The sequence below is a fragment of the Rothia sp. HMSC061D12 genome (genome assembly GCF_001836735.1).
GTDB lineage: Bacteria > Actinomycetota > Actinomycetes > Actinomycetales > Micrococcaceae > Rothia.
Genome location: NZ_KV830305.1, coordinates 900,221 through 957,891, shown reverse-complemented (window position 1 = coordinate 957,891; position 57,671 = coordinate 900,221). Strand labels below are relative to the sequence as shown.

The 57,671-nt window shown below is 59.4% G+C and carries 46 protein-coding genes and 1 other RNA gene (1 of these 47 cut by a window edge); 33 read left to right on the top strand and 14 right to left on the bottom strand.

Features of this window, described 5'->3' with window-relative positions:
- The 3 genes from HMPREF2682_RS03705 to HMPREF2682_RS09640 all read right to left on the bottom strand — a co-directional run.
- Positions 1 to 214, bottom strand: partial view of a hypothetical protein gene (locus tag HMPREF2682_RS03705; RefSeq protein ID WP_005505326.1) — the 5' end (the start) only. The gene continues 410 nt to the left of window position 1, outside the view; the window shows 214 of its 624 coding nt (coding positions 1-214); its start codon is at positions 212 to 214; its stop codon lies off the left edge, out of view.
- A 726-nt stretch (positions 215 to 940) separates the two neighbouring features.
- Complete coding sequence (locus tag HMPREF2682_RS03700; RefSeq protein WP_239663304.1) at positions 941 to 1,543, bottom strand: ABC transporter ATP-binding protein; 603 nt, start codon at positions 1,541 to 1,543, stop codon at positions 941 to 943.
- A 64-nt stretch (positions 1,544 to 1,607) separates the two neighbouring features.
- Complete coding sequence (locus tag HMPREF2682_RS09640) at positions 1,608 to 1,847, bottom strand: gallidermin/nisin family lantibiotic (RefSeq protein WP_005505332.1); 240 nt, start codon at positions 1,845 to 1,847, stop codon at positions 1,608 to 1,610.
- Positions 1,848 to 3,283: 1,436 nt separating this feature from the next.
- On the opposite strand from HMPREF2682_RS09640, the gene HMPREF2682_RS03695 reads away from it, so the two are divergent.
- Positions 3,284 to 5,719, top strand: a complete 2,436-nt coding sequence (locus tag HMPREF2682_RS03695) for an S-layer homology domain-containing protein (RefSeq protein WP_070831541.1) — start codon at positions 3,284 to 3,286, stop codon at positions 5,717 to 5,719.
- A 109-nt stretch (positions 5,720 to 5,828) separates the two neighbouring features.
- Here HMPREF2682_RS03695 and HMPREF2682_RS03690 read toward each other — a convergent pair whose 3' ends face one another.
- The 4 genes from HMPREF2682_RS03690 to HMPREF2682_RS09460 form a co-directional block, all read right to left on the bottom strand.
- Positions 5,829 to 6,593, bottom strand: coding sequence for a PspA/IM30 family protein (locus tag HMPREF2682_RS03690; protein WP_070831539.1), 765 nt, complete (start codon positions 6,591 to 6,593; stop codon positions 5,829 to 5,831).
- A 263-nt stretch (positions 6,594 to 6,856) separates the two neighbouring features.
- Positions 6,857 to 8,923: a TPM domain-containing protein gene (locus HMPREF2682_RS03685; protein WP_070831537.1), complete on the bottom strand. Its 2,067-nt coding sequence runs from the start codon at positions 8,921 to 8,923 to the stop codon at positions 6,857 to 6,859.
- Between the two features lie 253 nt (positions 8,924 to 9,176).
- Complete coding sequence (locus HMPREF2682_RS03680; protein ID WP_070831534.1) at positions 9,177 to 11,582, bottom strand: non-ribosomal peptide synthetase subunit; 2,406 nt, start codon at positions 11,580 to 11,582, stop codon at positions 9,177 to 9,179.
- A 302-nt stretch (positions 11,583 to 11,884) separates the two neighbouring features.
- Positions 11,885 to 12,052 (bottom strand): hypothetical protein, encoded by a 168-nt coding sequence (locus HMPREF2682_RS09460; RefSeq protein WP_168165097.1) that lies wholly within the window; start codon positions 12,050 to 12,052, stop codon positions 11,885 to 11,887.
- 380 nt (positions 12,053 to 12,432) lie between these two features.
- Between HMPREF2682_RS09460 and HMPREF2682_RS03675 the strand changes: the two genes are divergently transcribed.
- Positions 12,433 to 13,746 (top strand): S1C family serine protease, encoded by a 1,314-nt coding sequence (locus HMPREF2682_RS03675; protein ID WP_070831532.1) that lies wholly within the window; start codon positions 12,433 to 12,435, stop codon positions 13,744 to 13,746.
- 178 nt (positions 13,747 to 13,924) lie between these two features.
- On the opposite strand, the gene HMPREF2682_RS03670 is transcribed toward HMPREF2682_RS03675, so the two are convergent.
- Both HMPREF2682_RS03670 and HMPREF2682_RS03665 read right to left on the bottom strand, forming a co-directional pair.
- Complete coding sequence (locus HMPREF2682_RS03670; protein ID WP_070831529.1) at positions 13,925 to 14,572, bottom strand: uracil-DNA glycosylase family protein; 648 nt, start codon at positions 14,570 to 14,572, stop codon at positions 13,925 to 13,927.
- A 1-nt stretch (position 14,573) separates the two neighbouring features.
- Positions 14,574 to 15,041, bottom strand: coding sequence for a tRNA (cytidine(34)-2'-O)-methyltransferase (locus HMPREF2682_RS03665; RefSeq protein WP_070831526.1), 468 nt, complete (start codon positions 15,039 to 15,041; stop codon positions 14,574 to 14,576).
- 160 nt (positions 15,042 to 15,201) lie between these two features.
- On the opposite strand from HMPREF2682_RS03665, the gene HMPREF2682_RS03660 reads away from it, so the two are divergent.
- The 10 genes from HMPREF2682_RS03660 to secA all read left to right on the top strand — a co-directional run bounded on the left by HMPREF2682_RS03660 (position 15,202) and on the right by secA (position 28,986).
- Positions 15,202 to 16,449 carry a cysteine desulfurase family protein gene (locus HMPREF2682_RS03660; RefSeq protein ID WP_005505352.1) on the top strand — a complete coding sequence of 416 codons (1,248 nt, stop codon included), beginning with the start codon at positions 15,202 to 15,204 and terminating at the stop codon, positions 16,447 to 16,449.
- 193 nt (positions 16,450 to 16,642) lie between these two features.
- Positions 16,643 to 17,857 (top strand): tRNA 2-thiouridine(34) synthase MnmA, encoded by a 1,215-nt coding sequence (mnmA, locus tag HMPREF2682_RS03655; RefSeq protein WP_070831523.1) that lies wholly within the window; start codon positions 16,643 to 16,645, stop codon positions 17,855 to 17,857.
- Positions 17,858 to 17,931: 74 nt separating this feature from the next.
- Entirely contained in the window at positions 17,932 to 18,330 is a 399-nt protein-coding gene (locus HMPREF2682_RS03650) for a chorismate mutase (RefSeq protein ID WP_070634482.1), read from the top strand.
- A gap of 67 nt (positions 18,331 to 18,397) precedes the next feature.
- A complete protein-coding gene (locus HMPREF2682_RS03645; protein ID WP_070831520.1) occupies positions 18,398 to 19,702 on the top strand; it encodes a uroporphyrinogen decarboxylase/cobalamine-independent methonine synthase family protein in 1,305 nt (434 codons plus the stop codon).
- A 55-nt stretch (positions 19,703 to 19,757) separates the two neighbouring features.
- The gene (gene mtrA, locus HMPREF2682_RS03640) at positions 19,758 to 20,459 is read left to right on the top strand and encodes an MtrAB system response regulator MtrA (protein WP_012903206.1); all 702 of its coding nucleotides are present in this window, start codon (positions 19,758 to 19,760) and stop codon (positions 20,457 to 20,459) included.
- 34 nt (positions 20,460 to 20,493) lie between these two features.
- Positions 20,494 to 22,248: an MtrAB system histidine kinase MtrB gene (gene mtrB, locus HMPREF2682_RS03635; protein WP_049354275.1), complete on the top strand. Its 1,755-nt coding sequence runs from the start codon at positions 20,494 to 20,496 to the stop codon at positions 22,246 to 22,248.
- Between the two features lie 258 nt (positions 22,249 to 22,506).
- On the top strand, positions 22,507 to 24,213 hold the full coding sequence (locus HMPREF2682_RS03630; protein WP_049354277.1) for an LpqB family beta-propeller domain-containing protein: 1,707 nt from the start codon (positions 22,507 to 22,509) through the stop codon (positions 24,211 to 24,213).
- 40 nt (positions 24,214 to 24,253) lie between these two features.
- Positions 24,254 to 25,156 (top strand): ComF family protein, encoded by a 903-nt coding sequence (locus HMPREF2682_RS03625; protein ID WP_239662328.1) that lies wholly within the window; start codon positions 24,254 to 24,256, stop codon positions 25,154 to 25,156.
- A 209-nt stretch (positions 25,157 to 25,365) separates the two neighbouring features.
- Positions 25,366 to 26,007 (top strand): ribosome hibernation-promoting factor, HPF/YfiA family, encoded by a 642-nt coding sequence (gene hpf / locus HMPREF2682_RS03620; protein ID WP_012903212.1) that lies wholly within the window; start codon positions 25,366 to 25,368, stop codon positions 26,005 to 26,007.
- 363 nt (positions 26,008 to 26,370) lie between these two features.
- Positions 26,371 to 28,986 (top strand): preprotein translocase subunit SecA, encoded by a 2,616-nt coding sequence (gene secA / locus HMPREF2682_RS03615; protein WP_070831518.1) that lies wholly within the window; start codon positions 26,371 to 26,373, stop codon positions 28,984 to 28,986.
- A 147-nt stretch (positions 28,987 to 29,133) separates the two neighbouring features.
- On the opposite strand, the gene HMPREF2682_RS03610 is transcribed toward secA, so the two are convergent.
- Together HMPREF2682_RS03610 and HMPREF2682_RS03605 are read right to left on the bottom strand one after the other, a co-directional pair.
- Complete coding sequence (locus HMPREF2682_RS03610) at positions 29,134 to 29,769, bottom strand: Rv3235 family protein (protein WP_070831515.1); 636 nt, start codon at positions 29,767 to 29,769, stop codon at positions 29,134 to 29,136.
- A 138-nt stretch (positions 29,770 to 29,907) separates the two neighbouring features.
- Positions 29,908 to 30,870, bottom strand: a complete 963-nt coding sequence (locus tag HMPREF2682_RS03605) for a LysM peptidoglycan-binding domain-containing protein (RefSeq protein WP_070832605.1) — start codon at positions 30,868 to 30,870, stop codon at positions 29,908 to 29,910.
- A 208-nt stretch (positions 30,871 to 31,078) separates the two neighbouring features.
- On the opposite strand from HMPREF2682_RS03605, the gene HMPREF2682_RS03600 reads away from it, so the two are divergent.
- Positions 31,079 to 31,732 (top strand): histidine kinase, encoded by a 654-nt coding sequence (locus HMPREF2682_RS03600; protein WP_070831512.1) that lies wholly within the window; start codon positions 31,079 to 31,081, stop codon positions 31,730 to 31,732.
- 123 nt (positions 31,733 to 31,855) lie between these two features.
- Here HMPREF2682_RS03600 and HMPREF2682_RS03595 read toward each other — a convergent pair whose 3' ends face one another.
- Positions 31,856 to 32,089, bottom strand: coding sequence for a helix-turn-helix domain-containing protein (locus HMPREF2682_RS03595; protein ID WP_044150292.1), 234 nt, complete (start codon positions 32,087 to 32,089; stop codon positions 31,856 to 31,858).
- Between the two features lie 363 nt (positions 32,090 to 32,452).
- Here HMPREF2682_RS03595 and HMPREF2682_RS03590 point away from each other — a divergent pair, with 363 nt between their 5' ends.
- The 3 genes from HMPREF2682_RS03590 to HMPREF2682_RS03580 all read left to right on the top strand — a co-directional run bounded on the left by HMPREF2682_RS03590 (position 32,453) and on the right by HMPREF2682_RS03580 (position 36,718).
- Positions 32,453 to 33,145 carry an SAF domain-containing protein gene (locus tag HMPREF2682_RS03590; RefSeq protein WP_070831509.1) on the top strand — a complete coding sequence of 231 codons (693 nt, stop codon included), beginning with the start codon at positions 32,453 to 32,455 and terminating at the stop codon, positions 33,143 to 33,145.
- The gene (locus tag HMPREF2682_RS03585; RefSeq protein ID WP_070831507.1) at positions 33,142 to 34,818 is read left to right on the top strand and encodes a CpaE/TadZ family protein; all 1,677 of its coding nucleotides are present in this window, start codon (positions 33,142 to 33,144) and stop codon (positions 34,816 to 34,818) included. Before HMPREF2682_RS03590 ends, HMPREF2682_RS03585 begins: the two co-directional genes overlap by 4 nt.
- Positions 34,819 to 35,143: 325 nt before the next feature.
- Entirely contained in the window at positions 35,144 to 36,718 is a 1,575-nt protein-coding gene (locus HMPREF2682_RS03580) for a sensor histidine kinase (RefSeq protein ID WP_070831504.1), read from the top strand.
- A 150-nt stretch (positions 36,719 to 36,868) separates the two neighbouring features.
- Here the strand turns inward: HMPREF2682_RS03580 and HMPREF2682_RS03575 are convergent, their stop codons facing one another.
- Positions 36,869 to 37,117: a WhiB family transcriptional regulator gene (locus tag HMPREF2682_RS03575; RefSeq protein ID WP_005505386.1), complete on the bottom strand. Its 249-nt coding sequence runs from the start codon at positions 37,115 to 37,117 to the stop codon at positions 36,869 to 36,871.
- A 472-nt stretch (positions 37,118 to 37,589) separates the two neighbouring features.
- Here HMPREF2682_RS03575 and HMPREF2682_RS03570 point away from each other — a divergent pair, with 472 nt between their 5' ends.
- Entirely contained in the window at positions 37,590 to 38,030 is a 441-nt protein-coding gene (locus tag HMPREF2682_RS03570) for a hypothetical protein (RefSeq protein ID WP_049337847.1), read from the top strand.
- A 22-nt stretch (positions 38,031 to 38,052) separates the two neighbouring features.
- Here HMPREF2682_RS03570 and HMPREF2682_RS03565 read toward each other — a convergent pair whose 3' ends face one another.
- Entirely contained in the window at positions 38,053 to 42,573 is a 4,521-nt protein-coding gene (locus HMPREF2682_RS03565) for an FtsK/SpoIIIE domain-containing protein (RefSeq protein ID WP_246827243.1), read from the bottom strand.
- Between the two features lie 644 nt (positions 42,574 to 43,217).
- On the opposite strand from HMPREF2682_RS03565, the gene glf reads away from it, so the two are divergent.
- From glf to ssrA, 16 genes are all read left to right on the top strand, one after another.
- The gene (gene glf, locus HMPREF2682_RS03560) at positions 43,218 to 44,405 is read left to right on the top strand and encodes a UDP-galactopyranose mutase (protein WP_005508581.1); all 1,188 of its coding nucleotides are present in this window, start codon (positions 43,218 to 43,220) and stop codon (positions 44,403 to 44,405) included.
- Positions 44,406 to 44,407: 2 nt separating this feature from the next.
- Positions 44,408 to 46,414 (top strand): glycosyltransferase, encoded by a 2,007-nt coding sequence (locus tag HMPREF2682_RS03555; RefSeq protein ID WP_070831498.1) that lies wholly within the window; start codon positions 44,408 to 44,410, stop codon positions 46,412 to 46,414.
- Positions 46,411 to 47,292 (top strand): ABC transporter permease, encoded by an 882-nt coding sequence (locus tag HMPREF2682_RS03550; RefSeq protein ID WP_005505397.1) that lies wholly within the window; start codon positions 46,411 to 46,413, stop codon positions 47,290 to 47,292. Before HMPREF2682_RS03555 ends, HMPREF2682_RS03550 begins: the two co-directional genes overlap by 4 nt.
- A gap of 4 nt (positions 47,293 to 47,296) precedes the next feature.
- On the top strand, positions 47,297 to 48,070 hold the full coding sequence (locus HMPREF2682_RS03545) for an ABC transporter ATP-binding protein (protein WP_049337844.1): 774 nt from the start codon (positions 47,297 to 47,299) through the stop codon (positions 48,068 to 48,070).
- Positions 48,071 to 48,510: 440 nt separating this feature from the next.
- Complete coding sequence (locus HMPREF2682_RS03540; RefSeq protein WP_070831495.1) at positions 48,511 to 49,773, top strand: TadA family conjugal transfer-associated ATPase; 1,263 nt, start codon at positions 48,511 to 48,513, stop codon at positions 49,771 to 49,773.
- On the top strand, positions 49,773 to 50,627 hold the full coding sequence (locus tag HMPREF2682_RS03535) for a type II secretion system F family protein (protein WP_049354294.1): 855 nt from the start codon (positions 49,773 to 49,775) through the stop codon (positions 50,625 to 50,627). Before HMPREF2682_RS03540 ends, HMPREF2682_RS03535 begins: the two co-directional genes overlap by 1 nt.
- Positions 50,624 to 51,556 carry a type II secretion system F family protein gene (locus tag HMPREF2682_RS03530; RefSeq protein ID WP_049345773.1) on the top strand — a complete coding sequence of 311 codons (933 nt, stop codon included), beginning with the start codon at positions 50,624 to 50,626 and terminating at the stop codon, positions 51,554 to 51,556. Before HMPREF2682_RS03535 ends, HMPREF2682_RS03530 begins: the two co-directional genes overlap by 4 nt.
- A 108-nt stretch (positions 51,557 to 51,664) precedes the next feature.
- Entirely contained in the window at positions 51,665 to 51,892 is a 228-nt protein-coding gene (locus tag HMPREF2682_RS03525) for a hypothetical protein (protein WP_005505403.1), read from the top strand.
- Positions 51,892 to 52,347 (top strand): TadE family protein, encoded by a 456-nt coding sequence (locus tag HMPREF2682_RS03520; protein WP_049354295.1) that lies wholly within the window; start codon positions 51,892 to 51,894, stop codon positions 52,345 to 52,347. Before HMPREF2682_RS03525 ends, HMPREF2682_RS03520 begins: the two co-directional genes overlap by 1 nt.
- 34 nt (positions 52,348 to 52,381) lie before the next feature.
- The gene (locus HMPREF2682_RS03515) at positions 52,382 to 52,849 is read left to right on the top strand and encodes a pilus assembly protein TadE (RefSeq protein WP_080974867.1); all 468 of its coding nucleotides are present in this window, start codon (positions 52,382 to 52,384) and stop codon (positions 52,847 to 52,849) included.
- Entirely contained in the window at positions 52,836 to 53,363 is a 528-nt protein-coding gene (locus HMPREF2682_RS03510) for a pilus assembly protein TadG-related protein (RefSeq protein WP_049354297.1), read from the top strand. The genes HMPREF2682_RS03515 and HMPREF2682_RS03510 overlap by 14 nt, the downstream gene beginning before the upstream one ends.
- Positions 53,364 to 53,563: 200 nt before the next feature.
- Positions 53,564 to 54,691, top strand: coding sequence for a peptide chain release factor 2 (gene prfB / locus HMPREF2682_RS03505; protein WP_049327697.1), 1,128 nt, complete (start codon positions 53,564 to 53,566; stop codon positions 54,689 to 54,691).
- Positions 54,692 to 54,710: 19 nt separating this feature from the next.
- Positions 54,711 to 55,205, top strand: a complete 495-nt coding sequence (gene smpB, locus HMPREF2682_RS03500) for an SsrA-binding protein SmpB (RefSeq protein WP_005505423.1) — start codon at positions 54,711 to 54,713, stop codon at positions 55,203 to 55,205.
- Positions 55,206 to 55,333: 128 nt separating this feature from the next.
- The gene (locus tag HMPREF2682_RS03495) at positions 55,334 to 55,798 is read left to right on the top strand and encodes a DUF4190 domain-containing protein (protein WP_049342185.1); all 465 of its coding nucleotides are present in this window, start codon (positions 55,334 to 55,336) and stop codon (positions 55,796 to 55,798) included.
- Positions 55,799 to 56,035: 237 nt separating this feature from the next.
- Entirely contained in the window at positions 56,036 to 56,917 is an 882-nt protein-coding gene (locus HMPREF2682_RS03490; RefSeq protein ID WP_070831492.1) for a DUF4190 domain-containing protein, read from the top strand.
- Positions 56,918 to 57,286: 369 nt separating this feature from the next.
- Positions 57,287 to 57,659, top strand: a transfer-messenger RNA (tmRNA) gene (gene ssrA, locus HMPREF2682_RS03485).
- The last annotated feature ends 12 nt before the right edge of the window (positions 57,660 to 57,671 follow it).

Sequence of the window (57,671 nt, the reverse complement as noted above, 5' to 3'; positions counted from 1 at the left end):
GAATACTAAACGAGACGTACGAGGCAGGGACCTTAGCATGCGACAAAGCTAGACCTGCCGTGGCAATTGGGAGCATGATGAGTAACGCGGATTGCGCTACGGCAATGGTATTTCCATAACGGAGAAACAGCAGCGGAAGAACTAGTGCACCGAGATAAGCGATCGTGACCCAACGAATGATTGCAATTCGCTCGATAGAACACAAAGACTTCATTTTCTTACTGCTCCTTTACTTCGAAACCTAGCCACAAGAACATAGGTAATAATTAGGATTGGTACCGGGATAAGCGCAGAGAAACCGAAATTTGATTGCTCCTGGATATCTACGAACGAGATTGCGGTACCATTGAGATTCAGCCCTACGGAGTGGAGGGCGTTTGATATGTATGGGGTAGCATTGTCAGCTAGGTTACCGGGTAGCACTATCCAGAAGTACAGAAGAACACCTGAAATTACCGCGGCAGTCGGAGGTTTTGAGAGACTTTCTAATGTCGAGTAGATCAGAGCAATTAGTATACTTTGGAAGGTAAGAAAGCAAAGCAGGGTTGCTAGCCCAGAGTGCATTTTCGAACCAGACAAAACCATTGTTAGATCGAATAGCAGCACACTAAGTAGGTTTACAAGAACTATTGAAAGTGTTCGACAGATGGTGCGTAGGACGCTAGGCAACCAGGCAATGTATACCTGCTGAGGCAAACCCCCGTAGTGGACCTTGGAAACCCTAGCATCAAGTATAAAGAGTAATGCGAGGGAAATTAGTGGCTGCGTTCCAGTAAAGAAGAAGCTGTATCCCCCTGTTATTGGAGTTCCGCTTGCCTCACTTGAAATCCATGCACCGAGGAATAGTGACGCCATTGAGCCCAAGATAGCCGCGAGAAAATACCAGATGTTCCAATAGTAAGTAAGCAAAGCACGGATAGCTGAAGTAATTCGCATGGTCCTACCCCCGGTGATATAGGTCCGCGAGATTCACGCCGTTGAGGTCGGGGATATGCAAAGCTTTGCCGTTACGAACTACGACACACTCATCCGGGACGCCTTGAATCTCATGGAGGAGGTGCGTTGATATTACAACGCAGTTCCCTTCGTCCCGATAACGACGAAGCGTCGCAGACAAGGAGATCATGCCATCTGGATCCAAACCATTCTGTGGCTCATCAAGGAACAAAAATCTTGGTCTAGATAATAAAGCAAGACAAAGCTCCAGCCGTTCCTTCATGCCGGTCGAGTAGTCCTTGGCTTTCCGCCCGTGGGCAGCGCGGACGATGCCCACACTATCCAAGGCCGACTCAGGATCAACATCCAGACCCCAGAATGCCGCGACGACCTGTACATTTTGTTTACCGCTCAGATACGGAAAGTAGCTTGGATGGTCGATTGCAGCTGACATTTCGCTAATGTCTGTCTGATCGTATCTAATGTGGCCACTTACTGGTTTTATCCGACCAAGGAGCGTTTTCATTAAGGTGGTTTTACCTGCCCCATTTGGTCCAAGGAGGCAGATTATCCTGCCAGTATTTAGCTGCAAGTTAATGCCGCTCACTACTGGGGAATTCTTGTACCCAACCGACAAATCAGTTACCGATATAGCTGGCATGGCCTACCTTTCAAAGAAAACGGCCCTGGAGGTAAGGCCTAGGATGCCTTCCCTCCAGGGCCGACTGCTGCGACAAAGCTACTAACCACTTGCAGCCAACAGAGATGCCGCAGCCGTTAGCACACTGGGCAGTGAAGCATGCAATGCCACCCGTCGGGCACCCAGGGGCGCACAGGAACTTCGAGGTGATGTGAGGACAAACAGCTTCCTCAACCTCTTCAACACGGGTGTCAAGGTCAACGGTGACCACGACTTCTCCAAGCTCTCAGAATCTGAACATATTCAGGTAACAGAAAGTTACCCGCACTGCTATGATACAACGATGCAAGATTAGTAGGGGCAACTTTCAGAATGTTCAGGTCGCAGGTTCAAATCCTGTCCCCGCAACGGATAACTCCCGATAGCTTAGCTATCGGGAGTTTTTTTATTCCCTAAAACCCGTACTCCCGCCGACCTGTCTCCTTCTGCTGTCCTCCCGTCACCTTCCGACCGCCGGTCTGCCTTCTTTCGCCACCTTCCTGCACCTTTCCTGTCGGCGACCTGTCTTCATTTGCCGCCTACTTTTCTTCTTCTTGTGCTACCTTTCTGCCGCCTGCTGGGCGGCTTTCTTTATATCTCCTGCCTCTCCGTATCTCCTGCCTTCTGTAATCTGCGGAGGGGGTCTTCTGAACCTTGTCGGGGCGGTGCTTCGGGGAGACTGATGGGGGGGGGGCAGCCTGCTGCCCCTTCCGGGGTGCTTGAGGTGGATCTTTCGGCCTCTCGAAACCCCTCTTGAAACCTCCTCACGGAATTTCATAGAACCGTCGTGAAAGTACCCTGGACTGGTTTCGGAACGTCTCCCGATGCGTCTTTCGAGGTATTCCTCAGTCCGTCTATCGGGGCTTCAAGCGGGTGTGCCCATGGGGGTGGTGGAGTCACTTCCGAGCGGTTGCTGGAGGGTGGTTACGCCTTCTTGAGACGCTGCTTTTGAGCTCCTTGAAAGGGGATCTGAAAGGGGTCCTGAAGGGGGCTCTGGGGCGGGTCTCAAGAGCGTGATGAGGGGTCCGATAGGATGCCTGGGTGGGGGAGTGGCGAGGGGGCTGTTTTTGCCTCAAAGTGCATTCTCAAAGTGGAATATGCGAAAGGTGCCTATATTCCGGGCTTGGAAATCACCCGTTTTGCCCCGGAATTCCGCGGTTTTTGGCAAAAATTGGGCTTCGAGTGCAACAATTCACTCTGAAAGTGATTGTAATCACATACGAAACATTCAAGTTAATTGTAGAGTTTTTTGAAACTCTTTCAAAAAACGCTCAAAAACCCCGGAAAATCAAGGAAAAATAGCCCATTCAACCTCTACTTGAGGGTGATTCAAGTTAAACTAGAAGCTTAGAAAAAGCTCTTGTTAAGATTGAATCTTGTTCGATACCCAAAAATAGCCCCAAAAAACCGCTGGAAAAGGCTTTTTGACCTGGTAGCTTTGAGTACGTGGTCACCGCGGTCCGCCGCGTAGCTCTCCGGATCCACACCGCACCCCTCCATCACATGAGGACATCCCCGCAACACACATGGGGATGGTTGATGGAAGCGTCTCGTGCGGCGTCACATCCGCGGGCCGACCGCCTATAGGCTTCTCACCTATAGGCCACCTATCACTCAACCACTCACGGGCGTTCACGCCCCAGAAACACCAACAACGAGGACAACCCCATGGCACTTCGCCCCCGCACTATTAAGGCTGGCTCTCTCGCAGCCATCGCTGTACCCTCCGTGCTCGGTAGCACCCTGGTAGCACCCGCTTCCGCTTTTGCACCCGTCGTTCAGGACATCCCCGGCGCAGCTACCGCAACCCAGGCTCCGAAGTCTCTGTTCACCTCCACCGTGCAGCCGACCCTCTCTCAGGTTGCTGTGCAGATCCGTCAGCAGGCTGAACAGGTAAAGCAGGCGCAACAGGCTCCCGCAACGACCGCGGTTCAGCCCATCCAGAAGACTTACACTGCACAGGCTGTTCAGCCCGCACAGGCAACCCAGCAGGCTGCTCCCTCGGCTACCTTCCAGTCCGCACAGGCGGCACAGACTACCCAGGCTGCACAGCCTTCCGCTCAGCCCGCGCAGACCGCACAGGATGCTCAGTCGGCATCCGGTGTGGCGGCAACCCGCACCAACCAGACTTTCCTGTCGTACACCTCCCCGGCTGGTACTACTTCGCAGTACCACGTTTACGCTGAGGGTGTGGACTTCTCCAAGCCCGTTGGTGTGGTCTTCTACTTCGACGGCGACTACTGGCGTAACGACCAGTCCAAGGTCTACGACCCCTCCGGTGAACTGGCTCAGATGGCTGCATCCGCAGCGGCACAGAACATGCTCTTCGTGCCTGTCATCTCCCCGGACACCAACCGTTACGATGCTGGCGTGAGCTGGTGGGAAGACATGGAGCGTAACGGCGAGTTCTTCCGTTCCTTCGCTTCCTCCTTCATCGCGGCTAACGGCGTGGACTCCTCCAACGTGTGGACCATGGGCTACTCCGGTGGCGCTGAGTTCATCACCTACGAGCTGAACACCAAGCCCCAGACCTGGCGCAATGGTGGCGGCTCCATTATGGTCGCTGGCGGCGGCCTGGACGAGGGTACCCCCTCGGCTGCGCTGAAGTCCCAGCCCATGTTCTGGTACGCAAACTCGAACGACGGTACCGGTGAGACCTACCCGCAGACCTGGAGTGCACGAGGCGCCGTTGAGGGCGGCTACGACGCCTACCTGGCTGCTGGCTACACCAATGCTTCCGCGACCGTTCTGAACGGCTCGGGCCACTTCGACTACAACTTCTCGCAGATTCTGAGCAACTCGCTCTCCAAGGGCAAGGCAACCGCCGCTCCCAAGGTCGAGCAGAAGGCTGAGCAGAAGACCGAACAGAAGTCTGAGCAGAAGCAGCAGAGCACCCAGCGCGCCCGCACCATGAGCTCCGCAACCTACCAGAGCTACACCTCCCCGGCGGGCACCACCTCGCAGTACCACGTGTACGCGAACAACCTGGACTACTCCAAGCCCGTCGGCGTGGTCTTCTACTTCGACGGTGACTACTGGCAGCGTGACGAGTCCAAGGTCTACACCCCCGACGAGGGCATGCTCGCGGCAATGGGTAAGATTGCTAACGCCCGCAACATGGTCTTCGTGCCGGTCATTTCCCCGGATACCAACGCATCCGGTGCCGGCATCACCTGGTGGGAAGACCTGGACGCTAACGGCGAGTACTTCCGTTCCTTCGCGAAGTCCTTCGTCAGCGAGAACAACCTGGACGCTTCCCAGGTGTGGACCATGGGCTACTCCGGTGGCGCTGAGTTCATCACCTACGAGCTGACCGACCACAACACCTCCTGGCGTAACGGCGGCGGCTCCATCATGGTCGCCGGTGGCGATTCCGACGGCTCCGTGGACGCTGACGCAACCACCAAGGCATCCCCGATGTACTGGTGGGTTGGCGCGAAGGACACCTCCGGTAACACCTACCCCGTCACCTGGAGCGCACGAGGCGCCGTCGAGTCCGGCTACAACGCATACCTTGGCGCAGGCTTCTCTGACGCCCGCGTGAAGCTGATTGACGGCTTCAGCCACCACGACTACGACCTGCCGCACATCCTGGCGTCCTCCCTGGACTTCGCCGGCAAGACCCCCGCACTGGGCTACAGCGACCTGTCCGACTCGAACCCGAACTACAACGAGATCAGCTGGAACTCTGACCACCGCATCATGCTCGGCTTCGCGGACGGCACCTTCCGCCCGAACGCATCGGTCAACCGTGCGCAGCTGGCAACCTACCTGTACCGCGTGGCTGGTCGCCCCGCAGTGAACGCACCGGCTGTTTCGCCGTTCAGCGACGTTCCGACCAACCACCCCGCGTACAAGGAGATTTACTGGCTGAGCCAGCAGGGCATCAGCGGTAGCGACTTCCGCCCCCTGGAGGCCGTCACCGAGTCCACCATGGCTGAGTTCATGTACCGTGCGGCCGGCTCCCCGGCACAGGCTCAGGGCGGCTACGCGTCCCAGGCCCTGGCATGGGCTGCCTCCAACGGCATCGGTACCGGCTCGACCTCCTCGGCAGCCATCACCCGCGACGCAATGGCAGGCTACCTGTACATTTACGCGAACTAGGCTCGCACCCCTTAACGCAAAAAGAACCGCCCCGTTCCTGAGGTTCAGGAACGGGGCGGATCTTTATAGGTTTAGCTCAACGCTAGACCAGGCTTAGAAGGTCCTAGGCTTAGAGGGTCTGGGTGGGGTATTCCACGGCCAGGGGCTCCGGAGCTGCCGGAGCGTTCTTTGCCTTCAGAGCTGCCAGGCGAGCGTCCAGCTCGGTGTCGCGCTCCATCTGGTCCAGGGTGTTGAACTGAGCGTCCAGGGAGGAAGCTGCCAGCTCCTGCTGACCGATGACGCGTGCCTCTTCGCGGCGAACCTTCTCTTCGAAGCGGCTCATCTCGCTGGTCGGGTCCAGAACGTCGAACGCCTTCAGAGCGTCGTTCACCTGGGTCTGAGCTGCTGCGGTCTTCTGACGGGCGGTCAGCTCATCGCGCTTGTACTTGACCTCTTCAAGCTTGGAGCGCATCTTCTCCAGGCCGTCCTTGAGCTGGTTGACAACCTGAGTCTGAGAAGCCAGCTGAGGCTCAACAGCCTGTGCAGCCTTCTCAGCCAGCAGCTGCTTGTTCAGCGCAATCTTGGCGAGGTTGTCGAACTTGTCAGCGTTGGCAACGTCGCCAGCTGCGCGGAACTCATCAGCCTTGTTAGAAGCTGCCAGAGCCTTGGTGCCCCACTCCTGAGCGGTCTTGACGTCCTCAGCGTGGTCCTTTTCGAGCAGTCGCAGGTTGCCGATGGTCTGTGCTACTGCAGCCTCCGCCTCGCGGATGTTGTTGGTGTAGTCACGAACCATCTGGTCCAGCATCTTCTCCGGGTCCTCAGCTGCATCAATCAGAGCGTTGATGTTTGCCTTAGCGAGCTGTGCAATACGGCCGAAGATGGTCTGCTTAGCCATAATCTCCTACTTTCTGTTCACGGGCTGCGGGGGAGCACTACGCTCCTCGTGAGCCGTGCCCGTATAACTAATTATGTGGCAGATTTCTGGGTGCATGCTGTGAAAATGATGCACGCCTGATTTCTGCAACCTAAACTTTTGGTAAATTGCCTCGGGTGCTTTCCGACTGGGGAAGAAAGCGGTGAGGTAAGGCTACGCACCCCGCCGGTCAGACTGTAGAAAAACCTACAGAAACCGACCGGCAGGAACGTTAGTGGAGGGGGTTAGAAGCTGCCGCCGTCACCGCCGCCGCTACCCCAATCGCCGCCTCCGCTGAAGCCGCCGCCCCAGCTGCCGCCGCTACTACCGCCACTGCTGTGGCCACCGCTGCTACCCCAGCTACTCGTGCCGGAGTTAATAGCGGTCATCAGAGCGCCCAGCAGCAGGCCCTTCGCCAGGTCTCCACCGAAGCCGCTACCGCCGCGGTCGTTCTGGTTGTTGTAGTAGTTGCCGACCTCGCTCTGAGCGCGGTTCTGCGCGTCGGTCGCCTTCTGAATCGCCATGTTGGCTTCCTTCATGGCGTTCAGCGGATCCGAAGAAGCCAGGCGCTGAGCCTGACCCAGGTGACGCTCCGCCTCAGAGACAGCGGTCAAAGTCATCGGACCCACCGCGGCGCGGCGGTTATTGATGTAGCTACGCGCGCCGTTCACCGCAGCGTATGCGGAACGCATCGTACGATCCAGGTTCTGCGAAGCCGCGCGAGAACGCTCGCGGGTAGCACGCATATTCGTCATTGCCTTATCCAGCTCAGCGGAGAGCTGACGCAACTGGTTCGCCAGAGTCAGCGGATCATTCGGGCGAGCCGAAGCGCTCTGGTTGACCTGGTTGAGCACCGCCTCCATACCGGCGGCGACCGCACCCAAATCATCGCGACGCTGAGACGCCGCGAGGCTCTTCGCCTCAGCCACGTCACGCTGAATGCTCAGCAGGTCGGTGCTCAGACCCAGCTGAGCCTGCTCCAGCTCCTGCGCGCGGGTATTCACTGCCGCACCCAGCGCCTGAATCTGCGAGGCGGCTTCCTCAGCGGTGCGCAGGTGAGCAACCGCCTCCGAACGGGCAGTAGCAACGGTAGCCTGAGCCTTCTCAACCTCAGCAGCGCACAGCACCATGTTCGAGTCCAACAGGGTGGGAGTCTTCGAAATGGGCTCCAAGGCGCTGGGCAGGTAACGTTCCTTCAATGCGCGGTACTGGGCGGCAATCTCCTCCACCGAGGCACGCAACTGCGGCAGACGCTGAGCCAGAGCCTCAATAGCCTGCGGTGCCTCCTGCTCCAGGTTGCGCAACTGAGCCAGCTTAGCGTCCTGCTCCTGAGCAATGCGGGTGACTTCCTGAGAGTTATCAATAATCTCAGTCAACCAGGCACGCTGCTCAGCCTCAGTATCCGGGATGCTATCGGTCAGAAGCTGCTGACGCTGGAAGGACTTACGCATCAGATCCTCAGCGCGCGCAATCTCCTGAGCGAACTCGGCGACCTGCTGGTCAGTGTACTGGGCACGCGCAAACTCCAGCTCCTGCTTCGCATGGCTCATCGTGGTATCAGCCTGCAGCAGGGCGCTACCGGCGCGGGTACGCAGCTCCTCCAGCGGAACCTCGGGAATGGGGGAGTAGTTACGAGGCGCGCCGTAGGAACGCTGCGGCTGCTGCTGAGCGTTCTTCTTCTTGCGGCGGCGGTACATCGCGTAACCGCCGGCACCAACAGTCGCTGCCGCACCCACACCGAGCACACCGGTCACCACGCCAGAAGAGCTACCGCCCTTCTGAGCCTCGATACCCTCAACCGCGGCAAGAGCCGCACCCGAATAATCGCTATTCTGCAGCTTCGGCTTGATGTAGTTCTGGTACACCTTCGTCTGCTGATCGCTCGACAGGGTCTTCGTGCTACCCGCCAAGAAATACGCCTGGCGAGTCTCAGTAGCAATCACCAGCACCACATCGGCAGAACCCCAGTTGTTCTTGGTAGCCAGCGCCTTCGTCCAGCTCGAAGAAGTAGACGGGTTCTCAAACTTATCGATAACCACCACGTGCAAATCCACGTTGTGCTTCTTCGACAGAGCCGAAATCTTAGACTTCAGGGTAGCGGTATCACCCAAAGAGTTCGTGGAATCATACACGGTGGTGCCCGTAATCTGCATCGGGTCAGCAGCCTGCGCCGACGTGCTCAAAAATGCAGAACCAGCCGGCAAAACCACCGGTGCACAAGAAAGACCTGCCGCCAGCACTGTGGCACCCAAGATAGTGCGCAGGCGAGGGCGTGCGGGACGAATCTGACGCGCAAAGGCGTGCTCGGTCATGGTCTTTCCTCCGTTGTCGTGAAGTATGAACGGACCGGCACTTCACGGCGTGCTTGTTCATCGCACACCTTAGTGCTGGTCACATTATTAGTGTAGCGGTGGCACAGGGGCACAACGGCACAGATACGAGAATATTGCGCCGCTGTTTGCCACCCGTTTACCGACTTCCCAGGCTTTATACAGGAAAGCCGGTATACAGGAAAGCCGGGGTCCAGCCTCATGCCAGACCCCGGCTCACCGGTTATTCAGTCAATTAGCGCCGACGCGCAATCTTCAGATTGCTCATCAGATGCTCCACTACCTCCGCGGCGTCAACATCGTGGATACTCTGTGCTATGCCGTTCACCACCTGCACCCGCGACGACGAGGCGAACATCCAGCCCAAGAACTGCACCGTATTCAGCAACCTAGAACTGCGTTCTGCCTGCTTCCGCATCTGTGACCACAGGATTCGCGGGACCGGCACGTCACGGCCCCTATACTCCCGGGAGCTAGCGCGAGCCTCCAGAAGCTCCGCGAGCGCCTCAATATTTTCGGTCAGCTCCTTCAAATCCTCATCCCCGGCAGAGGGACCGACGTAATACCTCTCAACCAGGCTCAAAGGCATGTAGCCGCTACAGCTACTCACCCACGCCAGCTTCAACCGCAGATTCTGCAGGCGAAGCACCTGCTGCAGAAGTCGCGAATGGGTACGCAATACCGACAGCGGCATGGGAGATAACTTCATCTCTTCCGAAAGCAGACCTTCGAAGGAGCCTTCCCCGGAAAACGCCTTATACGGATCCGAGACGCCCGTCAGAAGCACTGGTCCCTCGTAGTGAACGAACGCCAGAACCTCGGGAACACTCGAGAGAGAACGGATGCGCTCGCCAATGGTCGGCAAATCCTCTCCATCGGGGGCGTACTGTTCGCGGCTGAACATCAACGTCTGGATAGGCTGCTCGGCAAGGTCGGGCGAGTCATGAGCAAGCGCCCGCAAATCGGTCACAACCTCCGCCAGAACGCCCTCCTGCTCAACCTGCAGAAGCTCCTCCAGAAGCTCAATGACAGCGTTCGCCTGCAAGCTCAAGACCGCAGCGCAGAACTCCGCATCCTGAAGCTCAAGACGCACCTTCTCCAGGCGCTCTTCCAGCGTGGACTGCACGCCCTTGAGCTCAAACTCGCTCAGCTGCTCAGGGCGGAGCATACGGTGCGTACCATCATCGCCGGAACGGTAGAAGAGCTCGCTAAACTCCAACGTAGACTGCACGCCCTTCAATGCCCGCTCTCGCAACTCGGGCAGAACGTCACAGGCGACTTCGGTCATCTCATTCCAGAGCTTGCCCTCATCAATCTTTGAATCCTTACGGGCCGTCTTCTTCCAGGTCTCGGCAAGCTGCATAGCGCGGTCAAACTCGCTCAGCTCCACAAAAGCCGCCAGCTTCTGGGCACTCTCACGCAGATAACGCACCGCGTACAGGCGGTCGCTCAAAGAATCCGGGAGAGTATCCTCCAGCAGACGCCAACGGAAGGTACGCTCAAAGCACTCCTCCGTCAGGCTGATGACGGCGGCGCTCAGCGAGAGCGCATGATCGCGGGCAAAAGCGAAAGAGCCCGGAGCCTCCGCCAGACGAGGAAGGGACGTGTAGAACTCCAACGCCCCGCTCAGCTTCAGTCGAGACTTCCGAATCGTCTCTTCCAGCTCGGCGGCAAGCACCGCGCGGTCAGCCTGGGCAGTCTCCTTGAAGCTGTGTAGCGGGGAAACCTGCGCACGCTCCAGCGTCTGCAGGTTCATGACCGCACGCATGAGGTAGTTCTCCAGGATCCTGACCTGCTCCCAGCGCTGACGCTGATTCAGCGGAACATGATTCTCCTGCGTGCCGACCAACAGATGCTGCGGCACACCGCTAATCGACGGCAACGCAAAGACCTCATCCTCAGATTTACTGGCAGAAAGCACCATGGGGTAGCGGCTGCGCTGTGCGTTCTCTAGAGGGGGAATGAGCTTGAAGTTGGTGCTCAAAGAGAATGGGTCGGAGGGTGCCGGGTTACTCTTGGGAGTCTGCTGGGCGGCCTCCTGTTGCGGGCGCTTTTCAGGCTGCGCCGGGGTGTTCTGGGGCATGCTCTGTTGCTCCTGACTTTCTGCTGAATGGGTTTCTGCTGAATGATTTTGCGCGGTTGAAGAACTAGACTCGCCACCTACCTGCATTGGCTCCAACGGCGAAGGTGCAGCCACCGGTTGCTGAGGAGGCTGAGGCGCCGCCACCGGCTGCTGAGGAGGCTGAGGCGAGGTCGCCTGAATCTGCTGACTCTGCTGAGCCTGCTGAGCACTATTACCGGGCTGTGCCGGCTTCGGCTGGTAGTGCATCGGGTAGCTCACCGCGCCCTGTACTGGTTGCGAAGGAACCTGCTGAGGGGGTACTTGCTGTGAAGGCTCCTGCTGAGGTGGTACCTGCTGATTCATCGCCTGGTTCTGTTGCTGTTGCAGTACCTGCCGCCTAATCTCACGCGCACGACGGCGCGAAGGGCTCAACGACGCGAAAAACGCTACCGCCGCGCAGATTAGAACAAATATAAGCAACGCATACAGGCGGGTAGCGCCATCCAAAGAAGATGCCACCGCCGCAGGCATGACCGGTAGCGCACCCACTAGAGCGAAAACAGCAGAAATAATCCTCATGACTTCACCATAACCCAGCTAAATCCCGGGTGCTCGCAACGCCGTTGCCTTACCGCATACTAAAAGGGAAGTAGCCGGGGGACCGGGCGCTCTCCACCAGCGCTTCCCGCATCTGCGCCAAGGTTAAAAGACGATGCGGCGTGCGCCCTCATGTAGGGGCTCACGCCGCATCAATCATCACTCAACTCACTATCACACCCGGGCCGGTCCTCACACCGACCCTTCGGACATACTGGGGATTCTCGCCCCTCCCGGTGCAGGGCTCTCATCTCCCGCCCAGGAAAACTATCAAACTCTATACGCTACCTACCGGCAGTCAGTGCGTGGGTAGCCATCTGCTGAGTCAGCTCGGAGGCCTTTTCCGCACGATGACGGCGGTACACCATTCCCGAGCAACACGCCACAATACCCGCACCAATACCGATGGAGCTTGCCAAGATTGCACAGAAAATCAGGGTTCCGATCATCATGGGTTTCTCCTTTGCCTTTGTCCTTTGCCTTTGTTCTCGGCTCTATGTGTCTTCAACATTACGGAGCAACCCTGTGTTCAAGCTGTGTACCAAGAAGCGTCAGACTGTGTAAACCGTGGAGAAAAACTGGGCGCTTTAAAAGAGAAACCTGAGAGTGACGAAAAATAGCGAACAAAGCCCCAAAATAAACTAGCTGCCGGGTAAATCGCAGGGCATCTCAGACCAGCGAATCAGTTGCCGATGAAAGGGTGCGAGGAAAATTCCCAGGGAACTCCCCGATAACCAACAGCGAAAAGATATAGAACGCCATGAAACACCCTCTACAGTAGAAAGATAGCGTGCGCCCAGGGTGACGCATACGCACGACTCTAGGAGAACTCATGACTCAAAACAACGGATGGTCTTACGGCGGCAATGACGGCGTCACGGATGTAACCCGTCCCCTGCAGAACGTGAACGGACAGGCAGGCTACCAGCAGAATCAGAACGCATACCCGCAAGCATATGCTTCTCCCGGCTACACCTACCCCCAGGCCGCTGCCGCTCAGGTCGCTTCGGCGCAGTCTGCACCCCAGAACACCGATAACAACAAGCGTTACGGCGCCGGTGTTGTGCTCACCGCAGCTCTGCTCGCAGCCCTCGTCGGTGGCGGCGTCGGCGCGGGCGTCGGAGGCGGCATCGCAGCATCAAACAACAGCTCCTCCAGCGCTTCCTCGCGCGGCTCCGTGAGCTCCAATATCAGCAACTCCTCCACCGTGGCAGGCGTAGCAGAAACCGCGAAGAAGGTCCTGCCCTCTACCGTGACCATCGTTGCTTCGAACGGCTCCTCCTCCGGCGGCGGTAGTGGCGTTATCCTCGACAAGGAAGGCCACATCCTCACCAACCACCACGTGGTCACCCTCGAATCTTCCAGAGAAGCATCCACCATTGAGGTACGCCTGAGCGACGGCACCGTACGCACCGCAACCGTAGTGGGCCTGGACTCTGCCGCTGACCTGGCGGTCCTGAAGATTAACCCCTCCGGCCTGGACCTGCAGCCCATCACCTGGGGTGACTCCTCCAAGCTGGTCTCCGGCGAGGTAGTGGTTGCCCTCGGCGCGCCGTATCGTCGTAGCGAATCGGTAACCTCCGGCGTGGTCTCAAACGCAAACCGCGTGCAGCCTGCCGATGCGAAGGGCCAGAACTACATCCCCATGGTTCAGGTTGACGCTCCCATCAACCACGGTAACTCCGGCGGCCCGCTGGTGAACCTCAAGGGCGAACTGGTCGGCATCAACGCGCAGGGCCAGGCAAGCCAGGACGGTGGCACCGCCGACGGTATGGCGTTCTCCATTACCTCCAACTACGCCAAGCGCATCTCCTCCGAAATCATCGCCAAGGGCAAGGCAACCCACGGCTACCTGGGTGCGAGCGTGAAGAACAGCCCCGCGGACACCGGTTCGGGCTCGTCCAAGCTCATCCCCGGTGGCGTTGAAATTGCCTCGGTAGAATCTAACAGCCCCGCCGCGAAGGCAGGCCTGCGATCCGGCGACGTCGTAATCGAAGCCGACGGTCACGCCGTGACCAAGAGCGAAGAGCTCAACGGTACCGTACGTGCCGCAGCGGCAGGCTCTGATCTGAAGCTGAAGGTCAAGCGCGGCTCCTCCACCCATGACATCACCGTGACCCTGGGCGACGCCGACAGCCAGAAGTAAAACGCACTCTGCCTCTGAACAGGTAGAAATACGGTTGGGAACCACCCGCTCAGCTGTCTCTAGCGTTCCGCAAGAGCGCAACATGGCGTACACAAAGAAGCTCCCACCCCATACGCGGGGTGGGAGCTTTCTTTCGTTAGTACAGCAAACTGTATTGGCGTTGCAGATTAGGGGCAGGTTAGAGGCCCTCGAGAACCTCACCCACGCGCTTCTGCAAAGCCGGGACAACCTCCTGCTCGAACCACGGGTTCTTCGCCTGCCACCTAAAATTCAGCGGCGAAGGATGCACCAGCGGCAGAAACTTCGGAAGATAAGATTCCCACGCACGAACCGTCTCCGTCAGGTTCTTCTGTGCTTTCGGGGCGTGCACACCATCCAGGTAGTGCTTCTGAGAGTATGCCCCCACCAGCAGAATCAGCTGAACGTTCGGCATGAGCTCCAGAAGCTGCGGATGCCACTTCGGCGCGAAATCCTTACGCGGCGGGTTATCGCCGTGCGCGCCCTTACCCGGGTAATAGAAATCCATCGGTAGCAGCGAAATCAGGTCTGGGTCATAGAACTGCTCATCCGTCACGCCCATCCACTCGCGCAGCTTCACACCGCTCGGATCATTCCACGGGATGCGGCTCTCCTGCGCGGCACGCCCAGGCGCCTGACCAATCACCACAATACGAGCATGAGGGGATGCCGAATAGACCGGCTCCCAGCCCCGCTCCGTGAACTCCCTATTTTGCGGATCCAAGCGAATCTGCTCAGCCAGGGGAGGGGCGGTCTCTAGAATCTGCTGAACCAGGTGCTCCGGCAGATTATGGTGTGCTGTAGCCATGCTAGATGGCGCCTCCTTCAAAACCGTTCTGACGCCATGCCTCAAAAATCGCAATGGACGCAGAATTAGCCAGGTTCAGCGAACGACGGCCCGGCTTCATCGGGATCTTGACGCGCTCAGCCACATGCGGGTCCTGCTGAACCTCAGCGGGCAGACCCACCGACTCCGGACCAAACATGAACACGTCACCGGGACGGTACTCAATATCCGCATACGACGTCGAAGCAGTCGTCGTGAACGCAAAAACACGCTCCGGAGCCAGAGCCTCCCACGCATCCTCAAGGGTCTCATGCACCGTCACCACCGCCAGGTCGTGATAGTCCAGACCCGCACGGCGCAGATGCGCATCATCAAAATTAAAGCCCAGCGGCTTCACCAGGTGCAGCTCAGCGCCAGTAATCGCCGCCAAACGGATAGCGTTGCCGGTATTGCCGGGAATCTCAGGGGTATAGAAAAGAATCTTGAACACGTTCCTAAGTGTACCGCGCAGCTCCCGAGCACCCCTTGAGCGTCCCGGGGGAGTAGCGCTCGCCGACCCAGCCGCAGGTGAACACGCCTAGAAGAGCGCGGATAGAGCGCGATAAAATAAGCGAGGCGGAAAACCGCCCAACAACCCAGCAGGAGGAGCCATGAGCGCAGAAACCAACCGTCAGAACGGCCGCGTCTACCTCGACCACGCCGCCACCACCGACGTACTGCCCGCCGCCATCGACGCCATGGTCGAACAGATGCGCAACGGCGGCAACCCCTCCTCCCTGCATGCCGTAGGACGCGACGCCCGCGCCACCGTCGAATACGCCCGCGAACGCATCGCCCGCGCCATCGGAGCCGACCCCGCCGAGGTTATTTTCACCTCCGGCGGCACCGAAGCGGACAACCTCGCCGTCAAAGGCATCTACTGGAAGCGCCGCGAAGAAGACCCGCAACGCACCCGAATTCTCGTCTCCTCCATCGAGCACCACGCCGTGGAAGAAACCTGCGAATGGCTCGAAAAGGCAGAAGGCGCGCAGCTCGAATGGATCCCTGTAGACGAGCACGGTAGCGTCAACCCGCAGACCGTCCGCGAACTCATCGAAAAGAACCCCGAGGACGTCGCGCTCGTAACCGTCATGTGGGCGAACAACGAGGTCGGTACCGTACAGCCCATCCCCGAGATCGCCGCCATCGCCGCAGAATACGGTATTCCCGTGCACTCGGACGCGGTGCAGGCATTCGGCGCGGTGCCCATCGACTTCCACGCCAGCGGGGTGGCGACCCTGGCAATCTCCGGCCACAAGATTGGCGGTCCCATGGGCATTGGTGCGCTCGTTGCAACCCGTGCCGTGCAGATGACCCCCGTCCTGCACGGAGGAGGCCAGGAACGCTCCGTACGCTCCGGCACCATCGACGCGCCCGCCATCGCAGGATTCGCAGAGGCCGCCGTGCACTCGGTCGAGAACCTCCCCGAGGAATCCGCCCGCATCGCCGCACTACGTAACGAACTCGTCGCGGCTATCAGCGCGCTCATCCCGCAGGCGCACCTGAGCGGCGAAAACCCGCTCACCGAAGAATACCCCGGCCAGAAGCGACTGCCCGGCAACGCCCACTTCACCTTCGAAAACGCCGAAGGAGACACCCTGCTCTTCCTGCTGGACATGCAGGGCATCAGCAGCTCCACCGGCTCCGCCTGCAACGCCGGGGTGACCCGCCCCTCCCACGTGCTCATGGCAATGGGCATGGACGAAGACACCGCCCGCAGCGCCCAGCGCTTCACCCTCGGCCACTCAACCACCGGCGCCGATATTGCGCGCCTCATCGCGGCACTACCCGCTGCCTACGAACAGGCCGCGAAAGCGGGATTGTCCTCGCAGCTGCCGGATGCCTCCCGCTGGCACTAGAAAACCAGAAGAGAAGATACCAACCCGCTCTCAGCCTGCAATCTCAGCGTTCGCTGAGGGCGGGCTGAGGGTGCACTGCCCAATATCCCGCCGAGCCCCTGCGTACAATGGATAGCTACAGTAACGGAAAGCGCGCCCACACAGGGCACGCTCCGAATGTTCCTAGAGGCTCAACACAACAGAAGGATAGGCAGTGAAAATTCTTGCAGCTATGAGTGGCGGCGTTGACTCCGCAGTCGCCGCAGCCCGCGCCGTAGACGCAGGACACGAAGTAGTCGGCGTTCACCTCGCCCTATCCCGCATGCCCGGCACCCTACGCACCGGCTCCCGCGGCTGCTGCACCCTCGAAGACTCCATGGATGCCCGCCGCGTCTGCTCCCAGCTGGGCATCCCCTTCTTCGTCTGGGACTTCTCCGAACGCTTCAAAGAAGACGTCGTCGACGACTTCATCTCCGAATACGAAGCCGGACGAACCCCCAACCCCTGCATGCGCTGCAACGAAAAGATCAAGTTCGCCGCGCTACTCGAACGCGCCCTCGCGCTCGGCTTCGACGCCGTAGTGACCGGCCACTACGCCCGCGTCATCACCACCGAAGACGGCAACCGCGAACTGCACCGCGCCGCCGACTGGGCTAAAGACCAGTCCTACGTGCTCGGCGTGCTCACCCACGAACAGCTCAAGCACGCCTGGTTCCCTCTGGCGGACACCCCCTCCAAGGCGCAGGTGCGCGCGGAGGCGGCAGAGCGCGGCTTCTCCGTGGCGAAGAAGCCGGACTCCTACGACATCTGCTTCATTCCCGAAGGTGATACCCGCGCCTGGCTGGGCGACCACATCACAATGCGCCCCGGACTCATCAAAGACACCCACGGCGAGGTACTCGGCGAGCACCCCGGCGCGCAGGCGTACACCGTGGGCCAGCGCAAGGGCCTGGCTCTGGGCCGCCCCGCCGCCGACGGTAAGCCCCGCTTCGTGCTGGAGGTGCGCCCCAAGGAGAACGAAGTCATCGTCGGCTCCCGCGAGCTGCTTGCCGTGCACGAAATCCGCGGTATTCGCGCCACCTGGGCTGGCGTGCCCGTGGAGCAGGCGGCACGCTTCCTGGAAGAGCCCGCACAGGCGGGCGCCCGTAGCGAAGAGTTTGAGGTGACCGCACAGGTTCGCGCGCACGCCGACCCGGTCCGCGCCAAGGCGTACATGACCTGGGCACCCGACCCCGAAGCTGAAGAAGAAGGCGCACTGCGCCTAGAAACCGTAGTGCGCCTGCTGGACCCGCTCTCCGGCCTGGCACCGGGCCAGACCATGGTGCTCTACCAGGGCACCCGCGTGCTGGGCCAGTCCACCATCGCCCGCGCCTACTCACTGGACCGCGAAGATATTCAGGAAACCCTGAGCGCCAACTCCCAGCGATAGACACCCCGCGGATTGCCCCAACCACACCGCAACCGCATCGCATAGAAGACCACAAACGATCTGAGGAGAAACCGATGACCGCCGAGAACACGTCCTGCGAATTTGACCCCCACGCCACCTCCATGGGCGATGAAGTCGCACCGGAAGTCTACGAAGAGCTCTTCGCCATGCGCCGCTCCATCGACAACTTTGACGCAGCGCTGGTGCACATCCTCGCGGAGCGTTTTCAGGCAACTAAGCGCGTGGGCATCCTGAAGGCTAAGCACAACCTGCCCGCCGGCGACCCCGGTCGTGAAGAGGCACAGATCGCTCGCCTGCGTGCCATGGCGAAGGAATCCAGCTTGGACCCGGAGTTCGCGGAGAAGTTCCTGAACTTCATTATTTCTGAGGTGATTCGCCACCACGTGCGCATCGCAAACGAGCAGGCTGAGCAGGACGGCGAGGCAACCGAAGCTGAGAAGTCCGAAGGCTAGTAACGCGCTACTTTCGCGTCGCTACGTTTGAATTTGTACGTTATCTGATCCCTCTGGATAAACCCCTATGCCCGCTCATTCTTCCAACCGCCAGGCTGCCCGCACCGAACCTGTGCCGGAGCGCCTGCTCCTGCCCGGTGAGTACCGCGCCCCCGAGGGGGACGAGCTGACCGAACAGGACCTCGCCGCGCTCGCCACTGAGCGTCCGCTGGTGCGCGCCAGCGGTCTGGGTGATTTTCCCGGTGACGATTTGGGCGAAGCGATGTCCCGCGTGGAGGGCGAACTGGGATCCCCGCATCTGCCGTTCCTGCCGCACCTTTCGGCGTTGGGTTGGAAGAGCACCCCGCTGGCACGCACGCTGGCGATGTGCGAGGGGCTCGCCTTTGACGGCGCCTCGTTTGGTTGGCGCATGGTGCATAGCGGCGGCAGGGGAGCGCGCGAGTCTGCCCTGGCGCAGGACCGCCTGCTCTCGGACATTAACCTTCTGGCTGATCGCGTGGGCGCGCAGAAAAAGCGTTTTGGCTCCGGACAGGACACCGCCCCGGTGTATAAGATTCAGCTGGTCGGCCCGCTGACCCTTGCCGCGAGCATCTATCTACCCGGCGGTGAGCGCGCTATCAGCGATGCCGGTGCGAACCGTGACCTGCTGGAGTCTTTCCTGGAAGGCCTGGAGCGCTGGGTGGAGTCTCTGCGTGAGGCCCTGCAGGCTCCGCGGGCGCTGATTGCCGTGCAGCTGGATGAGTCGGAGTTTCAGCGTCTGCTGGAGGGCTCTATCCCTACGGTGAGTGGCTTCCGTTCGTTGCCTTCGCTGCAGCCTCACTATTATCAGCAGGTGTACCGCCGTGTGGCGGAGCGATTCGCGGAGCTGAACCTGCAGCTCATCCTTGATGTGGACGGCACCGCGCTCAAGCCAGTGCAGGAGCTGAAGCTGCTGAGCCAGGCGCGTCCTACCCTTGATGCTTTGGCACTGGTAAAAGCTATGCAGGTTGAGGGCGCCGCCCCCTGCGCTTTGCTGTTGCACCCTGATCGCGCCCGCCTCAAGGGGCCCGGCACGCTGCAGGTTCCGCCGCTGAGTGACCCTCGTTCATGGGAACCCGTGGCGCAGCTTCTGGAGGCGCAGGCTCAGCTGTGGCTTCCGGTGGTGACCTCTGCGCGGGTGCCGGATCAGGTCCGCCGCCTGCATAGCCTGTGGCGTGAGGTTGGTCTTGAATCTGCCCAGCTGAGCGCGGTGGGTTTGATGCCTGATGAGCGTATTCAGCGGGGTTCCGCGTCTGCTGGGGCGGCTTCGGGTACGGTGAGTGTGCTGGATGCCACGGCTTCCCTGGCTCGTGTGACAGAGTGTGCCCGTGCTTTGGCTGAGCGCGCGGTATGATTAGAGAATCAGCATTTTTATGTAAGTATTTACGACATTTCTTTAGGGAGGTACTGTGAGCGCTAGCGATGCACACACCATTTTGGTGGTTGATGATGATGATGCTCTGGCGGAAATGATTGGCCTCGTGCTCGCGCAGGAGGGTTTCAACGCCGTTTTTTGCGAAAATGGTGCACGCGCTTTTGAAACTTTTATGCGTTCCACTCCCGATTTGGTGCTTTTGGATTTGATGCTTCCTGGCATGAACGGTATTGAAGTGTGCCAGCAAATTCGTCGTTCTTCTAATGTGCCGATTATTATGTTGACCGCTAAAAGCGACACTGAAGATGTTGTTAAGGGTCTTGAGGCTGGCGCTGATGATTACATTGCTAAGCCTTTTAAGCACGCTGAATTGTTGGCGCGTATTCGTACCCGTTTGCGTCCGCGTGAGAGCCGCCAGCTGGTGGTGTCTATTGGCGATATTGTCATGGATATGGACGGCCGTACCGTCAAGTACCACAGCACTGAGGTTCCGATGACTCCTCTGGAGTTTGACCTGTTGGCTGCGCTGGTGCGCCACCCGGGTCAGGCGTTGAGCCGTCAGGAACTGCTGGATATGGTCTGGGGTTACACTGATGTGAGCGATTCGCTGGTAAACGTGCACGTCCAGCGTTTGCGCGCTAAGTTTGATGAGCTGGGTGCGGATCGTTTTATCCAGACGGTCCGTGGCGTTGGCTATAAGATTCCGACCGAGCTGGTGGGATCTTCCGGTAGCTAATCGGAACCTATTCATAGGCGAAGGGATAACCTGATTGTCTGTTGCGAAGTCGAGCCATGAGCACGGCGCTTTGACGGCGGAGGCGGTAGCCTCCGCCTCTTCGCGTACCCGCACTTCCAAGCCGCGTAAGGCGAAAAAGCAGAGTAGTAGGAGCCTGATGCAGCGCGCTCAGCGTCTATGGAAGGAATCTCTGCAGTTCCGTGCCTTGGGCACTGCAGGCATCATGATGTTCCTGAGCTTCTTGATGGTGGGTTGGTCCTTGTCGAGCCAGATTGCGACGAGTCTTTTTGAGAATCAGAAGGGTCAGGCGCTGGCGGAATCGGAGAGTGGTTTCCGTAACGTTCAGAGCGTGCTGGACTCCTCTGAGGCCCGTAGTGACAGCGAAATTCGCCGTAATGTGAGCCGTACCCTGACCGTGCTGGATGCAGGTAGTTCGGGTAAGCGTAATTGGATTCTTGTGCCTTTGGAGGGTCAAGGTAAGCAGGGTTTTATTCCTGAGCAGAGCAGTAATAATTCTTTGAATTCTTCGAGTATTCCGAATGATTTCAAACAAACTGTTCGCGATAAAGAAGGTATTTTCTGGCAGACGTCTACGGTGACTACTGTCGAAAATAATCGTGAGCGTACCTATCCGGTGCTTATTGTTGGTACACATATTTCTATTTCTCAGAACCCTAATTACGGTTTGTTCCTTGTGTACGATATGACGGATTCTTCCGCCACGATTGCGCATATTAACTTTGTTCTTTTTGGTGGTTTCTGCGCGCTGCTTGCTGTGGTGCTTTCTGTGGTGTGGATTGTGACTCGTTTTGTGGTCCGCCCGATTACGCAGACCGCTATTACGGCAGAGAAGCTGGCTGCTGGCGACCTGGATCAGCGTGTGTCTGTACACGGTGAGCATCAGGCGGCGCGTCTGGGCTATTCCTTCAACCTGATGGCTGACTCGCTGCAGGAGAAAATTGTTCAGCTGGAGCGCCTGTCGACTCTGCAGCAGCGCTTTGTGTCTGACGTGTCGCATGAGTTGCGTACTCCGCTGTCGACGGTGCGTTTGGGTACTGAGCTTCTGTACGATACGCGTGACGAGATGGAGCGCACCCAGAGCCGCACCGTGGAGCTTCTGCACGATCAGGTGGATCGTTTCCAGTCGATGCTTTCTGACCTGCTGGAGATTTCTCGTTTCGATGCCGGTAGCGCAATGCTGACCATCGACACTGAAGACTTCATGCGTGTGCTGTCGAATATTCTGCAGGAGGCTCTGCCGCACCTGGAGCGCACGAATACTAAGCTGAACGTGCATACGAGCCATGAGAGCATCATGGTGGATATGGACCGCGTGCGTATTGAGCGTGTGCTCCGTAACCTGCTGTACAACGCGATTGAGCACGGCGAGTCCCGCCCGATTGACGTGTACGTGGGTGCGAATGCCACGAACCTGGGTGTTGCGGTGCGTGACCACGGTATCGGTCTGTCTGAGGATGAGGCTGTTCAGGTGTTCAACCGTTTCTGGCGTGCTGATACTTCCCGTAAGCGCACCCTGGGCGGTACGGGCCTGGGTCTGTCGATTGCTGCTGAGGATGTGCGTCTGCACGGCGGCACGATTGAGGCGTGGGGCGAGAAGGGCCGCGGTGCCTGCTTCACGATAAACCTGCCGCTAATTCACGGTGCGCCTTTGGGCGAGTCGCCGGTTTTGGTGACGGGTGAGCCTGAGGTGAGTGCGCATCGTTCGGCGACCGCGAAGGATACGCTGCCCAATATTGCTCCTCGAGCGAATATTGAGGATGCCCTCTAAAGGTCGGTAGGAGAGGGCTCCGGTTCCTGCCTAAAGCATCCGTCATAGAGCGGGGGATTGGGGCCGAGGATTGGGATGGGTGTGATTGTATTTGCGCTTATCCTTGCGTATTTGCACTGTTCACCCAGTACAATCAATGCAGATATATTTTCACGGTGTTGCTATTTCGCCGTGGTTATCTTTTCACCGTGTTGCGATGGCCTGCAACGGTAGTTGGTGATTGTTTGTCTTTGTTCGTAGAGGAAGGTTAAGACCTCCATGGCTCACAGGGCTATTGTTTCTCGACGCGCCGCGCTGTCTTGGGGTGCGGTGTCTTTGGCGACGCTCGTGAGCTCTTGCGCGGGTCTTCCTTCGAATGATCGAGTGACTCAGCACAGCAGCGGTCTGGACGTGAAGAGCGTGAATACTTCTCCGGCGCGTGCGCCGGGACCGCTGGCGGGTGCTACCCCCGAGGCGATTATTGAGGGCTTCGTGCGTGCTGGTGTGGACAGCATCGAGAATTATGCTGTGGCGCGCCAGTATTTGAGTTCTTCTTTTGCACGCCGTTGGAATCCTATGGGTACGACTCGCGTGTACCGTAATACGGTGCAGCCTCGCAGTGACGATAGTGGAGCTGCCGAGGGTACCTACCATGTGCGTTTCCAGCAGACGGCGACTGTGAATAGTCAGGGTATTACGAGCACCTTCCCGGAGGCTCAGACTGAAACTCAGGACTTCACCATGGTTATGGAAGATAACCAGTGGCGTATTAGCTCCTGCCCGGATGGTCTGTGGCTGGATGGTGCCGAGTTTGAGCGCGTGTTTAGCCCGTGCCGCCTGTACTTCTACGATCGTGCGTTCCGTTATGCTGTGCCGGATATTCGTTGGTTCCCGCATACGGACCGCTATTTTGAGTTGCTGGTGCGTACGCTGATGGCTGGCCCGGCCTCCTACCTGAAGGATGTTGCGTTCTCGGCGTTGAACGAGTCGATGAGCCTTGAGACGGCGACCATGAGCGATAACCAGGATGTGCTGGTTCGTCTTTCGGGTGAGCACCTGGACGATAACCGTTTGGCGCGTGTGCGTGAGCAGATTATGCACGGTTTGGAGAACTTCTCCGGTCTGGGTAAGACCGAGGTGTTCTACAACGGTACTTTGATTCCTGAGAATGCACCGAGCGGCTTTTCTGCGGTGAAGCTGAACCCGGGTGTTCCTGCCCGCACGGTTGCTATTAATTCGAACGGCCAGATGGTGGCGCGTGATGACTACATGAGCAACGCGGGCGAGCAGCTGCTTCTGCGTGGCGTGAGCCAGTTGAGCTCCCCGGCGATGGGTTACACTGCGGATGTTTATGCATGCTTGGCGAATGATGCCGCGAGCCTGTACACGGTGTATCAGGGTACTGCCCGCCGCGTGTGGCAGAGTACCGCTCTGACTGCTCCGAGCTTTGATGCGTACGGTTGGGTGTGGGCTGCCGATGGTACGGGCGTTGTGCGTGCGTTCAAGCCGGACTCTGAGGACGCGAATGAGCGCGAGCGCGGCGTGGATATTGGTCTGTCGTGGCAGCGTAATTTGAGCTTTACGAGCGTGAACGTCTCTCACGATGGTGCGCGCATGGCGATTGTGGCGTCAACTGAGGGTGCGTCGGCTGTGATTATTTCCGGTATTGTGCGTGATGATGCCGGCAAGCCTCTGCGCCTGACGGAGATGGTTCGTCTGAGCTCTTCGGTGACTCCGCGTAATGCCCGTTGGGCTGGCGACCAGAGCGTCGTGGTGGTGAACGTGAAGAACGGTGAGTCTGAGGTGATTTCCCTCAGCGGTGAAGAGACGAAGCTGGACCGTCTGGATGGCGTGATGACCATTTCGACGGCGGATAATACGTCGAATATTATTGCCCACCGTTCTGACGGTTCGTGCTACCTGATGGAGGAGCGCGGCTGGATCCGTCTGGATACGACTCTGCACGAGATTAGTTACGCCGGTTAGCCTCGGGCACCGGGTATAGCGCGCGGAAAGGTTGCTTTCGGTGAGTTCAGAACAGCGTGGTTTGAACGAGCCCGTGAACGGGTCCCTGAGCAAGTCTCTGACCGGGCTTGCGGGTGCTCTCAAGAGCGCCGGCGGGTCTTTGGGTGAGGTTCTGATGCCGCGTACCTGCCCGTGCTGTGCGGTGCCGGTTGCCTATGGTGCAGGTTCGCCGCTGTGCGAGGCGTGTCTGCCGCAGCTGCATTCGGCGTTGGCTCGTGTGGAACAAGTACAGGTTCTGCAGCCTCTGTCTTCTGGCGACTGCGCTACTGGCGGAGGTGCCCCTGAGGTGCGTGCGGCATCCCGTTATGAGGGAATCATGCCGCGTGCGCTGTTGGCGTTGAAGAATGCCGGCCGCACCGATTTGTTGCCCCTGCTGGGCGAGGGTTTGGCGCGTAGCGTGTATGAGTTGCTACGCGCTCGCCGGGAGGAGCTTCAGGCTGAACCCGGTTCTTCTGCGCCGGTTGAGATTCTGTTGGTTCCGGCACCGTCGTCTGCGCAGAGTGTGCGCCGCCGCGGCTATGCGCCGGCGAATCTTTTGGTGCAGGAGGCGGTGCGTCAGCTCAATCGGCGTTTGCCTGCCTCGGTGCGGGTGCGCGCTGTGGACGTTATCGGGTACGTTCCTCGTAAACAGCGGGGGAGTGGCGCCTCCATTATTTCTGATGCGATTTCCGGTGCGCAGAACGAGCAGAAGGGCCTGGGTGCTGTGGGTCGTGCCGAGCGGATGCACGGTGCCTTGCGTGTCATGGAGCCCGCCCTGTGTGCGGGGCGGGTGAGCATTATCTGTGATGACGTGGTGACGACCGGTGCGACTGCCTCCGAGATGGTGCGCGTGCTGCAGGAGGCGGGTTCGCGGGTGCTGGGCGTGTGCGCCGTGGCGGCGGTACCGAAAAAAGCTCAGATGTAGCGTTTCTTGTAGTTAGTTGCAAGAGATACACGATTTTTAGCTGTTAAAGTTCGCAGACCGACGAATAGCTATTATTTGGGCTAAATATTTGTCATATCTAGTGATATAAACCATGTTTCGTACTAAAATAAATACAAGGGAACGGCATTGGAGTCGAACCCCCGTACCGGGTCCAACCGGACGCGGTATAAGCCCCCAACCTGGAGGGAATGATCGTGGAAGTCAACATCTACGGCCGCAATATCAAGGTCACCGAACGCCTGGAAGAATACGTGAACGACAAGGTTCAGAAGTTCGCGCAGCTCGGCGATAACGTGAAGGACATCGACGTCAAGTTCAGCAAGGACGGTCACCTGGGTGGCGAGTCCATCCGCGTTGAGATTACCGTTGTTGGTACCGGCCCTGTCCTCCGTTCCGAAGCCCAGGGTCACGACAAGTTCGCGGTCTTCGATGAAACCTACGGCAAGCTCCTGGAGCGTCTGCGCCGTGCACGTGACCGCCGCAAGCTGCACAAGCGCGGTGGCAAGCACCCCGTCTCCGTGGCGGACGCTACCGGCTCGATTCCCGTGGTTACCGAAGCAATTACCGAGATTCTGCTACCGGATGTTCCGGTTGAAGAAGCAGCATTCGACAACAGCGAGGTTACCCTCGCCGACGAAGCCGCATCTCCCATCGAGATTCGCCACAAGAGCTTCAAGGGCGAGCGTCTGACTCCCGCAGAAGCTGTTGACCGTATGGAACTGGTCGGCCACGACTTCTACCTGTACATTGACAGCGAGACCGGCGCACCGGCTGCGGCATACCGCCGTAAGGGTTGGAGCTACGGCATCATTACTCTGGATAACGAGTAAAACTAACGTACCTGCTGACTGCTGAGACGTAAGCCCCTTGGGGCCTATAGCTCAGCAAGCAGGCTCAAGACCCGGGTGGTCTGGGAACACACACCGTGTTTCTCCAGGCCCCCGGGTTTTTCTTTGCCTTCCACACATCTGTTTCTTTAGACGTTCCTTTAGACGGATGGGGCGGCTCCGCCTCAACCGGAAGGTGAAAGATTCGAGCGTCACCAAATGTCACCTCGTGGGCGCACAGCGTAAAAAAGAGCTCGGACGGGCGAATTAGGCGGCTCTGCCATACAATATGTAGGAAGGCCTCACCGCGCGCACTTTCGCGCGCCCTTGGTGAGGGTACCGAAACAAGCAAGGAGTAGAAGCTCAGTGGCATCTTTCTTGGAGAAAATCCTCCGAACCGGCGATAAGAGGGTTCTGCGACAGCTCGAAGCGTACACTAAGGCGGTGAACTCGCTCGAGGACAGTTTCTCATCGATGACCGATGAGGAACTGCGAGCAGAGACCGACAAGTTCCGCGAGCGCGTCAAGGACGGCGAATCCCTCGATATTCTGCTGCCGGAGGCCTTCGCGGTAGTCCGTGAAGCGTCCAAGCGCACCCTGGGCAAGCGCCACTACGACGTCCAGCTGATGGGTGGCGCGGCACTGCACCTGGGCAATATTGCCGAAATGAAGACCGGTGAGGGTAAGACCCTCGTCGCGACCCTGCCCGCATACCTGAACGCCCTGAGCGGCAAGGGTGTGCACATTGTGACCGTGAACGACTACCTGGCTGAGTACCAGGCGAACCTCATGGGTCGCGTGTTCCGCTTCCTCGGTATGGAGTGCGGCGTGATTCTGTCCTCCATGGAGCCGGACGAGCGTCGTAAGCAGTACGCCGCGGACATCACCTACGGTACGAACAACGAGTTCGGCTTCGACTACCTGCGTGACAACATGGCGTGGACTGTGGAGGAGCAGGTTCAGCGCGGCCACAACTTCGCCATTATCGATGAGGTGGACTCCATCCTGATCGATGAGGCACGTACCCCTCTGATCATTTCCGGCCCCGCAGCGGGCGAAGCAAACCGCTGGTACGCAGAGTTCGCGCGCATTGCCGCAACCCTGCTCAAGCGCGGTGAAGACTACGAAGTAGACGAGAAGAAGCGCACCGTCGGCATCCTCGAATCCGGCATTGACAAGGTGGAAGACCACCTGGGTGTGAAGAACCTCTACGAATCCAAGAACACCCCGCTCATTGGCTTCCTGAACAACTCCATTAAGGCGAAGGAGCTGTTCACCAACAACAAGGACTACGTGGTCATTGACGGCGAGGTCCTGATTGTTGACGAGCACACCGGTCGTATTCTGCCGGGCCGCCGCTACAACGACGGCATCCACCAGGCGATTGAGGCGAAGGAAGGCGTCGAAATCAAGCCTGAGAACCAGACCATGGCGACCGTGACCCTGCAGAACTACTTCCGCATGTACGACAAGCTGTCCGGCATGACCGGTACCGCGGAAACCGAAGCGGCAGAGTTCATGAACACCTACGAGCTCGGCGTGGTGCCCATCCCCACCAACAAGGGTGTGCAGCGCATCGACAACCCCGATAAGGTGTACCGCGACGAAATCGCCAAGTTCAAGGCAGTAGTCAAGGACATTAAGGAACGCCACGAGAAGGGCCAGCCGATCCTGGTTGGTACCGCAAGCGTGGAGAACTCCGAGTACCTGTCCCGCCAGCTGGCGAAGGCAGGCGTGCGCCACGAGGTGCTGAACGCGAAGAACAACGAGCGCGAGGCAGCCATTGTTGCGCAGGCGGGCCGTAAGGGCGCCGTCACCGTGGCAACCAACATGGCTGGTCGTGGTACCGACATCATGCTCGGCGGTAACCCCGAATTTGAGGCCGTCGAGAAGATGCGTGAGCTCGGTCTGGACCCGAACACCAACTCCGAGGCGTACGAGGCACGCTGGCCCGAGGTCCTGAAGGCCTGCGAAGACGCCGCTAAAGAAGAGCACGATGAAGTCACCAAGCTCGGTGGCCTGTACGTGCTCGGCACTGAGCGTCACGAGTCCCGCCGTATCGACAACCAGCTGCGCGGTCGTTCCGGCCGTCAGGGCGACCCGGGCGAGTCCCGCTTCTACCTGTCGCTGACCGACGAACTGATGCGCCTGTTCAACACCGGCATGGCAACCCGCCTCATGGCGGCAGCCCCCGAGGACTCCGCACTGGATTCTAAGATCGTTAGCCGCGCTATCGCTACCGCACAGGCAAACGTTGAGGGCCGTAACGCTGAGCAGCGTAAGAACGTGCTCAAGTATGACGACGTGCTCAACCGCCAGCGCGAAGCGATCTACAAGGACCGCGGCCGCATCCTGCACGGTGACGACCTGAAGGAACAGATTTCCGGCTTCGTGGACGAGGTGCTGACCACCATCATTGACGCCCGCGTCTCTGAAGGCCACGCCGAGGACTGGGACTTCGACGAGCTCTGGAGCGCCCTCAAGCAGGTGTACCCGATCTCCATCACCGTGGATGATCTGGCAGAAGACGCCGGCGACCGCACCAAGATCACTCGCGACCAGATTGTGAAGGAAGTCTTGGCGGACGCACACCTCATCTACGAGGAGCGTGAAAAGAGCGTCGGCGAAGAGAGCATGCGCGAAATTGAACGCCGCGTCATGCTGTCCGTCATTGGTGAGCGCTGGCCCGAGCACCTGTACGAGATGGAATACCTCAAGGAAGGTATCGGTCTGCGTGCAATGGCTCAGCGTGACCCTCTGGTCGAGTACCAGCGTGAAGGCTACGACATGTACCAGGCGATGCTCGGCGCGATCCGTGAAGAGACCGTGACCTACCTGTTCAACCTGGACCTGTCCAAGCAGCGTACCCAGGCTTCTGCAGTGCGCCTGGCTGAGCCTTCGCGCCCGAAGTTCCTGCAGTACTCCGCCCCGGATGAGGACGGCCACGAGCAGGTTCACGTGGAGCGTTCGAAGGACAAGTAGCCTCAGTCTGAAACCTGAAGCACCGCAAAGCGTGAAAAGAGCATAAAGCACAACAGAGAGGGTGCGAATCCAACATCGGATTCGCACCCTCTCTGCGTGTCTGTGAGTTATTCTGCGGGCGATTTATTCAGCGGATGATGAGGAAGCCTAGTCTTCGTCGACCCGGCTCTGCGGCTGCTCGATCGCGGTAATCAGCCACATACCGTGAATCAGGCGCATCTGCATGGTCACCACACGCACCCTATCCGCACAACGCAGCAGTGCCACCACCTCGTAGAGCTCATCGTGCACCTTCTGCGCTCGCACCCGCAGCAGAACCGGCGGGAGAGTCAACAGCATCTCCTGGCGCACCTGGCGCGGGTTCTTCGGGAAGAACGGCAGCAGACGGTGGAAACAATCGGCAGACACCCACTGCGCCAACTGCTGACGCGAACGACGAGCCGACATAATCTCCAGGTACGCAATCGCCACACCAGCGCAACGGCCCTCCAACTGGCGAGCTAGTGCATCCGCCGGACGCAACGGGCGGCCCTTCTTCATCACCTGCGGACGCTGCGCCGAATGCTGCTCGTAACGCGGCAGCGGCAACAGCGAGTAAACCGACGGGCTATTACGCTTCTGCACCAGAGCCATCGTGCCCTGACCCTGCTCGGGAAGCGGAGCCACCTGCTGCGGAGTTACCGGCTGAGCGGACGAGCGGCTCTTCGAATACGGGCTGACAGGCTGTGCCGGCTGATGCGGCGGGGTCCACGGGGCGCGGGGGAGAAGGTGGGAGAAGCTCATGACGGCTCCTTTCGGTACAGAGGTTTTCGGCACAGAGGCTTTCGGTAGAGAGGCTTTCGGTGCAGAGGTATGTGAGGTGGGTTGAGCGAACGAAAGACTGTCGGGGTGGAGAGGGGTAGCGGAAGACGCGGTGTGAGGCTAGTGAACGGGCTGCTCGGGAATCTGTAGAACCTGCCCCTCGTAGAGCAACTCGGCGTTCTGACCCAGAGCGTCCTTGTTCGCCTCGTAAATATCGAGGGTGTAGTCGTAAATGGTGGAGGCGTCGGTGCCTTCACCCAGCTGATCGGCGGCAATCGACCAGAGCGTATCGCCCGCCTGAACCGTGTAGGAGTAGGTGCCCGCCTCGGTGCGGGGAGGAGAGAAGAAGGGGCTGCGATCCTGCAGGGAGCCTGCCGCCTCCGTGGGTTCAGGAGCCAGGGGAATATCGGGAACCTCAGCGGAGAGCTGCAGGGGATCGGTGGACTGATCCGGGGTGGTACCGGCGGAATCCGTATCCGAGTTGGCGTCTGGAGTAGTAACTGCCGCCGCGGTATCCGTTGAAGCTGCGGTACTCATCGAGTCTGCGGTCATGACCGCGGAGATAGTCGTCTGCGGCATGCCCTCCGTACCGGCTAGCCCGGCGTTGCTGGGTGTAGCCACCGTAGCCTGCGCGGGAGCCAAAACCGCACCCACTCCGAGCGCCGTGCCGCCGAGCGTCAGAACGATGCGGCGCATAAAACGCGGACGGAAAATTGCCGGAACCTTCAGCTCGGCAGGCTCTGCGCTGCGGCTCGAAACTCGCAGGGAACGAGCGTAGAAGAGCGCGCAGATAAAGCTGATGAACCACCACGCGGTAATGAGGAGCGCCGCCGCTCCAGCACAGAGCAGCGAAGCGTCTGTCAGCGGGTGCGCCGAGGGGATGCGGTGCAGGTTCACACTCAACGCGCCCAGGACCGCCGCGGAAAGTAGGGGAGGGGCGATGAAGAGCAGAGCGTCCTGGTAGTTAGCCTTGGTGCTGGTTCCGTGACCTGCGTCAGTGCCGGATGCCAGAGGAGTAACGGACGCAAGGGGATGCGAAGCGAAGGCTGCGGGTGCCTGACCCGGCGTGGAAAAACGGTCCACAATGACCTCCAAATGGTGTGTTTGATATGTTTTGGTGTTGCTTCATTTATACAGGAAGTAACACCAAAAATGAAGCAAAAAGCATCAAAATGTATGAAAAACATGTAATTTGGGGGAATTTGGTTCAAAAATCAAGCTTGGCAACCGTCACCTGAGCGGAAAAACGCCCCGGTTCGTATCTGCACCCATCCTCAGGTAGGGTCATAGCATGAGCATGGAAAAGTTCCTACGAGACATTGAGGCGCGCCTCGCCTCCGAACGCGCCTGGGATATGGAACAGGACGCCCGCCAAGTCGCCCGCGTCCACTACTCCACCATCACCCTCGACGACCGCCTCCTCGCGCAGGTTGGCGGGCCCATCCGCATCTGTGCCACCGACATGCAAACCTACGAAGGCAAGCTCGAAATGGTCGGCGAGGAATGGGTCAGCATCGAAGCGCGCGGCGAGAACATCATCATCCCCCTGCGCGGAATGCTCTGGTGGGAAGGCGGCATCGCCCCCGGTCGCGCCGATATTCGCCCCGAACGCTACCGCATGAAAATCCAGCTCGCCCTCCGCTCCCTCGCCATGGCGCGCGAACCCGTCCGCCTCTCCCTCGAGGGTGGAACCGTCAGCTACGACGGTGTCATCGAACGTGTCGGCGCGGACTTCCTTGAACTGCGCCTGCTCAATGGCGGCCAGTACCCGCGCATCTACGAACGCGACCAGTATGCGCGCGCAGCCTATGGTGCGCAGGGAGCCTACAATCAGGCGGGCTATAGTCAGGGTGCCTCCGGCTACTCCCGCGCCCCTCGCGGCGCCGGCGTGCGTACCATCCCGCTGGCTCGCGTCAGCGCGGTAATCGCGCGTATTTCACGCTAAAAAGCCCGCATCAAAGCAATAAAAATAGAAAAAGGTCCGCCCCTCTTCATTGAAATCTCAACGAGAGGAGCGGACCTTTCTAAAACCACTCGAGCGTTGCGCCCGCGAGGTGCATGTCGAATGCTACTCAGCCTTAGCCTTAGCAGTGAGCTTGCCGGAAGCAATTGCCTCCAGAGTCTGCTCGTGGCGCTCGGTAATGTACTCTTCAAAACGAGAGCGTTCAATACGCCACTGGTTACGCCCACCAATCTGAATGGCGGGAAGTTCGCCGCTACGCACCAGAGCGCGTACCTGCGAAAGCGAAACCTGCAACTCCTCGGCGACGTCGCTCAGAGTGAGGAAACGAGGTGCAGTCATCGAATTGGATCCTTTCCGTGAGTGAAATCCTGGGCCCCTAGCTACCGTTAGTAGCCTTTCAGATAGAGTTCGTAGTGAACATCTATTGAGTACTTTCAGTATATGCCATCACCGCGAAATTTGCCCGCAAAAAGCCTTATATGAGCTGAAAAGTTATCTAATCGCCCCTTCAAAAGGGACGAAACTCAAAAATATTTCATAAACACGACTCTTGTTGAGAGCGAGTACTAAATGAAATATGCTGTTAGGGTTAGCGCCAGAATCCAGTCAAAGCACTAACGAACACACACCACTCGCTCATCGGTCAGTTGAACAACACCCGGAATCACCGCCGGCTTCCGCACCGAAAGGCACAACCACATCATGCGCATACGACAGAACGCGACGAAGCGTTCCACCCTCACCGAGCCCCACGCCAAACGCCTCAAAAGGCCCACCGTCAAAGACTGGCGATTCATCCTCGGTGTACTCCTCGTGCTCATCTCCATCACCGGCGTGCAGCTTTACGTGCAGGCGAATAACAGCAAAACCGAGTACTACACCGCCAAAAGCGAAATCCGCCTCGGCGAGAAAATCACCGAAGACAAACTAGCTCGAGTCGAAGCGAACATCGACTCCGCCAAGGACAAGTACTTCACCCGCGCCGATGCCGCCCAGATGAACGGTAAAATCGCGATTCAGCGCATCCCCGCCGGCAACCTCATCAGCAAGGAATCCGTAGGCACTGAAACCTCCCCGGGCCGCCGCCTCGCAACCGTCAGCATTGACCGTGCGGCAGCCTCCGCACTGAAGGCGGGTGAGCGCGTGGACGTGTGGACCTCCGGCCCGCGCAACCCCGACACCAAGAGCGATAACCGCACCGAAAACGGTGCCCGCGCCATCGTCACCAACGCCGAAATCGTCGCCATCACGGTCGACGAGGGCGTGCTCGGCGCCAACGGCAAAGCAACCGTGCAGTTGTGGGTCAAGGAAGAAGCCCTCACCGACCTCGTGAAGGAAAGCAACAGCGACTCCAAGATCAGCCTCATCCCCGGCACCTACGGGGAGGGCCAGTGAACATCCCCGTCATCCTCTACGGCGATGACGGCTCGCTCCTGAACCGCATCGAATCCCAGCGCGGCCGCGTCTCCGTGGCGCGCACCGTACAGGACTTCAGTGAAGCCGTCGGCATGGCGCACACCGGCATCGCCCGCGTGTTGCTCTGCGCGCACGTGCCCGCCGAAATGAGCGCCTCCACCGTGGATGCGCTCGCCGCCTCCGAAGTGCTCCTGGCGGTCATCGCCCCGGACAACCTGCCCCTGCCCACGCAGGCGCACCGCATCCGCCCCGAAGCTGCCCTCGACGAGATCCTGGGCTCGCTTGAACAGGCGGTGGATGCGGCGCTCGCCCGCCCCTCCGTCGGTTACGGCATTCCCGCGCAGACCCCGAATCAGGCGCCCGCGCAGGCGGTGCACCACCCGGAGGCCGCCTACGGTCAGGACGCCGGCTACGGATACGACGCAGGGTACGGCTACGACAGCGCCTACGGTGGCTACGGTTACGATAACGGCGGACACAGCCCGGCTGGGTACGAGTCGGCTGGGTATGGATACGACCCCGCCGCGGGTGCTGCTACAAATGCTGGTGCACACTACGGCGCCGACTACGGAGGCTACGGAATCGACCCCGCAGCCCCCGCCACCCCGGCACCCGGTGCGCATGAGCCGGCGGAAGCCTCCTCGACCGCTCCCAGCAATGAGGAATCCGTGCTCAGCCAGGCCGCCGCCATCGTCGACTCTTTTGCGCCCGGCAGCGACTACGCCCTGCACGTGCAGAACGAGAACAACGACGGCACCCTGCCGCAGCACCCGGACATCAACCAGGATCCCGCCGCGCCTTCCCGCTACCAGCCGGGCCACCGCCTCGGCAAGATTGTGACCGTCTGGGGTACTCACGGCGCGCCCGGCCGCAGCACCATCGCCTTCAACCTCGCAGCCCTCGCGGCACAGCAGGGGCAGCAGGTCTGCCTCATCGACGCGGATACGTACGCTCCCAGCCTGGATGCGCTCATGGCGCTCGAGGACACCGGCTCCGGCTTGGCGATTCTCTGCTCGGACGCCGACCGCGCCCAGCTTGACGAGAAAAAGGCGGGCGCCATCATGGAGCGTGTGCCCCTCAAGAACGGCACCTTCGACTTCTTGAGCGGCATCACCTCCTCTTCGCGTTGGCCGGAGGTTCGCGCCCGTGCCTTCAGCGAAGTACTCGAATGGCTCAAGCACCGCTACGACCTGGTCATCTGCGATGTTGCCGCACCCATCGAGGTGGACGAGGAACTGACCTTTGACGGCCCGGCGCCGCGCCGCAACGCCGCGACCCTCACCGCGCTCGCCTGTTCCGACCGCGTGATTGCGCTCGGTGAAGCAGATGTGATTGGCCTGCCGCGCCTGATTAACCTCGCCCGCGAGGTGCAGTCGCGCCCGGACCTGTTCGCACCCCAAACGGATGTGCAGTACTGGCTCAACCGCAGCCGCCGCGAAGCCGCCGGATTCAACCCGGAGGCGAAGATGCGCGATAACTGGGCACGCTACCTGTCGGTGCCGCTCACCGGCGTGATTCCGTACGAGCGTAAGGTCATGGACCGTCTGCGCCGCAACGGCGAAGCGCTGCTGGAGGTGGCACCCCGCCACGCGGTCGTGCAGTCCTTCGAGGCGATGCTTGAGGGCATGTACGCGGTGCGCCCCGGCGCGTAGTATCAAACACGGCGAGTAGGCCCGTCAGCTATAACTAGCGCTTGCTAAAAAGCCCGGCTTATCGGTATTCCTCCCGAAACGAGGAGCGCCGATACGCCGGGTTTTTGTGCATTCACTCGGGGGCCGAAACGGGGGAGAAGTGCGAATGTCTCACTGTCCAACTGAGGGGTGCATCTCATCTCGCTGCGTCATATTTACGAATAAAAGCGTGCTTCAAGAAATGCTCTGTAAACTATTCCACATATTGCCGTTTGAATGGGACTCACGACGACCAAACCCGTAAAATGGTTGAATCCACCCGAACTCATGGGAAGCACACAAACATATGTCTTTTGCAGAAGGAATTATGAGCGCCTGCGACTTCGGTCCTGGCGACACTGAACGCGTTCACCTCATCATGGGTGAATGGCAGGTCATCTCTGACATCGCCCAGAGTGATCTGGTTCTATGGTTCCCCACCGACTACGTTGTTGCCGACGGCAGCTCCCCGGATGCCGTATCTGGCCCCAGCGAAACCAGTACTTTCCGTGCCTTCGCGCACGTGCGCCCCTCCAACGTCCGAACCCTCTTCCACCACGACATCATTGAGCAGGAAATGGAAGATGGAACCCGCGACGAGGCATACCGCGTCTGGATTGACCAGAACATCAGCACCTACACCGACGAAGGCAGCGGTGAAGGCGTCGGTGCCCGCCCGCGCGTACACGTGACCTTCGTGCCTATCGTGCGCAACAACCGCACCATTGCGCTACTGACCAGCCACAAGATTGCCACCCCCAGCGGCTACCCCTCCATCAGTGACGAGGTCTACGAATTCGCCGCCGACACCATGCTTTCCATGGTGCACTCCGGCCTGTGGCCCGACCCCCTCGCCCAGGGAAACAACACCCAGGGCAACCCCCGCGTGATTGACGGCATTATTGTGCTTGACCCCGCCGGTCGCGTGGTCGTTGCGTCCCCGAACGCGAACTCGATGTACAACCGCATGGGGCTGAGCGGTTACCTCGAAAAGCGGAACCTCGCCGACGTCACCCGCGCCATGCTTCCTGCCGGTGAGCAGGCAGACGAAACCCTGCAGCTCGTCCTTGCTGGACGCAGCGACCTGCGCACCGAACTGGTCATTGCCCGCGCCCGCGTCACGATGCGCTCCATCCCGCTGCTGGCGCAGAGGCGCGCCCGCATCGAGCGTGAGGGTGCCGTGATTCTCTGTCGCGACGTGACCGAACTGCGCCGCCGCGAGCTGGAGCTCATGACCAAGGACGCGACCATTCGCGAGATTCACCACCGCGTGAAGAACAACCTGCAGACTGTGTCCGCTCTGCTGCGCTTGCAGTCGCGCCGCATGACCACGGACGAGGCTCGTCAGGGCCTGGAGCAGGCGATGCGCCGTGTGGCAACGATTGCGACCGTGCACGAGGCGCTCTCGCAGGGTCTGACTCAGAACGTCGACTTTGACGAGCTAATTGAGCGTCAGTTCCACCTTGCAGCTGAGTTGGCTTCGCCCGGTCAGCACGTGTCCACCAAGCTGATTGGCTCCTTCGGTTCTTTGCCGAGCCAGTTCGCTACCCCTCTGGCGCTGGTCATTAACGAGGTCGTCGCGAACGCTGTGGAGCACGGCCTGGACGGCGAGACCGGAACCGTAACCCTTGAGGGTATTCGCGGCACCAATGATGAGGGCGAGAACATCCTCACCGTCGTGATTACCGATGACGGTAAGGGCATGGGCGATAAGAAGATTGAAGAGTCCGGCCCGAACGCCTACCGCCCGGTGACCGGTAAGGAAGGCCTGGGCATGCAGATTGTGCGTACCCTGGTGGCGAGCGAGCTGAACGGCTCGATTCGCTGGGAGGCTAACGAACCGAAGGGTACCCGCGTGGTTATTACCGCGGTGCTCGTCTAGCCGCCTTCTTGCATGACATGTAGAACTGCCGCCGTTTCCAATAGGGGAGCGGCGGCAGTTTCGTATCTGCCCTGTATATGGCAAAAGCGTGGTGCAGTGACATAAAGTCACTGCACCACGCTTTTGATGCCCTATTGAATACTCCGGAAGTTAGGATGCACGGCGGGCACGAGCTGCGCGACGCTTCATCGCACGACGCTCGTCTTCACTGGTGCCACCCCATACGCCGGAGTCCTGGCCGGTCTCGATGGCCCACTTCAGGCAGACGTCTACAACCTCGCAAGAGCGGCAGACAGTCTTGGCCTCTTCAATTTGCAACAGGGCAGGTCCGGTGTTTCCTACGGGGAAGAACAGCTCCGGATCCTTGTCCAAACAAGCTGCACGACTACGCCAATCCACGGTGGACCTCCTTCATGATTTACGGTCTCACGCGGTGGCAAGACACATCTATTTTCCTGTGCGCGTGTCAAATACATCCGCTGATGGGATGCACACCCTGGGTTAGGGTGAAAATTGACTTATCAACTTTCGCATGTTGGAGCGGATGTGACAAGTACTTTTCTCTAAAAACTTCAGTATTAAGCTGAGGCATCTATCACTTAGGTAAACCTTTGTCTAATTGAGAGGGTGAAGAATCGCATGCTGACACGCATATTCTGCACCCCGTCTCATGAGCGAGACGCGGGCGGGTGGGTGAGCGGCGCCTCAGGCATAATATAAAGCGGTACCTACCCCTGAAATGCCGCACCGACGACGAGGCAGTGCCCCCGAGGAGAACCCGAGGCAGGGGAGCACCCACCCGCTAACGCACCAGCACATCGGACCGAATACACCCCGGTCTGCCGCCCGCACAACCCATGAGGAGCCCACCGTGCCGTCACGCCCGTTCAACGTCATCTATGCATTCGCCCTGACCGAAACCTTCGCGGCGTACATCCTGATTCGCGGTATCCTCTACCCCTTTATCGTCAGCGGAATGTCTACCGCTCAGGCGATTGTGGGCGGTGTGCTCCAGGTTCTCATCGCCGCGGGCATGACCTACTTTGGCCTGCGTTTCTACCGCGGCCGCTTCGGTTCGCGCCTGCCCATGATCCTGATTACCCTCTGCGCACTGTGGGTCACCGCAAGCACCCTCGTCATGAACGTGAGCGCCTACGGCCTGAACATTGGCCAGGTCATCACGATTGCGGGCGTTATTGGTGCGGCGGCTGCCTTCATCTTCGTGCTCATGCCCAGCAGCCGCCGCTATATTGAGGCGGTAACCGAAGCATCGGGCGAAGAAGCGGAGAAGTACAGCCGCCGACGCCGCTAAACCACTAAACCCTACACCGTTGCTAAACCCTAACCGTTGCCGGTACCTTCGGCACGGACGTAGCCGCCTGCGCTACCGGGCTCAGCCCCAGGGGAACCTGCGCCGCGCACACGGAGGCACCGTCCACCACCACGAGGCGACCGGCGGGCTGCTCACCCTGCGTGAATCGATCAAGCGGTAGCGCGGTCACCGTGCACATGTCGGCATCCGCCAGGGATGCGGGCGCGAGCAGGAGCGCACGCGAGCATCCCATGAGCGCAGCCAGCAGGGGTGAGGAGGCGCGCCTCGGCCAGGGAGTGTAGGCGACCAGCATGGCGCGGAATTCGCTTCGACGCTCCAGAAGCAACTGCTGAACGGCGGGCTGCAGGTACTGCAGGTCGTCAATGAGCACTAGCGTCTGGGCGGGGTTCTTCGCCGAGTCCAGGAGCGCGCGGGTACGTTCCACGCTCGGCGGCTCGCCCGACGCTCCGCCATCACCCGAGGTGCCGCCAGAACCCTCAAGGACGAGGGTGTCCAGCATCGGGTTGAGCTGAGCAATGCTTTCCAGAAGGGTGCTCTTACCCGCAGAACGGGAACCCTGTACCGGAACCACAGCGCCGGCCGGGGCGCTCAACCACACCGGTATCTGCCGGCGGTCAAACGCAACCAGCAGCTTAGCGCCCTGCGGATTGCACACGCTGTGGGCGGTGGTCACGTACTCGGCCGAGGGCATGCGGTAGTACTCAGGGAACTGCCGCAGAAGAGTGCCGGGGCGAGCGGCTGAACCGCTAGAAGCGCTCGCAGCGTTACCCCGCAGAACCTGAACCAGCTCCTGGAAGCCCGCAACGCAGGGCGAAAGAATCGAAGCGCTCAGCGGCTGATCCCCAATCAGCTCCTCGTTAATGGCACCCTCCACGCAGTAGTGGCTCTGCGCCGGGGTGGGGTAGTCCTTGCTCGTCGAACGCATCAAGTCGGCGTCCAGGAAGCGGCGGCTCAACAGCGTAGAATGCGCCGCCGCCGCAAAACGACCGCGCGGGTTCAACGCGGAGGTGAACACCACCGAATAGCCGCGACGGCACCCCTGCGAGAGCAGGTCGTAGAGCAGGTTCTCCGTATCGGGTTGGCGGACCAGCGCCTCCAGCCAACTGTCCAGACCGTCCACGACAATGAGCGGGCGGGCGGAAGCCTCGGTGCCCCACAGGTTCGGGGTGCGCAGCTCCTCCAGGCAGAAACGCAGATGCGAAAGTTCCTGCGCACCCACGAGTGCCTCAAAGGCACCGGCGTAGGGTTCCAGGTCGCGGTAGAGCGCACCGTCAGAGGTCAGCAGAACAACCGGCGTGCGGGCGGCGAACGCCTGAGCTAAAAGTCCGTACAGCATGGGGGCACGTTCGGCGCTCTGAGCCAGCAGTGCCAGCGTCTGCTGACCCGACCAGCTGATCGGGCGGCGCACACCGTAACGGGCAATCTCCAGCTCGCCCAGCAGGCACCCTTCGGAGGCGGTGTTGGGCTCACCAGGTTCCTGAGAGGCAGCCGCCGGGTCAATACCGTACGCGACCGGTCCGCTAACCGGCGCCTCGAGCGCGGGTAGCGGGGTGTTTTCGGGAAGCTCCGGCGGAATCGGGCAGTACTTATCCTCAACCGCCGCGCTCTTCTGCGCACCCAGCGGGGAATACTCGCGTTCATAGAGCGCACGAATCTGCTGCGCCGAACGAATCAGTAGCTCATCCTCATTGCCGCCCAACGTCTGATCGGCAGAAGCGGTAGTCAGCTCACGCCAGCCGCCTTCCTCAAGACCCAGCACCTGCACCGGGCGGGCATCGCTGATCGAAGGGACCGCATCCACCAGCGGGGCACGGAACGGCAGGGAACGGCCATCCGGCAGGCGCACGTACCCGGCGCCCGGATGCGCCGCCGAAATATACGCCGCAGACTCATGCTCCAGCAGGTTATAGGAATCCTGGGCGCTCGCCACGCGCAGGCAAATGCTCGTGGCAATATTGGCGCGAATATCCTGCGAAATAGCGCCCTGCGGACGCTGAGTCGCCAACACCAGGTGCAGACCGAGCGAGCGACCAATCGTTGCGATGCGCATCAGCTCAGCCATGGCGTCCGGCATGGAATCGATGAGCATGCGGAACTCATCCACCACAATCAGCAGTTCGGGGTAGCGCGGAGTCGTACCCGCCGCCTGACAGGACGCCAGGTAGTCGCGGTAGGAGTTCACACCGAGCGCTTGCAGATCCACCTCGCGGCGGTGAATATCGGCGCGCAAAAATTCGAGGGCACGCTCCACCGCGGACACATCAAAATTGCTCAACACGCTGAGCGCATGCGGCAGCTGAGCCAGAGGACCCAAACCCGCGGAGCCCTTGAAGTCCACCAGAATTAGGCCGAGGCGCTCGGGCGGGTAGCGCAGGGCGGCGCTGAGCACCAGCGAACGCAGAAGCTGCGACTTACCGGCACCGGTCGTGCCACCGAGCAACCAGTGCGGGCCGTGCTCAGACAGACCAATATTCAGCAAACCACCCGAAGAAACACCCAGGTAACAGCGAATATCGGAGGCGTAACGCTGAGCAGACCAGCGCTGCAGAACGGACTCCACCGCCATGTCATCGGCGCGGTTCTTCTGCTGTGCGCTCTGCCGCTGAAGCGAAGAGAACAGGTGAGCCGACTGGTGCACCTGGGCTTCGTTGAGCGCGCCCTGCTCCTGCTCGCATCCGGCGCGGTACAGGTTCTCAAGAGCGGCGCAGAACGACTTAACGCTCAGCCCGTCGGCGTGCTGGCACAGGCCCTCACACGCCAGCGGGTGGACCTGATAGACACCCTCGGTAGGCTGTACCGGAGGCGCCGAATAGCCGTGCGCGCGGTAACGGATGCTCTGCCGATGGCTACCCTCGCTCGCACACTCAACCCAAGAGGCACCAAAAAGCGCACCGGGGGTATTGGCAGAATTCTCGCCCTCGGCACTGCCCAACACGCAGAGCGCCGGGGCGTTCATCTTCTGCTCACGCGGGGAAGAGAACGCACGAGAGTGCGAAGACTCCGCAGTCGCACCAGAAGTTAGGGCGGTCAGCAGGGGAGCGTAAACCGCGCTCGCATGCTGCGGCATGAGAATTAGCGGCGGAACAGATGCGGACAGCTCCGACTGCAGGCTACTTTGCAGAGCCTGCAGGTACTTCTCCTGGTGCGCGCCCGGCAGGCAATGCACGCTTACGCCCGGCACCACAGCCAGAGTTTGCAAGAGACTATTAGTGCGCTGCTGATCAGCGTTGTTGGCGCGATCCAACAGAACGTGCACCGCACCCGGATAACCCGCCACCAGCTGCACCAGGTAGGCGCGCAGATGTGCCTCCTCCAACTTCAGATAGTGGCCGAGAGACGGGGCGGGCAACGGCAGGTAGTGAGGCGCATCCAGCTTCTCCAGAGTGCCCAGCGGGAGGTTACGGCCACGCAGGTAGGGTTGGCGGGGACCGCACCCGAGCACAATCGCCGGGTAGGCAGCATCATGCAGGGCAGAGGAACCCGAAATCGCTAGGTCGCCCGCGGTTACCAGGGCGAGGGCACGTTCCTTCTCCTGCGCCGCCGCCTGACGGGTTTGCTGCGATGCGGCACGGTTCTCCGCCCGACCGCCAAAGAAATGCAGAAGCATCAGCAGCGAAGACGCCGCAGACATCAGCAGAAGGAACCACATGCCGGTCACCAACGCAATGATTAGACCCACCACAATCGGCAGGCAGACGCTCAACAGAATCTGCTTGAGCTTACGCGGCGCGGGAGGGTTCACGACCACCGGCTCAAACGGATTACCGGCATCTCCCAGGGGAGCGAGCGTCTGCGCGGGCTCACCGGAGGTAGCGGCGGGCGCACTCGCCTTCTCTGCAGTGTGGTTGCTGTGACCGGTGGGGGAGGTGAGCATGCAGAGCGAGGAGCCGAGCCGGAACGGCTCGTCCCAGCGCAGGATGCGCGGTCCGCTGTCTTTCGCTGTCTCGCTACCCTCGCTTGCGGAGGGGTGCTTCTCAATCCAGCGGATGCCGGAGCTATCGGCGTAGAAGCTGCCGTGTACCGGCTTGAGGAAGGGATCCTGCAGGTGAATATGGTGCGGCTGCTCTCCTTCGCGGGGAGCTAGCGCCGCCCTGCCGAGGCTGGTGCGGCCGCGGCTGATGGGGAAGGACGCGCCCGCGTCGGGGCCACGCAGGATGCGCAGCACGCTGACAGCGGGTGCGTTGGGGTGCTGAAATCCCTTTGGAACGTTGCCGCCGAGAATATTACATTCGGGCGCAATTCGTTCAGAGGCACCATTTTCAGAAGTGTTCTGCGGGGTCTCCAGTTCGGCGCCCTCGCGCAGGGGGAATAGCTGAAACGGGGTGTCCTTCGCGGTGAGGGGCGCACCGGTTTCAGAGTGCTGTAGAGCCTGGTTGAGTGCCTGTTCCAGGGAGGAATCGTCGCCCGCGTGTGCCGGCTGAAGCTGTACCCCGTGGGGTGCCGCCTCACCGTCGAGGCGGATGACGCGGGGGTAGGGGAGCGCGTCGGTGGTGTTGTGGTGGTCGAGAAAGAAGAGAGTCACACCCTCAGAAAACATTAAAAAGCATCAAAGTTCAATAAATAGGCTATTTATAACCTAAAATGTTCGTATTTTTTGAATTTTTCGCTCTGTTTTTCAAAAAACTGTGGATAACCCGCCGAAATACTGCCCGGATTACCGCTCAAAAAGCCCCGCACCACGCCCACTGGGTCATCTACGTTAAGTCCACTCGCGCATCCTCATCGATGCCCGCGTGGGACCGTAACACCCGAGGTATTTCATGATCTCGCCCCATCGATTGTTTGGTGGCACGGCAAAATCGCGATAGCTAACCACAATGAATATTTACCCGTAAACCAACATTCTTCACCCCCGGTGGAACAACAAAATCCACAGAAAAATGAGCCCCCGCAGACCCGCTTGACCTCGGGGTTCGTGAAGAATATTCACCCTGAGAAAGAGCGCGCGAACAATAGTCCAAAAGCCACTAAAAACACGTCATAAGTATGCGTGAGGCATGATAAACGGGTATCTTAGATTATGACTATATCCATCACGGGAGGGGCTTTTTGCGCCCACCCGTGCGGATTGCGGCGCGACTGAGAACACTCGGATGTGTCCAATCTGGTAGGTGAATACCGCCCTCGCAGAAGCGGCGGTGCGCCGTGATAATACAGGAGAAAACATTGACCGCTGACCTCGTAGTAGTCGGTTCGGGCCTCTTTGGTCTGACCATCGCAGAACAGGCTGCCACTGAGCTGGGCCTGAAGGTTGCCCTGCTGGACCGCCGTTCCCACATCGGTGGTAACGCATACAGCGAGAAGGAGAAGCAGACCGGTATTGAGGTGCACCGCTACGGTGCGCACCTGTTCCACACCTCCAATGAGCGTGTCTGGGAGTACGTGAACCGTTTCACCGAGTTCACCAACTACGTACACCGCGTGTACACCCGCCACAACGGCATCGTGTATCCCATGCCGATTAACCTGGGTACCATCAACCAGTTCTTCAACGCAGCTTACTCTCCCGCAGAGGCAAAGGCGCTTATCGCTGAGCAGGCTGGCGAGCTGGCTGGTACCGACCCGCAGAACCTGAACGATAAGGGTATCTCCCTGATTGGCCGCCCCCTGTACGAGGCGTTCATCAAGCACTACACCGCTAAGCAGTGGCAGACCCCGCCGGAAGAGCTGCCCGCATCCATCATTTCCCGCCTGCCGGTTCGCTACAACTACGACAACCGCTACTTCAACGACAAGTACGAGGGTCTGCCCGTTGACGGCTACGCAGCATGGCTGGAGCGCATGGCGGCGCACCCGAACATTGAGGTGCACCTGAACACTGACTTCTTCGAGCCCGGTCACCAGTACTCTCGCGAGAACGTTCTGGGTCAGATTCCCGTGGTCTACACCGGTCCGGTTGACCGCTACTTCGACTACGCTGAGGGCGACCTGTCCTGGCGTACCATCGACCTGGAAGAAGAAGTTCTGCCGATTGAGGACTTCCAGGGCTGCTCCGTGATGAACTACCCGGATGCTGATGTTCCCTTCACCCGCATCCACGAGTTCCGTCACTTCCACCCCGAGCGTGATTACACCAAGGACGCAACCGTCATCATGCGCGAGTACTCTCGCTTTGCGAACAAGGGCGACGAGCCGTACTACCCGGTTAACACCTCCGTGGACCGTGAGAAGCTGCTGGCGTACCGCGACCTGGCTAAGGGCGAGAACAACGTGCTGTTCGGTGGCCGCCTGGGTACCTACAAGTACCTGGATATGCACATGGCTATCGGCGCTGCACTGTCCATGTTCGACAACAAGATCCGCCCGCACTTCGCTAACGGTGCGAAGATCGAGTCCGGTGGTGTTGACGCATAACCATGGCTGATAAGACTTTGAAGAACCTGCAGCGGGTTATTTTCCCGAGCGCGGTTGAGACTGACGTCGTGCCCCTGTACGTGGACGCGAGTGTCGCAACCGGCGTTCAGTTGCCCACCCGTATTGATGGCGACGCTTCCACCTCCATTGCGGAGGCGATGAACACCTCCGGTCAGTCTGTGTCGAGCGCCAGCGCGAACCGTGATGCCGCGAACAGCCTGAACAGCCGCCGCTCCATCACCGTGAACGCGGGCCAGAGCCTGTCTTTCGGCACGTACTTCAATGCGTTCCCCGCCTCGTACTGGCGCCGCTGGACTGACCTGCAGAAGGTCGTTCTGAGCGTTCAGACTCGCGGCGAGGGCATGGTCATTGTGTACAAGTCCAACGGCCGTGGCGTGATTCAGCGCGTGGATGCGAAGCTGCTCTCCGGCGAGGAGACCAACACCTTCACCCTGCCCCTGGCGCCGTTCGGTGACGGCGGCTGGTACTGGTTCGACCTGGCTGGCACCGGCGACCTTGAGCTGATTGAAGCGAACTGGCTGGGCGACATTGAGCCCCGTGCAGACGTGAAGGCTGGTCAGGCGACCGTGCAGATTACCACCATGAACAAGGTGGAGTACTGCATTAACAACATTCGTGCTCTGGGTGAGAGCCCCGAGATTTTCGAAGCTGTGCACGAGTTCCTGATTGTGGATCAGGGCACCCAGAAGGTGCAGGATCACGAGGATTTCGAAGAGGTCGTCAAGCCCCTCTCCGGTAAGTTCCGCATTATCAACCAGGGCAACCTGGGCGGTTCCGGTGGCTTCTCGCGCGGCATGTTCGAGGCTGTCAACAACGGCTCCGATTACGTGCTGCTGCTCGATGACGACGTCATCGTGGAGCCTGAATCGATTCTGCGTATGGTGACCTTCGCGAACTACTGCAAGGAACCCACCATCGTGGGTGCGCACATGTTCGACATGTTCGACCGCTCGGTCCTGCACGCGTTCGGTGAGGTTGTTGACCCGTGGCGTAACTTCTACGCTAAGCCGCACGAAGACATGGCGATGGGCCACAACCTGGGCCACCACAACCTGCGTAACACCCCGTGGCTGCACCGCCGCGTGGACGTGGACTACAACGGCTGGTGGATGTGCCTCATCCCGACCGCCGTCATCAAGGAAATCGGTCTGTCCCTGCCCCTGTTCCTGAAGTGGGATGACGCTGAGTACGGTCTGCGTGCTAAGGCTGCAGGCTTCGCTACCGTGTCCTTCCCCGGCGCGGGCGTGTGGCACGTTTCCTGGACCGATAAGGACGACTCCGTCGGCTGGCAGGCGTACTACCACGAGCGCAACCGCCTCATTACCGCACTGCTGCACTCGCCCTTCGATAAGGGTGGCCGCGTGCTGCTGGAGTCCCTGTTCTTGGATGTCAAGCACACCCTGTCCATGCAGTACTACACCGAGGCTGGCCGCCTGATGGCGCTGGAGGATCTGCTCTCCGGCCCCGAGCACCTGCACCCCTCGCTCTCGCAGCGTCTGCCGGTGATTCGTGCGATGGCTAAGGAATACCCAGAGTCTCAGGTGAAGCCGAACGTGGATGACTTCCCGGCTATTCAGACGAAGAAGCCTCCGTTCCGTGGCCGCCGTTCCTTCGCGTCCCCCGGTTACAAGAAGCTTGCTTCCTGGACCGCGAAGACTGTTGCTCGTCAGCTGTTCAAGCCGGTGAGCGAAGAGGCGAAGGCTCACCCGCAGATTCAGCTGAACTACGGTGAGACTAACTGGTGGACCCTGTCGAAGTTCGATTCGGCTCTGGCGACTAACGCTGAGGGTACCGGCCTGTTCTGGTACCGCCGCGATCCTGAGCAGCTGAAGTCGAAGCTGGCACAGGCTGCTAAGCTGCACGTCCAGCTGGTGACCGGCTGGGAGAAGCTGCGTGAGCAGTACCGTTCGAAGGCTGCTGAGGTTGCGTCCTACGATGCGTGGGCTAAGACCTTCGCTGAGCATACGGATTCTGAGCTGACCCGATGAGCGATCTGAAGTCTGTTCCCCTGAAGGCGCCTGGTCGCGGCCGCGGCATTCTGGATGCGATGAAGAATCGCTACCTGCTTCGACTTCTGGTCGATAAGGAAATCCAGGTCCGCTACCGCGGCTCGGTGCTGGGTATTCTGTGGTCCTACATTAAGCCGGGTGTGCAGTTCCTGGTGTTCTACATTGCCATGGGTCTTTTCCTTGGCCTGGAACGCGGTATGCACAACTACGCTGTGTATCTTTTCTCGGGCATGATTGCTATTAACTTCTTCTCGGAGGGGTTCGGCAATGGTGCTCGCGCCATGGTGGTTAACAGTGCTCTGATTCGCAAGATTTACCTGCCGCGTGAGCTGTTCTCGCTGTCTACGGTGTGGGTGGCTCTGGTGCATTTTGTGCCGCAGATTGTGGTCATGCTCCTGGCGTGCTTTGCGGTGGGCTGGCATCCGTCCTTGTTGGCTTTTGAGTCGATTCTGGCGGGCATGCTCATCGTGATGCTGCTGTCCTATGGTCTGGGTCTGATTTTCGGTGTGGCTAACGTGTTCTTCCGAGATTCGGAGAACATCGTGGACATGCTGCTGATGGTGGCTACCTGGTTCTCGCCGGTGCTGTACTCCTGGACCATGGTGCGTGACACCCTGTACCCGTGGGTGTTCAACGTGTTCATGATTAACCCGCTGACCGTTGCGGTGGAGCTGTTCCACTATGGCTTCTGGCATCCGACGCTCCGTCCTGAGGATTTGGCGCTTCCTGCTTCGCAGGTGGTTCCGCATCTCTTCAGCTTCTGGACTCCGATTGCCATTGGTATTTCTCTGCTGACCGTTTTGATTGGTGATTTGCTCTTCCGTAAGTTTGAGGGCAACTTCGCCCAGGAGCTCTGATTCTGTGGATATTAAGAAGCTTGAGTTCCCGCCGGTGAGCCCGGACGCTCCCGTGGTGATTCACGTGGAGAATTTGGTGAAGCGCTTCGTTCTGCGCCACACCCGTTCGATGAAGGAAGCTTTTGTGTGGCTGATTAAGGGCCGCAAGGGTGATCTTTCGGAGAAGTTCAATGCGCTCAACGGCGTGAGCCTGGATATTCGTCAGGGCGAGCGTGTGGCTCTTCTGGGTCTGAATGGCTCGGGTAAGTCCACGCTGCTGAAGATGATTTCTGGCGTGATGCGCGCTGATGAGGGTGAGGTTCTTACTCGCGGCAATATTGCGGGTCTGATTGAGGTGGGCGCGGGTTTCCACCCGGATCTGACTGGCCGCGATAACGTGTACCTCAACGGCGCTATCTTGGGTATGACCAAGGAAGAGATTGAGGCTTCCTTCGATTCGATTGTGGATTTCGCTGAGATTCACGACTTTATCGATACCGAGGTGAAGTTCTACTCTTCGGGTATGTACCTGCGCCTGGCGTTCTCGGTTGCGGTTCACACGAACCCGGATATCTTCCTGGTGGATGAGATCCTTGCGGTGGGCGATGAGCCGTTCCAGAAGAAGTGTATTGCGAAGATTCAGGAGCTGTGCTCTGCCGGTAAGACTCTTGCCGTGGTGAGCCACGACCTGGATTTGGTTTCTAAGATTTGTGACCGCGGCGTGGTGCTGGAGCACGGTAACCTGCGTTTTGACGGTCCGATTAAGGAAGCCGTGAAGGTGATTCGCGGCGGTGACTAACCGCTAGATGATTGCTTGTGATGGGGCGTGTATTCCCGATGGGGGAGTGCACGCCCCTTTACTGTGCCCGAATGTTGTTGCTTCGGGAGGGGCTGCGATGCTGCAAAATGGCGGCTGCGGGTGTTTTAAGACGAAATGTTACGCGTGCACCGAGTGCAATATAGCTGCGGTCAGCGGTGAGGGGTTCGAGGGGTGCGCGGGCGGCTGTTCTGTGAGTCACAGCTGACTAGGTGTTTTTGAATTTTAATGCACGTTAGGTAACGATGTATGCAGTTCCACGCACCAAAAATACTCAAATACTATACTCGTAAATATTAAGGGGCGTTTTATTACATTTTGATAAATTTGATGCTTTGACGCTAGGGTGATGGTGGCATTGATGTATCAATGCTTCACCGTATTCCACACAACCACACCACACACAGCATCGGATCATTTCAATGGAGAACACCGTACTGGATACCCGGGCGGAGCATCTTACTCTGCTCGAGGAAAATATCCGTGAGGCAATGCGCCACCGTAGCCTGGACCCGCATGAGGACCAGCACGCCGTTCGCGGGCTCATTGACGAGCACCTGAACGATTATGAACAGCGACGCACCCGCATCTCCCTGCCCGATTTGGGTGACCGTGACTCCGTGGCCCAGCGCCTGCACGATGAAATCTGCGGCTTCGGCGTGATTCAGCCGTTCCTGGACGATGAGAGCGTTGAAGAAATCTGGATCAACTCTCCCGACGAAATCTTTATCGCCCGCAATGGCGAGAGCGAGCTGACCGGCCTGCACCTGAGTGCCGAGGCGATCAATAGCCTGCTGGAGCGTATGCTCAAGCCTTCGGGTCGTCGCGTGGATCTTTCCTCCCCGTTCGTTGACGCGTCCCTGCCGGACGGTTCCCGACTGCACGCGGTGATTCCGGATATTACCCGCAAGCATACGAGCATTAACATCCGTAAGTTCGTGGTGCGTGCCCGCCGTCTGCCCGACCTGGTGCGCATGAACTCGCTGAGCGCCGGCGCGGCGTCTCTGCTGCACGCTGCGGTGGAGAGCGGCATGAACATCCTCGTCTCGGGCGCAACCCAGGCGGGTAAGACCACGATGCTGAACTGCCTGTCGGCATCCATTCCTCCGCGTGAGCGCGTGATTACGTGCGAAGAAATTTTTGAGCTCGCGGTTCCGCTACGCGATGTGGTGGGTCTGCAGTGCCGCCAGCCGAACCTTGAGGGCACCGGCGCGATTGAGCTACGCCGCCTGGTCAAGGAGGCTCTGCGTATGCGCCCGGACCGCATCCTCATTGGTGAGGTGCGTGAGGCGGAGTCCCTGGATATGCTCATTGCGCTCAACGCGGGTCTGCCGGGTATGTGCACGATTCACGCGAACTCGGCGCGTGATGCGGTAACCAAGATTTGTACCCTGCCGCTGCTGGCTGGCGAGAATATTTCCTCGGCGTTCGTGGTGCCGACCGTGGCGTCCTGCTTTGACATTGTGGTGCATTGCGGCCGCGATTCGCGCGGTCAGCGTCAGGTCGAAGAGATCAGCATGCTGGGTGGCCGCGTTGAGGACGGCGTGATTGAGATGTCCCCGCTGTTTGTGCGCCGTGATGGCCGGATGGTGTGCGTGGCGTTGGAGCTGCCGAACCCGGATCGTTGGGTTCGTGCCGGTCACCGTCCCGAGCAGGTGCTGGCTGCGGCGAAGGCGGGTCAGTAATGCCTCTGTTTCTGAGCCTGATTTTGGGGTTGGGCGTCTGCCTGATTTACCTCTCCTGCTTTCCTGATAACGGCAAGCCGCCGAAGCCGAGTAATGACCCGGCGCTGGTAATTGCTCTTCGTAAGGCGGGCATGCATTCGTTGACGCCTCGCACGTTCATGTGGGTGAGCGTCGCCAGCGGTGTGACTGCCTCGGTGCTGTTGCTGATGGTCACTCAGCTACTGCCGTTGGGTCTGCTGGGCCTGATTGGCGGTTTTGTGGCGCCCCGCGTGGTCGTGAATCATCGTGCCCGCGCGGCGGATGCCCGCATTTGGCAGTTGTGGCCGGATGCGGTGGACCACCTGCGTTCTGCGATTCGTGCGGGCCTGTCCCTGCCGGAGGCGCTGATTCAGCTCTCCTACCGCGGCCCGGAAGAGCTGCGTGATGCTTTCGCTCATTTCTCTCGTGATTACCGCGCGTCGGGTGAGTTCGTGCCCTCGCTGAACCGTTTGAAGGAGTACCTTTCTGACCCGGTGGCGGACACCATTATTGAGGCGTTGAAAATTGCCCGCGAGGTGGGTGGTTCGGACCTGGGTAAGCTGCTGGGTACGCTGAGTGATTTTCTGCGTGAGAATGCGCGTACCCGTTCGGAGCTTCTGGCGCGTCAGTCGTGGACTGTGAATGCGGCTCGCCTTTCCTGCGTGGCGCCCTGGTTTGTGTTGTGCCTGATGGCGACTCAGCCTGCCGCGCGCATGGTGTATAACTCGTTTGCCGGTGCGATGCTGATGATTGCCGGTGCCGCTATTTCTTTGGCGGCGTACCGTCTGATGCTGCGTATTGGTGAGTTGCCGCGTGAACGGAGGGTTTTCGGATGAATCTGCCTCTGATTTTTGGTCTGCTGCTGGCGACCGGCGTGGGTCTGATTCTCTCATCGGTGCTGAATACTCGCAGTATTTCGTTCTCTGATCGTGTGGCATCGCAGCTGCGCGGTGAGACTTTGCGTGAGTCGCTGTTGAAGGAGCAGGAGCGCCGTGAGCCGAGCCTGTTGGAGGCGATTTCGGCGTTCTGCGCGCCGCTGTTGCGTTCGCTGTCCTCATCGTTGAGCGGTTCGTCGCTGAGTGATAGTTCGGTGCAGGAGCGTCTGCGCCGTGCGGGTTCTTCGCAGAGTGTGAGTGCGTTTCGTGCTGAGCAGCTGCTGTGGGCTCTTGCCGGTGTGACCGTCATGAGTGCTTTGACCGTGATTGGCGTGGTGCAGGAGCGTTTCTCCATCCTGGTGGCTCTTGTGCTGGTGCTGGTGAGCGGTTTGAGCGGCTTTTTGGCGCGTGACTGGTGGCTGGGTGAGGCGGTGACTAAGCGTGAGAAGCAGCTGGTTGCTGAGTTCCCGGCGCTGGCGGAGATGATGGCTCTGTCGGTGACAGCGGGCGAGTCGGCGCTGGCGGCCCTGGAGCGTATCTGTTTGACCTCTCGCGGCGAGTTGGCTCGTGAGTTTTCTGAGATTTTGGCGCAGACCCGCACCGGTGTTTCGCTGCTGAGCGCGCTGCAGGAGTTTGCGGAGCGTACTCGCGTTCCGGCGTTGAGCCGCTTCGTTGAGGGTATTGCTGTTGCGATTGAGCGCGGTACCCCTCTGGCTGATGTGTTGCGTGCGCAGGCTCAGGATGTGCGCGATAACGCTAAGCGTGAGCTGATGGAAACAGCCGGTAAGAAGGAGATTGCGATGCTCGCCCCGGTGGTGTTTTTTATCCTGCCGCTGACGGTGATTTTTGCGGTCTTCCCGGGCTTGTCGCTCATGCGTTTGAACTTTTAGATTTTGCGGCGGGTACACACCGTACCGGCTGCACCGCGGTGGGCTGGGCTGATTGCCCGGCGCGCCGCACCAACCACACACTACACCCTTTGATTGAAGGAGAAAATCATGTTCCGTCGTTTCCGCACCACCCTGACCGTGCTGATCGCCCTGGCTATCGCATCCGTGCTGGCTCTGCGCCTGAAGAACAAGCAGGACGACCCCGAGCGCGGCGACGTGCCCGGCTGGGTCATGATCACCATGATGAGCGCCGTGCTGGTTGCAGCTATCCTGGCGATTGCTCAGCCCGCTCTGACCAAGATGTTCAACGACGCAATCGCTCTGGTTCACCAGTGATGCGTAAGCCCCGCATCGCTTCTGAGCTGACTGCCGCTGAGCTATCCTCCGCGGAACATTCTGTGGAGGATAGCGAGCGCGGTGATGCCAGCACGGAGTTCGTCATGGTCGGTGCCCTGCTGGTGTTGCTGACCATGGCGATTCTGCAGGTTTCTTTCGCTCTGTATGCACGAACCATGTTGGTGGATGCTGCGGCGGCTGGGGCACGTTACGGTACGATGCGTGACCGCACCCCGCAGGAGGGCATGGAGCGTACCCGTCAGATGATTGAGGGGGTTCTCCCGTCCTCGTACGCTGAGAACATTTCGTACCGTCAGAGTAGTGATTCTACGGGCGTGCGCACTTTGGAGGTGACGGTGAAGTCTCCGTTGCCGGTGCTGGGTCCGTGGGGTTTTCCGGATTCTATTGAGGTGAAGGGGCATGCGATTTATGCGGAGCATCGTTCCGGTGATTAGTGGCTTTTCGCTTCGGCAGCGGGTGAAGGCTCGCTTGAAGAATCGTTCTGATCGGTCTCTTGCTGACCTACCTCTTTCTGAACAACACGGCTCTGAAGAGGGTAGCGCCATTGTGGAGTTCCTGGGCTTGGGTATTACGCTGCTCATTCCGGTGCTCTACGGCATTCTGACGATTTTTAGCCTGCAGTCTTCGGTGATGGCGGCTCATGCGGCGAGCGCCCAGGTGGTGCTGTATGTGCAGGAGCAGCCGCAGGATTCGTCGGTGGGCCCGGATTTGGCTCAGCGTCTGGCGGCGCATGCCGCAGCGGATTACGGGGTAGACCCGTCCGATGTGAGCGTGTCGTTGAGCTGTTCGTCGGGGGAGTGCGTCTCGGGTACGAAGGCGTACGCCACGGTGACGGTTCAGGCGCGCCTGCCGCTGCTGCCTTCGTTTATGGGTGGCGGCGTGATTCCGGTGAGTTCTCACGCGACGAGTTGGGGGTCTGGTCATGCTGAATCCTAATGGTTCGCCCGCTCACCTGTTCTCGGCTGTACGGGAGCGCTACGCCCACGTTCGTGCCCGCGTGCAGAGCCGGGCGCTCGCCTCTGACCGCCTCGCCTCAGACCCGGAAGAGGGCAGTATTGCCCCGCTGATTGTGGGCATGCTGGCGTTGCTTCTGCTCATTGGCTCGGTGACGGTGGCGATTACCGGCGCGTATCTGCAGACTCAGCACCTGCAGGATATGGCAGACGCTCAGGCGAACTCGATTACCCGCACGATCCGCACTCCGGAGGAGGCGAGTGGTTCGGCGGCGTGGGAGTATGCGAGCGCGTACCTGGCTGAGGTTCAGCCGGGGCAGGATTTTCAGGCGTTGCGCCTGGAGAACGTGTCCGTGGATTCTGATCACAGTGTGCACGTGTACCTGTCGGCTCGTATTCGTCCGCCGCTGCTGTCGATTCTGGTGCCTGATGGTATTGAGGTGACCGCTCACGGCTCGTCGCGTTTGAAGACGAGCCAGGGCCCGTCCAACGACTAGAGGCGCTGTGAGCCCCATAGACTGCGAGGGTGCATCCGCAAGGTAGTGTAACGGCTAGCGGATGCGCCCTCGTTTTATGCCCTTTTAATGTCTTCGTTGGGCGTCTTCTGCCCTCTGCCTGCATCATCCTTCTGCGCTGTGGGCTGTTGCGGGCTGTAACGGCGGGACTTTCTGGCATTTTCGCGATAGTGTTAAAGGCTATGGCATCCTTCGACTTTTCTGCTGAGATTAAAGAGCTTCGCGCGATTTTCACCTCTATTGCTGCTGTGAGCGATATTGAGGGGATTGAGCGCGCCATTGAAGACCTGTCTGCGCAGGCTGCCGCACCCGATTTGTGGGATGACGTGGAGAACGCGCAGAAGGTGACGAGCGCCCTGTCGTATAAGCAGTCGGAGCTGAATCGTCTGCGTTCGCTGTCTTCTCGCATTGATGATGTTGAGGTGATGGTGGAGCTTGCCGAAGCGGAGGATGAGGAAACTGCCGCCGAGCTGCTCGCTGATGCTGAGCGTGAGTGCGGTGAGATCCGCGCCAAGCTGGAGGAGCTTGAGGTGCTGGTGCTGCTGTCGGGTGAGTACGATCAGCGTGAGGCTGTGGTGACGATCCGTTCGGGCGCCGGTGGCGTGGATGCTGCTGATTTCGCGGAGATGCTGCTGCGCATGTACCTGCGTTGGGCGGAGAAGAACGGCTACCCGACGAAGGTTCTGGACACCTCCTACGCTGAGGAGGCGGGCCTGAAGTCGGTGACCTTCGAAGTGAACGCACCGTACGCTTTTGGCCGCCTGTCGGTGGAGGCGGGTACTCACCGCCTGGTGCGTATTTCGCCGTTCGATAATCAGGGCCGCCGCCAGACCTCGTTCGCGGCGGTCGAGGTAATTCCTCTAATTGAGCAGACGGACGCTATTGAGATTCCCGAGTCTGAGATTAAGGTGGATGTGTTCCGCTCCTCGGGCCCGGGTGGTCAGTCGGTGAATACGACGGATTCGGCGGTGCGTATGACTCACTTGCCGACCGGTATTGTGGTGTCGATGCAGAATGAGAAGTCGCAGTTGCAGAACCGTGCGGCGGCTTTGCGTGTGCTGCAGTCTCGCCTGTTGCTGTTGCGTAAGGAGCAGGAGGACGCGAAGAAGAAGGAGCTTGCCGGTGATATTAAGGCAAGCTGGGGTGATCAGATGCGCTCCTATGTTCTGCATCCGTACCAGATGGTGAAGGATCTGCGTACCGGCTATGAGGAGGGTAATACCTCTAATGTTTTGGATGGCGGTTTGAACGCCTTTATTGATGCTGGTATTCGCTGGCGTGCTTCGGGGCGCGCGGCTGAAGAGAGCTAAGACGTATAAGGATTGAGTGATGGCTCAGAAAAAGAAGAAAGACGCGAAGAAGGACCCGAATAACGCGATTATTGCCCAGAATAAGAAGGCTCGCCACAACTACAACATTGTGGATACCTATGAGGCGGGCATTGTTCTGCTGGGTACTGAGGTGAAGTCTCTGCGTGATGGTGGGGCGTCCATTGTGGATGGTTTCTGCCAGGTGACCGATAACGAGATGTGGCTCGAGGGTATTCATATTGCGGAGTATGGTTACGGTACGTGGACGAACCATGCGGCTCGTCGTCGCCGTAAGCTGCTGCTGCATCGTTCTGAGATTAATAAGTTGGCGCAGAAGCTGAAGGAGACCGGTTACACGGTGGTTCCGTTGAAGCTGTACTTCTCGAATGGTCGTGCGAAGGTTGAGATTGCTTTGGCGACCGGTAAGCGTGAGTACGATAAGCGTCAGGCTTTGCGTGAGCGTCAGGATGACCTGGAGGCGCGCCGCGCGATGCGTTACCGCAACCTCGGCTAGGGCTGAGGCAACGGCCGGGGTGCACGGCTGCTCAGGAACTTGCCGGTAGGGTCTAGGCGCGGTTCCTCGCGTATAATGGTTGAAAATTCGCGGTGTACCGCGAGCACCATACGTTTTTGAGGAGACACATGTCTGAGAACCCGAACTACCAGCAGAACCCGGGCGAGTTCATCCCCGCACCGCAGCAGGCACCGGCATACAACATGCAGGGCGGCTACCCCGGCTACCAGCCGACCCCGAGCTCGGCTCTGGCGATTGCTTCGCTGATCCTGGGTGTTATTGGTCTGCTGTCTGGCTGGCTGATTTTCGGTGGCGTGCTGGGTCTGGTTGGCGTGATTCTGGGTATTGTTGCCCTGGTGAAGGTGAAGAACGGCACTGCCTCCGGTAAGGGCATGGCGATTGGTGGTATTGTCACCGGTGCGCTGGGCATGATTGTTGCTGTTGTTGTGCTGATTCTGGGCTTGATTGGCATTGGCATGCTCGGCGACTGCGCTGAGAAGGCCGTGCAGGATTCGAACGGCAACTACGTGTGCACCATTCACGGTGAAACCATGACGATGAGCCCCGATGAGTACAAGATGTACCGCCGTTAAATCGCATTGAGTCTTTGAAGCTTGAGGGACCGAATAGTGTTGAACTATTCGGTCCCTTGCTCTTTTTCTGCGCTGAATCTGCCCGATTGGTGGATTCTGGGGGATGATTCTGGAATCTTGGACTTCATAGGTGACCCCAATGACGGCTTATTTATATAATGGAACCGAACTCAGCGCGCAATGGTGCGTTGGGCGAGTATAAATTGTTCGCTGCAACTGTGAAGGAAAGAACGACGGATGTCTGAGAATAACTACGGAAACAACCAGGGGAACGCACAGAACCCCTACGCTGCTCAGCAGCCTAATTCTTCCGCCCAGAGCTCGTACGGTCAGGATTATGGCCAGGCTCCTTCGGCACAGAACACCTACGGCCAGGATTACGGTCAGAGCGCATCCGCTCAGAACACCTACGGCCAGGCGCAGCAGCAGAACGCTACTCCGCAGAACTCGACCCAGCAGAACCAGTACGGTCAGTTCGGTGCGCAGCCTTCTTCGCAGAATGCTTACGGCCAGAACGCTGCTCAGGGTACCTCTGCCCAGGGTGCTTCGGCTCAGAACACCTACGGCCAGCAGCAGTACGGCTACGGTCAGGACGCCTCCTACCAGGCGCAGCCCGCTCAGCAGAACCAGTACGGTTACGGCCAGGACGCCTCCTACCAGGCGCAGCCCGCTGACTACAACTACCAGCAGAACTCATACCAGCAGCAGCCTCAGCAGGACGCTTACGGTTACGGTCAGCCCGCGGGTTACCCGTATGCGGCTCCCGTGACGAAGAAGGCTCCCGGCATGGCGCTGGCGGCGATGATTCTCGGTATTGCGGCTGTGCTGACCGGTTTCTTCGTGTTCGGTGCCCTGCTGGGTATCGCTGCGATTATTCTGGGCGCCCTGTCCCTGAAGAAGACTAAGGAAGTTGGCGCGGGTAAGGCATTCGCACTGACCGGTATTATCACCGGTGCGGTGTCTGTCCTGATTTCGATTTGTATGCTTTTCGTATTCATTTCTTTCTATCAGACCACTGAGAAATGCCTTGAGGTTGGTACCGAGGACGGTCACGGTAACGTGGTCTGCCAGATTGGTGACAACCCGAACAACCGCATGACTGTTCCGGCTCACCGCTAAGGTTTGACCGCCTAATTTTGACTGCCTAATTTTGGCTACCCAGTGCGGTACGCGAACGGGGTGGGGCTCCCAGATGATCTGGGGAGCCGCACCCCGTTTGCTGTGCCCGTGATTTTCTGCGCCCGCCGTTGATCCGGGTGTGTGCTGGAGGCGCGCTCGCTGTATCCTCTGCGTCTGTTCTTAGCTGGTGTTCTCTGTCCTGGTGTTCTCTGTCAGTGAGCGTGCCGCGTGTGTGGGGTAGGGGGGGACTTGCACGCCGTTAAACATCTCAGATATACTGAATCTCTACCGTGTTTGAATGGCACCGCAGCGTCTAGGTACGCTGAGGAAAACTTTCAGAGGACGGTGGGCTTTTTGATAAAAGCATAGGGGGATGATCGGTTTCGACGATGTGAGTTGAGATGGGTGAAGCGTGCCGAGGATGCAGGGTTATCTCGTTAACGCCCTCTGCAAAAAATTAAGTGCAGAATCTAAGCGCACTGACTTCGCACTCGCTGCCTAAGCGCGAGTTGCCGTCTGTCGGCCTGAGCATGCCTTTGGCTCAGTTACCGGCATCGACTTAAAAGGCCACTGCTGCTAGCCCTTGTTGCGGGGGTTAGCGGGACTTTTACGTGACTAGGTTCGTCGGTATATGTGTTTATGCAAGTACCGGAGCCGAAAAGTAGCGTTCGCATAAACTGCGCACGGAGAAGCCCCGTTGACGCCACATCGGACCGGGGTTCGATTCCCCGCATCTCCACGATCTCCCAACCGT

Bases quoted from the DNA above. Each gene is read 5' to 3' on its own strand.
- HMPREF2682_RS03695 (WP_070831541.1), top strand. From the start codon at position 3,284: ATGGCACTTCGCCCCCGCACTATTAAGGCTGGCTCTCTCGCAGCCATC.
- HMPREF2682_RS03690 (WP_070831539.1), bottom strand. From the start codon at position 6,593: ATGGCTAAGCAGACCATCTTCGGCCGTATTGCACAGCTCGCTAAGGCA.
- HMPREF2682_RS03685 (WP_070831537.1), bottom strand. From the start codon at position 8,923: ATGACCGAGCACGCCTTTGCGCGTCAGATTCGTCCCGCACGCCCTCGC.
- HMPREF2682_RS03680 (WP_070831534.1), bottom strand. From the start codon at position 11,582: ATGAGGATTATTTCTGCTGTTTTCGCTCTAGTGGGTGCGCTACCGGTC.
- HMPREF2682_RS09460 (WP_168165097.1), bottom strand. From the start codon at position 12,052: ATGATGATCGGAACCCTGATTTTCTGTGCAATCTTGGCAAGCTCCATC.
- HMPREF2682_RS03675 (WP_070831532.1), top strand. From the start codon at position 12,433: ATGACTCAAAACAACGGATGGTCTTACGGCGGCAATGACGGCGTCACG.
- HMPREF2682_RS03670 (WP_070831529.1), bottom strand. From the start codon at position 14,572: ATGGCTACAGCACACCATAATCTGCCGGAGCACCTGGTTCAGCAGATT.
- HMPREF2682_RS03660 (WP_005505352.1), top strand. From the start codon at position 15,202: ATGAGCGCAGAAACCAACCGTCAGAACGGCCGCGTCTACCTCGACCAC.
- HMPREF2682_RS03650 (WP_070634482.1), top strand. From the start codon at position 17,932: ATGACCGCCGAGAACACGTCCTGCGAATTTGACCCCCACGCCACCTCC.
- HMPREF2682_RS03645 (WP_070831520.1), top strand. From the start codon at position 18,398: ATGCCCGCTCATTCTTCCAACCGCCAGGCTGCCCGCACCGAACCTGTG.
- HMPREF2682_RS03630 (WP_049354277.1), top strand. From the start codon at position 22,507: ATGGCTCACAGGGCTATTGTTTCTCGACGCGCCGCGCTGTCTTGGGGT.
- hpf (WP_012903212.1), top strand. From the start codon at position 25,366: ATGATCGTGGAAGTCAACATCTACGGCCGCAATATCAAGGTCACCGAA.
- HMPREF2682_RS03610 (WP_070831515.1), bottom strand. From the start codon at position 29,769: ATGAGCTTCTCCCACCTTCTCCCCCGCGCCCCGTGGACCCCGCCGCAT.
- HMPREF2682_RS03600 (WP_070831512.1), top strand. From the start codon at position 31,079: ATGAGCATGGAAAAGTTCCTACGAGACATTGAGGCGCGCCTCGCCTCC.
- HMPREF2682_RS03595 (WP_044150292.1), bottom strand. From the start codon at position 32,089: ATGACTGCACCTCGTTTCCTCACTCTGAGCGACGTCGCCGAGGAGTTG.
- HMPREF2682_RS03590 (WP_070831509.1), top strand. From the start codon at position 32,453: ATGCGCATACGACAGAACGCGACGAAGCGTTCCACCCTCACCGAGCCC.
- HMPREF2682_RS03580 (WP_070831504.1), top strand. From the start codon at position 35,144: ATGTCTTTTGCAGAAGGAATTATGAGCGCCTGCGACTTCGGTCCTGGC.
- HMPREF2682_RS03555 (WP_070831498.1), top strand. From the start codon at position 44,408: ATGGCTGATAAGACTTTGAAGAACCTGCAGCGGGTTATTTTCCCGAGC.
- HMPREF2682_RS03550 (WP_005505397.1), top strand. From the start codon at position 46,411: ATGAGCGATCTGAAGTCTGTTCCCCTGAAGGCGCCTGGTCGCGGCCGC.
- HMPREF2682_RS03540 (WP_070831495.1), top strand. From the start codon at position 48,511: ATGGAGAACACCGTACTGGATACCCGGGCGGAGCATCTTACTCTGCTC.
- HMPREF2682_RS03535 (WP_049354294.1), top strand. From the start codon at position 49,773: ATGCCTCTGTTTCTGAGCCTGATTTTGGGGTTGGGCGTCTGCCTGATT.
- HMPREF2682_RS03530 (WP_049345773.1), top strand. From the start codon at position 50,624: ATGAATCTGCCTCTGATTTTTGGTCTGCTGCTGGCGACCGGCGTGGGT.
- HMPREF2682_RS03525 (WP_005505403.1), top strand. From the start codon at position 51,665: ATGTTCCGTCGTTTCCGCACCACCCTGACCGTGCTGATCGCCCTGGCT.
- HMPREF2682_RS03520 (WP_049354295.1), top strand. From the start codon at position 51,892: ATGCGTAAGCCCCGCATCGCTTCTGAGCTGACTGCCGCTGAGCTATCC.
- HMPREF2682_RS03510 (WP_049354297.1), top strand. From the start codon at position 52,836: ATGCTGAATCCTAATGGTTCGCCCGCTCACCTGTTCTCGGCTGTACGG.
- prfB (WP_049327697.1), top strand. From the start codon at position 53,564: ATGGCATCCTTCGACTTTTCTGCTGAGATTAAAGAGCTTCGCGCGATT.
- smpB (WP_005505423.1), top strand. From the start codon at position 54,711: ATGGCTCAGAAAAAGAAGAAAGACGCGAAGAAGGACCCGAATAACGCG.
- HMPREF2682_RS03495 (WP_049342185.1), top strand. From the start codon at position 55,334: ATGTCTGAGAACCCGAACTACCAGCAGAACCCGGGCGAGTTCATCCCC.
- HMPREF2682_RS03490 (WP_070831492.1), top strand. From the start codon at position 56,036: ATGTCTGAGAATAACTACGGAAACAACCAGGGGAACGCACAGAACCCC.